Source organism: Streptomyces sp. DSM 116795 (genome assembly GCF_055792905.1).
This window is the reverse complement of sequence record NZ_CM147707.1, coordinates 4,405,539-4,463,209: the sequence shown is the minus strand read 5'-3', so window position 1 is coordinate 4,463,209 and position 57,671 is coordinate 4,405,539. Positions and strand designations below refer to the sequence as shown.

Here is a 57,671-nt window from a genome sequence, read left to right as displayed (position 1 = left end):
ACGGACGGGATCGATGAACTCCTGGCGGGATTCCACGTCCGTGCCCGAAGCCAGGTGCGTACGGAACAACCACGTTCCCTGCTCGTGCAGACGACCGACGCCGGCTCGGACACCAGGCAGCCAAGCGCATGGCTGCTCCACCTCTCACAGGAGCCGCTGCGGGTGGAGCAACTGACCGATACCGGCAGTGTTTCCGCCGACTGCACCATCAGCGGCCCATCCCCCACGGTGTACCGCGCCCTGTGGAACCGAGGACGCTTCGAGGACCTGGACGTGACGGGAGACCCTTCGCTTGTCGAGCTGTGGCGACGTACTTCGGCGGTGTGACCCCCGAGGTCATTCCGATGTCTTGAGACACCCCGTTCCGATGTCCTGAACTTCTGGGCCTGTGCCGCGCCGGCACCGGCACGGACCGGGTTCCCGTGCTCGGCGCAGCCGGGCGTCCGCTACCCGGACTTGGGTGCCGTCCGCCGCCGGCTCGGCAGACGCATCGTCAGCAGCCTGGCGCGCGGGGCCAGGCGCTGCGCCATCGCGAAGACCGAGTTCGTACGCGACCGGTCCGCGTCCAGCACTGTGAAGAGGTTCACCCCGAGGTAGAAGGTGATCGCCGCGTTGGCGAGGTCGCGGGGCGGAGTGAGGCGGGCAAGCGGCGTACCGCCGATCACCCGCTCCAAGGTCTCTTCGATGAACTCGAGCCAGGGTTCCGCCCGCCGCGCCACCTGCGGGCGCAGCTCCTCCTTGGCGAGGGCGGCGGCCACCAGCTCCGTGAACAGCGTGATGTGACCGCCCTCGAAGTCGTCGCGGTAGATGTGGGTGGCGGCCTCGGCAAGCTCCTCCAGCGTGCTCACATTCGCAACGGTGGCCCGGTGCTGTGCCATCCGCTCGGCCGAGGACCGGTCCAGGGCCGCGAGCAGCAGCGGGTCGACCCCGCCGAAGTGGTAGAAGACCAGCGCCGAGTTGACCCCCGCCTCCTTGGTGATGGTCCGGGCGCTGGTGCCGCCGTACCCGTGGGCCTTCAGAACCACGGTCGCCGCATCGATCAGCCGGCCCTTCGTGTCCTCCGTCATTGACGTTCCTTTCTCCGTTCCTTCATCATACGGTTTAATCAAGTGGTTAAACCGATCGATGCAATCGACTGCTCAAACAGGAAGGCCGGTGGAAGCGATGCAGCAGGACAGTGAGGGGCAGGGCCCGGAGCGGCCCCGGATACCGGCGGCCCGCCTGCGACTGGCTGCGGTACTGCTGGCCCTCTTCGCGGCGATGCTGCTCTACAAGGTGCTGCACGCCGGGCACTTGGAGCAGACCGCACTCTTCTACGTGGGCCTGCCCGCGTTCATCGCGCTATCCGTCTCGCTGTGGGTCCGCCCCAAGAGCGCCACCGGCACGGCCCTCGCGTCCGTCACCATCGGACTCGCGCTCGCCGGTCCCCTGTTGAACGAGGGCGTCGTCTGCCTCGTCATGGCCGCGCCGCTCTTCTACCTCTTCGCCGTGATCATCGGCTACGGCGTGGACCGCGTCCGGCGGCGCAGGGGAGACGGCCGTACCCACGCTTTCGTGAGCCTGCCGCTCCTGGCGCTGCTGATGGTCGAAGGCACGGGGATCTACGAACTGCCGCGTGACGGCGCCGCCACCATGACCCGTACGGTGGCGGCGAGCCCAGCGGCGTACGAGGCAGCGCTCGCCGGCACGCCCCGGTTCGCCGCACCGGAGCCCGCCCTCCTGCGCGCCGTGCCGTTCCCTCGCCCGCAGAGAGCCGAGGGGTCGGGGCTCGACGTCGGCGACGTACGCGTCATCAAGTTCAACCCCCGCAAGGGGCTGGGCGTCGGTGCCCGGCCGACGCCGCGCTCGATGCGCCTGGTGGTCGCGGAACGGTCGGCCGGCCGGGTCGTGTTCCGGATCGAGGACGACACCACCCTCGCCCGCTGGCTCGCGCTCGGCTCGGCGGAGGTGAAGTGGGTGCGAACCGCCACGGGAGGCACGAAGGCGAGCTGGACGCTGCACTACCGCCGCACCTACGACCCGGGCTGGTACTTCGGACCGCTTCAGAAGTACGGCATGGAGCAGGCCGCCGCGTACCTGTCGGACACCTTCGCCGCGGGAGCGCGGCGATGACCCCGGCGATGACCCGGGCGGCCCGCCCCGTCCGGTGCCTGGCGGAAGCGTTCGGACCGTCCGCGGAGGAGGCGGTCCGTTCATGAGCGGAACCGGAGCGGCGCTCGTCCGCGCCGCCTGCCTCTTCGTCCCCCTTGTCGGGACCGTCGCGGCCGCGGGCATCAGGCCGCCCGGACGCCGGGCCGTCGGCGCGGCGGTGCTGGCCACCGCCTGGAACACCGTCTGGCTGCCCGCCGTCAACCTCCTTGCCGTCCGGTGGAATTGGTGGTCCTTCCACGCCGAGGGCGGCACCGTGGCCGCACTGCCCGTCGACCTACTGCTGGGCTGGGCGCTCCTGTGGGGCGCGCTGCCCGTGCTCGCGGGCTCCGACCGCCTTCCGCTCCCGCTCGTCGTGGCCGGGCTCGCCTGGTTCGACCTGGCCGCGATGCCGTTCACCGCGCCGGTGGTACGGCTCGGCGGAGGCTGGCTCGCGGGCGAGGCCCTCGCGGTGACGGCGGCCCTGGTTCCCGGCCTGCTCCTCGCCCGCTGGACCCTGCGCCGACAGCGCCTCGCCGTACGTGCGGGCATGCAGGTGCTGCTCAGCGGCGTGCTGTTGTTCGCCCTGCCCGTGGCGCTGCTGGGGCCCGTACTGCCGGGTGGAACGGCGGGGTTGACACTCACTGCCCAGATGCTCGCCGTGCCGATGCTGCTCAGCCTCATGGCCGTGCGGGAGTTCGTCCAGCGCGGGGGTGGTACACCCGTCCCGTACGACCCGCCGGTCCGGCTGGTGACCAGCGGCCCGTACGCGTATGTGCGCAACCCCATGCAGCTCTCGCTGGTGCTCGGCTACGCCCTCGTCGCACTGATCGCGCTCGACTGGCGGGCGGCCGCCGTCGCAGCCGTTGCGTTCGCCTTCGGCGCCGGGCTCGCCGACTGGCACGAGGGCGAGGAGCTGCGGGCCGCCCACGGGGAGCGGTGGACCGCCTACCGCGCCGGGGTCCGCGCATGGCTGCCCCGGCTCCGCCCCTGGCCCGGCACCGCGACCGCACGCCTCTACGTCGCCGAGACCTGCGGCCCTTGCAGGCAGTTCGGCCGCTGGGTCGTACGGCGCCGGCCGACCGGGCTGGAACTGATCGCCGCCGAGGACCATCCGCGGCGGCTGCGTCGGATGACGTACGAGACGGACGACGGCACCGTACGGGCCGACGGCATCGCGGCGTTCGCCCGGATGCTCGGCCATCTGCACCTGGGGTGGGCCTTGTTGGGCTGGCTGCTCGCGATCCCCGGCCTGCGCTGGTTCACCCGGCTCTGCACCGATGCGCTGGGAGCGGGCCCACAGGACATCCCGCACCGGGCCGGTGGCCCGTCAGCGTGGTTCCGGCGCGGTGCCGCCGGGAGCCGCGCGGTGCGCCGAGAGCCGGTACAGCCGCTTGAGGCTGAGGTCTGAGGGCTGAGGGCTGAGGGCTCCCCGACCGCACCGTACGAGCCGGCCCGTGGGCCCAGTCGATGACCGGTGAGGCCGGGCACACCTCACCTGACCTGCAGCTTTCTGATACTGGTTCAAGTAGCGCGGGTGGGGGATGATGTCCCCTCCCCCTGTGGCAGGTGATACGGATGCTGAGTCTGGTCGAGCTTCTGCGCTCCCCGGTGGACATCCTGTGCTACCACCCGGGGATCCATACCTTGCGGCGAGAGTCCGCAGTTGTCGAGCGCGTGATGATCACAGATGCCGACTGGCGGCTGAGTGAGGTGGAGCCGGGCACGGCGGTGCTGGCTGTCATACCTGCCGATGGCGCGGACCTCGACGTCGCCGCCGTCCCGCAGGCCATTGCCCGCCTGGTGGAACAGGGAGTCACGGCCATAGCCCTCACGGCACGTGACGGTGTGACATTCCCGGACGGCATCGAGCGCGAGGCCGCCCGCCGCGGCGTCCCCGTTCTTGTTCCTGTGCGGCCGGGGAGGGCGACAGCGGAGCGTATCCGCAGTGACCTGGTGGACTTCCAGGTTGTCGTGCAGGAGGCGCAGAGGGAGCAGATCGCGTACGTGACGCGGTTGGCTACGGAGCTGGAGCACCGCGACCCGGACAATGCCCCCGCCCGTCTGACCCGGTGGCTGGCAGGTGAACTGGCCCGCGAGGAGGCCACGGCGCTACGGGTACCGCCGAGCGAGCGGCCTCCCGGCATCATCACAGGCAACGATGACGCCGAGGCGGCGTACAGGCAGGTGCGTGACGGGAAGCGGCCCACCGCTCACGTACCGGGGAAGCCTCATGTACTGCTCAATCGCACCAGCGCGACGCCGCCCTTCGATGTGCTGGTGGCCGCCAGCCCGTGGGGATGGACTCCGCACCTGGTCGATCTGGCGCAGCAGACCGCCCGGCACATCGTCTGCTCCCAGGGCGTCGCGTTGCGGCGAGAGATCAGGAAGACCGAATTGGCCGTCCGGGTTGCGATCGTTCAGCAGCTGCTGACCGGAGACGTCGCCCATGCCCGCCGCGCGGCTGCAGGGCTGCCCTCCGGTCGGCTCACGGGCCAGGACGCGCGCATGGCCGTTGTGGAGTGTGCGACGGCGGAGGACCGTGAGCAGGCCATGGTGGCCGCCGAGGAAGCGACCGGGGGGCGTGCTCTGGTGTCGGGATGCCCGGCAGTGAAGCGGCACGTGCTGATCGTGCTGCCGAAACAGATCGCCCGGGAGCCTGCCGCAGTCCGGGCCATGCTCTCCCCACTGACCGAGAGCACGGGGGCAGTCGTGGGTGTCTCCAACACGATGCCTTACTGGAGCCTCGCATTCCTCTACACCACGGCACGGGGAGCTCTGGCCGCGGCCCGGGGCGCCGAGGACCGCATCGTGGTGGCCGCCGGCGGCACCACCCTGAGTGGCGAGCTGCCGCAGCACCTCTACGCAGCGTGGGCCGCCGCGGTGCGAGCCCCCCTGGCACGCCGTATCCCGGACGGTCAGCAGGACATGGTCCACGCCACCGTCGTTGCCGTGGCGGAGGGCACCACGATCGCCGCCCGGCTGCTGAACCTGGGACACACCACGGTGCGCACCTACATGGAGGCCGTCATCGGTGCCATGGGCCTCGACCACCGTCAGGAGACGCACCGGGCCGTGGCCCAATTCGCGCTGACCGCACCGTCCGTACCGCCCGTCGGCGACGCGCCCGTCAGTGATGCCTCCACCACTCCCGTACCGCCGCTGGCGAGCCTGCTGGCCCATGACGGCCCCCGCAGGTGGGCCGAGACAGTGCTCTCTCCGCGGACCGACCGGGACTCGATCGGCCTGCTGGCGACCTGGCTGCGGAACAACGCGGAGACGATCGCGACAGCCCGCGCGTCGGGGCTCGGCCGGAACACCGTGCGGCGGAGGTTGGAGAAGATCGCGCACGACCTGGCCCTTCCGCTGACCGACCCGGGCGGTAGCGGAGTGCACGAGGTGCTGTGGGCGCTGGCGATCCGCGGTGACCTGGACGTCGGGCTTCTGCCCGACCCCATCACCGAGAACCCAGATCCGCGCTGACCCTCAAATCTCCCCTCTGACCAGCCGGTTCACCGAAAACGGACCGGCTGGTCTCTCATGCGGTGCGAATGCACCACCTGATCGGCGCCCATGCACCACGGGTTTCAGCCAACCGCCTTCTACATTCCGTCTGAACCACCAGTGACGGCAGCGAGGAGGGGTGATGAACGCACCAGCGCGCATCGCGCCGGCGAGCGACCAGGCCTGCCCGAGCCCGCACACCTGGCTGACCTCATGACGACCGCTGATGACTCCCACTCCCAGGAGGATTCATGACCCCCACCACAGATGTCCGCCCGGACAGGCCGGGCGGGAGACCCAGAAGGGCACCACTCAACACATGACAACGAATCCGATGCGGCGGGCAGCGGTGTACGCGGCCGGCGCCGCCGTGCTGCTCGGCGGCGCAGCTGTTCCCTCGGCCTCGGCCGCCGGGTATTCCGCGCCGGCGGACGCGAAGGCGGGCAGCTGGCACTGCAACTCCTCCAGCCGCAGCCTCGACAATCCCGGCTACTCCGGACCGTGGGCCGACAACGTCTCGTTCAAGATCAAGGTCTGCTCCAAGCGGTCCGGCGGCACGGTCTACGGCAAGTCGCGCGTCAGCTGGTCGACGCCCAGCAGTTACTCGGGCAGCCCGTTCGACGGCGCCCGCCTCCGGACCTATGTGAAGAAGAGCAAGTCCGGGTCGGACCCAGTGCGCTGCTACAAGACCTCGCGGTCCCTCCGGGGCAAGTTCGGAAGAGAGACCGGAAGCTACACCGCCGAAGGAGTCGGCTGCCGGGTCAGCAAGTACGGCCGCGGCGACGCAGCGCTCCGGCTCAACTGGAACAACGACGGCAAGGGCACGCGAACCTACAAGTTCTCGGCCGCTCCCCGCGTTTGACGAGCTGACCGGCACGATCCGAGAGGCACCGAAGCCAACAGGGGGGTATTCGGCGTCCTCGCGTGATCAAGTCCGGCAGCGCAACGGCGGGTGGCCGGAGGCAGGTGAACTCCGGCCACCCGCCCCCCCGACAGGTCAACCACGAGGGAAGCGCGCTGCCGGTCACGCCCTGACCGGCAGGCGGCCCGTACGAACCGGCAACACCACGCCTCCCGTTCACCAACCCCAGTGACAATCATCCCGCTTTGCAGCTTTCACCACATATAGTGCCTACTCAGGTGATCAGAGGGGACGGAGTGGCACCAACGGTGCCGCGGACCCCGCTCGCGCCGTTCAGGTGAGGTACCCGTCAGGTGTCGTTGCTTTGACCCCTCCCCGATCGTTGTGCCGGGACAGTTGTTCGCCAGAGGGAGGGAACAGGTGGAGCAGCGTCCAAAGCCGGGTCGCCGGGTTGCGGTCGACCTGTCGGAAGGGTTCGGAGAGCGGCTGCTGGGGGAGCTGCTGGACCGGGCCCACGAGATGCCGCCGCACCTCATCGGTCCGCTGGTGGCCGAAGAGGTCGCCAGGGTCGGTGGCCGGGACGTGTCCATCTACCTGCGGGACTACGAGCAGTTGATGCTGGCGCCGTTGCCGGGCCGTCGGCTCGTCGTCGGCGACACTCTGCCCATCGACGGTTCACGCGCGGGCGACGCGTTCCTGGGCAAACGTGTGATCGAGGAGCCGCAGGCGGACGGCGTGCGGATGTATCTGCCGCTGCTGGACGGCAGTGACGAAGTGGGCGTCATGGTCCTCACGTTGGACACCGTCGAGGAGAACGACCGGCGGCTGCTGGGAAGACTCGCCGGGCTCGTCGCAGACATGCTCATCACCAAGAACAACTGCACCGACCAGTTCTTCAAGGTCCGGCGGCGCGGCAAGCCGTTGACCGTGGCCGCGGAGATTCAGTGGTCACTGCTGCCTCCGCTGTCGATGAGCACCCCTCAGGTGTCCCTGGCGGGCGCCTTGGAACCCGCCCACGAGATCGCCGGCGACAGCCTGGACTACGCCCTCAACGACAACATCCTGCATCTGGCCATCATCGACGCCATGGGCCATGAGTTGAACGCGGCCGTGCTGGCGACCGTCGCAATCGGCGCCTACCGTCACGCCAGGCGTGCGGACATCGGGCTCGCCGAGCTCTATGCCTTCATGGACAGAGCAATCGACGCGCAGTTCGGGCCGGACCAGTTCGTGACGGCCCAGATGCTGCGCCTGAACGTCGAAACCGGTGTGCTGCAATGGGTCAACGCCGGCCACCCGGCGGCGCTGCTCATCCGGGGTCACCGAGTCATCCAGCAGCTGGACAGTCCGCCCACGTTGCCGGTCGGCTTCGGCGGCGCCGAACCGCAGGTCTCCACCATTCAACTGGCCAAGGACGACCGCGTGATGTTCTACACCGACGGCCTGACCGAGGAACACCGGATCGGCGGGGAACAGTTCGGCGAGACACGCATGATCAACGCCATCGAGCGCGCCGGACCCTCCACCTACGGCGTCAGCCAGATGGCACGGGTGCTGTCCCAGTCCCTGATGCGGGAGCGGGGCGGGATCACCAGCGACGACGCGACGCTCTTCCTCATCGAATGGCACGGCGGCAGCGCCGACCACCTCGCCGTCCCGGGCATCTGACGCGCCGCTGCCCGGACAGGCGGCCGACCCGGTCAGGCGCGGGGCGGAATGCGGCCGTCGGCGATGGGCCACTCACGGGTGACGACCGGGAAGACGACGCGGTTCGTCGGCCGGATTCCGATGATCGTGAACGGCAGCCCCGCGAAAAGGGACGTCTCCAGGGTGACCCCGCCGCGCAGGTTCCAGGTGCCGCCGCGCTTGCCGCCGGTCCCGGACGCCGGCTCGGGCTGCCGGGCTTTCGCCCGCAGGTACGGGCCGAAGAACGCGTCCACGCCCACGGTGTCGTAGAGGCTGATGCTTGCCTCCGGGCCGAGCATGGTCCGCAGTTCGCCCTCGCCGGACACCTTGGCGGTCCCGCCCGGACGGGTCTTGCCGTCGGCGTGCCTGTCGGGCTTCCAGCCCGCTGCCTTCGTGTGCCGCGTGCCGACCTTCATCGAACCGCCCGAGGTCTGGTCGACGTCCACGTGCAACTTGCCGTCGGCGCGCACCTCCAGGACGAGGCTGAGCTTCAGCGCGACGACCACGGGAACCGTGCCGACCATGACGACGGGATAGGCCGCGAGCGTGGCGACGGGTATGCGCGGCGCGATGCGAGGGAGCTTGACGGGGCCCTTGATCTGCCAGCCCGCCTTCCAGGGGCCGGAGACGTTCACCGAAGCGGTCGCGTCCGCGGGGTCGGCGGAGCCCTTGCCGTCGTAGGAGAACGCCACCGAGGGCGACATCTCCAGGAAGCCGCCGACCTCGGTCTCGCGTTCCGCCCCGGGCTTGCCCCCGAACATGGGCAGTTCGGTGGCGAAATCGATGCGCAGCTTCCTGCCCTCGGCTCCGCCGCTGTTCTCACCGGCCGCGCCGCGGGTGTTCTTCGGCGCCTGCCCCGCGATGCCGCGGGTCACGTCGAGCCCCTTGACCCGCGGGGTGACCTTCCACTCCGAGGGAGTCACCGGGATCTTCCCTCCGGCCTTCGCACCGCCGAGCACCTCCGCCAAGTTCGCGGGAGCGGTGGTGACTTCGGTCTTCCTGGCGCTGCCGGAACGCACGTCTGTGACTTTGACCAGGGCGCCCGCGGGCGCCGCGCCGGTGGGCGGGCTCGCGATCACGTCGCCCCTGCGGATTCCGGGGGCGCGGGATCCACCGTGGCTCAGGACCGCCCGGCCGGCCTCGGCATCGTAGGAGGAGAGCGTGACGTCTCTCTCCGTACGGGCAGTGGGCCGTCCGTCCGTCGAGGGGCGGCTGACCTTGGCGGAGCCCGACCCGCCCTGGGTGACCGCGAGTTCGGGGGTGGCGCTTCGGTCACCGTTCGTCCGGGGACTGCTCCCGTCGGACCCTTGCCCCGGTACGGCGGCTTGCAGAGCTGTGCTGCCCCAGCCTGTGGCGAGCAGCGCGGATATGCAGACCATGGAGATAAGGGCAGGGCGAGTGACCCGATTCACAGAACACCTCTTCGGCAGAGCGGGCACTCGGCCCAAGGACGAACCGAGAGGATGCAATGTGAGTTGAACGTATGTCAAAACAGCAGCTCTGGCAGGGAAGACGAACTTCTCGCACTCCTGGGAATTCTTTCCTGATCACACAGCAGGGGCTTGTGAATGTCCCCGACTCCGAATGTGACAAGGGCCTCAGAAACCCTGTCCGTACCAACTCGGCCGGACCAGGCCGGGGTTGGCCTGTCGACGGCGCCGCCTCACCGGACACGCGGAAGCTCCTGGCCGGACGGCCGGCCTCGACGCCCAGCCGTCTGCCAGGAGCTTCTCCACGTATCTCAGCACCGCCCCTCGCACCAACACCCGCCGCGGACAGCCGGGTCGGAAAAGCGGTACTGCGTCAGCAGGCCGCCGTGTCGTTACGGCCGCTGCTTGACCCGGTCGACGACGGCGATCCTTTCCTGGTACGAGAGGCGCTGGTTTCCGCCCGAGCCGGTGCTGCCTGACTGGTAGCCGAGGTACGCATAATCGTCTTCCGCGAAGATGGCCGTGAAGGACTTCATGAAGCCGTGCGGGTAGGAGATCCCGGTCCCGGGACGCCCCTTGGCATCCGTCATGCCTTCTGTGGCTTTGATCCCGGGGACCTTCGCGAGTGCCTCGAAGGCGGCGGCTCGCAGACCCTCGGGCAGCACGGGCTCCCCGGTCACCAGGCTCATCAGGCCGTTGCAGATGAACTGCCAGTCCCTCTTGGTGAATTCCTTCAGCGACCTCGGTGTTGTTGCGGGAGGGCCGATCGACCTCGACGACATGGTCTTGATCAGCTCGGCCGGGTCGTCCGTGGGGAGCTTCCGCAACTTGTCCCAGTCATGAATCGGCGCTTTGGTTCCGCCCTTGTCCAGCTTCTCCTGCCATATGCGCTTCCCTCGTTTGATCTCGTACGAGCGCTGGGAGCCGTCCACCGAGCTCCAGGCCTCATCCGCATAGGTCTTGGTCTCGCCGGTCTTGCGGTCGGTCTCCTTGACGACGTCCTTCGTGTAGACGAACTGGTCGTCACGCGGAACGGCCGTCTTCGGATCCTCTTGCTTCCGCGCGAGGCTCGCGGCATCGGTGAGAACCTTCACCGCGCTCACCTCGTGCGTGCTGGGAACGTCGGTCACGTAGGGCCCCGCCCTTTCATCGCCGATGTCGCCGGCGACCACGACCGTGCCGGTCACCGCGATCGCCGCCGTAACGGTCACAGCCACGCCGAGCAGCGGCCGGCGGCGCAGGAGGCCGCGGGAGTCGCGCCCGCTGCCATCCGTGGCGATGTCGATCACGGTTCCCCCTGTGGAAGACCGGTCGGAGTCGGCTCGGGACGCGGCTCCGGACGCGGCTCCGGAAGCGGTCGTTTCCTCTTCGATCGCGGCCTGCAGCCGCTTCCGGCCGGTGGTCAGCCGGTCCGGGTCCGGGCGGGAGACACCGGCCCGCATACGCCGCAGCGCTGTCATCTCATCCACGTGTGAACTCCTCGCATGCCGCGGTGGGATCGACCCCGCCGAGGGCTTTCCGGACCTTCTTGCGAGCCCGGTTCAGCCGGGAACGCACTGTCCCGACAGGTATTCCGAGCACCTGCGCAACTTCGTCGTAGGTCAGCGACTCCCACGCCACCAGCAGCAGCACATCCCGGTCCCCACGGGACAGGCGGCTCAGCGCCGCGCCGAGCTGGCGGGTCACCGCGGCCGCCGCCACCCGGTCCTCCGCATGGTCGTGAGGATCCGGGGCCACTGGATCGACCGCGGTCCTGGCCAGTACGCGGTACTGCTTGACCTCCGAACGGCGGTACCCGGCAATCAAGTTGGCGGCGATCCCGTACAGCCACGGCCGCGCGGCACCCCGCGAGGGATCGAAACGCTCCCGGCGGCGGAACGCGACCAGAAAGGTCTCCGCCACCACGTCGTCCGCTGCGGATTCCCCTATACGCCGCGCGGCGTATCTGTGGATGTCCGGCGCGTACCGGTCATACAGCTCGGCGAACCGCTGCGGGTCGGCCCGTGACGCCTGCACCAGGACCGCATCGTCCAACGGCTCCGGCCGGCGCTCCACTTGGGAGGGCGGTGTCACATCAGGCTCCGTTCGTCTCGCCTCGCCGGGCGAACACAATGCCCAGTCACCCCTACTCCGCACGAGCCGGCAATCGAGTTCACGGTCGCGCCGGATCGCTTCGATCGAGGGGGTTTCCCGAAATCGCTGGAGGTTCCCCCGAGGACAAGGCCGACAGCCGGCACTCAGCCGGGTCCGCGGGATGCCCAGCAGCTGCGCGGGAGGATTCGGCCGGCGATCTGCAGCATGAGACATCGCGGAGTACATTTGACATACCGGGAGTTCTTCGAGTGCCGGCTGCCACGCTGGCACCGTTCCTGGTGATCAAAGACGCCGGGCCGCGTCATGCCCGGAGGCAGGCGCACGTTTTGAACGTGACCGCAGACCGCACACTGATGATCCACGAGCCCTTCTCCGTGCCGTCGGTGCGCCTCGCGCTGAAGCCCGAAGGCGCCCCCGCAGGCGTCCTGGACGGAGCGTGGTGGCCTCGCTCCCGCAATCTGCTACGTGAACTTCCAGCTCTCATAGGCGTGTTGGACCCCTTGTGGGGACGCATCACGCATATCGCCGTGAACCCCACGCACTGGCCCGTCATCCCCCGCAAGGTGCCTGTCGACGGCTACGTGGTCAAAGCAGGGTCGTTCAAGGCCGAGCAGGGACGGCATCACCTGCTGCTGCGCTCCCAGGGTGCCGATTGCCGGCACCTGCTGGTGATACCACCCCAGACGACCGCGGCCACAGCCGCCCGCCTCCTGGCCGCCGTGAGCGGCCCCGGTCACGGGGCGTTCCCGATCTCACCCGCTCTTCCGGAGCGTGAGGGATGAACGGCCTCGTCACCCATGGCGTCATCTTCGTGATGCTTGCCTCGGTAGTCCTCATCATCCGTGTGGTCAGTCGCAGGCAGAGCCTCCGGCGACGAGAGGCATTCAGCCGATGGTGACCTGCGCCCGCTGCGGTGGAACGCAGCGGGGTGCCCGCTTCTGCTTCCGGTCCTTCGCCGGGGGACCGTCCTGCAGTCGCGGTTCCACCATGGTTCCGGCTGGATCGAGGACCTCCTAGAACCCCTGCAGCAGGTCCTTCACCAGGGTGTCGGTGTCAAGGAGGCGAGCCTCCTGCCCGGATGGGACGAACTGATGGGTGCGTTCCAGCCATTCGGCCAGCGGGGTTGCCGCGGTCTCCAACAGAGCGTCGCCGTCGGGAGAGCGCAGCCGCAGATTGATCTGCGTACGTCCGTGAGTCGGCCACACTCGCACGTCCCCACATCCGGCCGGACGCATCATTCCCGTCGTCAGCAGCTCGCGGGCGAAGACCCAGCGCACCGAACTCTGCGTGCACAGATGGAAGTCGAGCTGAACGGCGAAGGGGTCGGTGGTCCGGTAGGTGAAGCGAGCGCGCAGGGGTGTCGTGCACTCTGCAGAGAGCACCAGCCGGATTCCCAAGTCGCCTGTCACGCAGACCTCTTCAGGGCGCGCCAGTCCGCTGCCGTCGTTGCCGTCGTTGCTGGTGTTCTTCATCGGGCTCACATCCTCCTTCGACCTGCGCCCCGGCTGCCGCCGCTCTTGACCGTGCGGCTGCGTTGCGACAGACATGAACAGGTCGACGATGCGTCCCGGGCCCTGCGTCTTCTTCCGCGCGGGCTGTCTCTTTCCGTCCCGATGCACTTCAGTCCGTGGGCCGCAGAACTACGCCGCACGGCACGACATGGCAGAAGGGAAGGGAATCAGGACTTCCGGGACCTGGCGCACGACGGCAGTCAGCGCGTGCTGTCCAGGGCGGGGACGGACGCACGGCCCGGTCCGGCTTCCCGGGCCGCCGTCGTCGAAGCGAGGCAGCAACACCTGTGCCATCGGGCGTTCTTCGGACTGCCACCGAGGTCTGGAGCGACAGGCCGTCAGCATACTCCCGGAGTGGCCAGAAGTTGCCTCTCCGTAACGCAGCAATCACGGCTGTGCGGTAGGGAGAGCGGCGCACCGGGCACGCCATGCCGGCCAGTCCGGGATACGTCGTCGGGCATGGCGGAAGGCCGCTCTGATCCATCCACGATCGCCTGAGCCAAGCCGGCCAAGCGCAACTCGGCGTACATCGCCGCGCCGTCCCCGCACAGGACGGTGATTCCTCAGCGCTGACTCCTCAAAGCCGTGACTCTCAAAGCCGTAACTTTCAAAGTCGTAACTTTCATAGAAAGAGCCCCGGATGAATTGACATCCAGGGCTTGATGCTGAGTATATTCAATCCTTATGCCTTCACGCTCGCGTCCTTCAAAGAGGGAGGCATAAGGAGCAACTCACTAGAGGCACCATATCGCGTCGGGAGTGGAATTGTCAACCGAAGAAATGCGGCAGGAACAGCAATTCATCACCGGCCTCTACACCCGGCTCGATCAGCTCAGGGAGCAGGCCGAGCAGTCGGTGCGCGAGACGCTCGCGCAGGCCGGGAGCGGTTTTCAGGCCAGGCTTGAGCGGGATGTGCTGGTGGCGGAGCAGTCCGGGCTGCTCAGTGCGATCAACGCGGAGGAGAACGGGCTCTGTTTCGGACGCCTCGACTTCCGGGACGCCCGTACCCACCACATCGGGCGCATCGGAATTCGGCAGGACGACCCGTCCCGTACACCCCTGGTGATCGACTGGCGGGCAGAGGTGGCGCGTCCTTTCTATCTGGCCACGGGGCATTCCCCGATGGGCCTGCGGCGCAGACGGCACATCACCACCGAGGGACGCACCGTCACCGCGCTCCACGACGAACTGATGGACCTCAGCGACCCGACCCGTACCGGCCACGAGGGAGCGGACGGCGACGCGGTCCTGCTGGCCGCGCTCGACGCGGCCCGAACGGGCCGGATGCACGACATCGTCCGGACCATCCAGGCCGAGCAGGACCACATCATCCGGGCTCCCCACCAGGGCGTCATGGTCGTCGAGGGCGGCCCCGGCACCGGCAAGACCGTCGTCGCGCTGCACCGGGCGGCGTATCTGCTCTACGAGCACCGGGAACTGCTGGCCCGTCGGGCGGTGCTGATCGTCGGCCCCAATCCGGCCTTCCTCAGCTACATCAGCGAAGTGCTGCCGTCCCTGGGCGAGACCGGGGTGCTGCCGGCGACCATCGGCGAACTCTTCCCGGGTGTGCGCGCCACCGGCACCGACAGTCCGGCCGCCGCCGAGGTCAAGGGCCGGGCCGCGATGGCCGGCGTGCTGGCGAAGGCGCTGCGCGACCGGCAGACCGTGCCCGAGTGGGCGCGGGAGATCGACCACGACGACTACGGGACCCTCCAACTGGACCGGGCCATGGCCGAGGACGCGCGCTGGCGCGCCCGCGAGAGCGAGCTGCCCCACAACCTGGCCAGGCCCGTCTTCGCGTTCCACGTCATCGACGAGCTGACCGCGCAGCTCACCGAGCGGATCGGCGCCGACCCGTTCGGCGGCCCCAATCTGCTCGGGCCCGATGACATCGCACAGATGGGCAAGGAGATCGCGACGAGTCCGGAGGTCCACGCCGCCATCGACGAGCTGTGGCCGCAGCTCACCCCGCAGGAGTTCGTCGCGGACTTCCTCGCCGAACCGGTCCATCTGGACGAGGAGTCGGCCGAGTTGATCCGGCGGCAGGGCGGGGCGTGGACCCAGGCCGACGTACCGCTCCTCGACGAGGCCGCCGAACTGCTCGGCGAGGACGACAGTGCCGCCCGCGCCGCGGCCGAGGCCGAGCGTCAGGAGCAGATCGCCTACGCGGAGGGCGTGTTGGAGCTGTTCCGCGGCTCCGATTCGTACGAGTTCGAGGACGAGGAGTCCGAGGTCCTCGCGGCGCACGACATCATCGACGCCGAACGGATGGCCGAACGGCACGAGGAGGCCGACCGCCGCAGCGCGGCCGAGCGGGCGGCGGGCGACCGGACCTGGGCGTTCGGCCACATCGTCGTCGACGAGGCGCAGGAACTCTCGGCGATGGCCTGGCGGTTGCTGATGCGGCGCATTCCGACGCGCTCCATGACACTCGTCGGGGACCCGGCGCAGACGGCGGAGACGGCCGGGCTCGGTTCCTGGGAACGCATCCTGCAGCCGTACGTCGGCGACCGCTGGGAGCAGGTCAGGCTGGCGGTCAACTACCGTACTCCCGCCGAGATCATGGAGTTGGCGGCCGGGTTCCTGCGGGCACACGACCCGTCGTTCACTCCGCCCGAGTCGGTGCGGTCGACCGGGGTGCGGCCCTGGGCCCTGCGAGTCGCCGAGGGCGGTCTCGCTGCCGCCGTGGCGCGGGAGGCCGCGGCGGCGGCCCGTGGCGGAGGACGGGTCGCGGTCGTTGCCCCGCAGACGCTGCACGCCTCGCTCGTCGCGGAGCTGCCGGACGCGGAACACGGGCCCGACCCCGACCTCACCCGGGACGTGGTGCTGCTGGACGCCCGGCAGGCGAAGGGGCTGGAGTTCGACACGGTGCTGGTCGTGGAACCGGCCGAGTACGGGGTGAGTGATCTGTACGTCGCACTGACCCGTGCCACGCAGCACCTCGGCGTGCTGCACACCGGCGATCTGCCCGTCGCGCTCGGAGGGCTGGAGGAAGCGGAAGCCAACTGACCGTCCCCGCACCGTTCATGTGACCCACGCCACGAATCCGGCTGGGAACTGGCCGCCTGTCGCCCCCGACTTGGTGTCGGACGGCGAAACAGCGAGTCCCGTTCGAGTCCCGTTCGCCGCAGGTGGAGGTGGAGTATGAGTGAGCGACTGGCGGTCGGGCCGGATACGGACGGCGCCGATCCCGAGGCCGGTTCGGATTCCGATTCCGATTCCGATGAGCTGCTGCCCGGCGGTGGTTCGCCGGACGGGAACGCTCCTCCGGCCGCGCGGGCCGGGTCGGCCGTGCATGCCACGCAGGCCGACCTGGCCCGCACCGGATGGCGGGCGTTGCGGCCGCTGGTGATGCGTCTCCACTTCTATGCGGGCGTCTTCGTGGCCCCGCTGCTGTTGCTGGCGGCGGTGAGCGGGCTGCTCTACGCGGGTTCGTTCCAGGCCGAGAAGATCGTGTACGCCCATGAACTGCGCGTACCGGCAGGGGAGAAGAAGGTCTCGCTGGAGAAGCAGGTGGCCGCGGCCCGTTCGGCGCATCCCGAAGGCACCTTGAACGCGGTCCGTCCGTCGCCCGAAGCCGGCGCGACGACACGGGTCCTGCTCGACGTGCCCGGCCTGGGAGAGAGCCGCCGCCTCGCCGTGTTCGTCGACCCGTACACCGCAGAGGTGCGCGGCGCGCTGGAGGCGTACGGCAGTTCCGGAGCCCTCCCGCTGCGGACGTGGCTCGACGAGCTGCACCGGGGGCTGCACCTGGGAGATCCGGGCCGGATCTACAGCGAACTCGCCGCCAGCTGGCTCTGGGTCGTCACCGCCGGCGGTCTCGCGCTGTGGATCGGGCGGCGGCGCTCCGGCAGAAAGCTCAGGCGCACCGTCCTCCCGGAACGTGGCGCCACCGGTCGCCGCCGGACACTGTCGTTGCACGGATCGGTGGGGGTCTGGGCCGCCGCGGGTCTGTTCTTCCTCTCCGCCACCGGCCTGACCTGGTCGCAGTACACGGGAGAGAACATCACCCGGCTACGGGCCGCGATGTCCTGGGAGACGCCGGAGGTCGACGCCTCGCCGTCGCACCACGGCGGCCAGGGCGGCCAGGGCGGCCAGGGCGGCGGGCACGGCCAGCACGGGGGGAGCGGTCAGCACGGCGGTAACGGCGGAGGCGTGGGAGTCGACCGCGTACGTCAGGCGGCTTCGGAGAAGGGCCTGTCCGACCCGGTCGAGGTCACCGCCCCCGCGGAGCCGGGTGCGGCCTGGACCGTGAAACAGATCAAGACCTCGTGGCCGGAGAAGCAGGACGCGGTGGCTGTGGACGGGGCGACGGGCGAGGTCACGGAGGTTCTGCGGTTCGACGACTGGCCGCCGGCAGCCAAGTTGAGCCGGTGGGGCATCGACGCCCACATGGGGCTCCTGTTCGGCATCGTCAACCAGATCGTGCTGGCAGCCCTCATGATCGCTGCGATCTGCCTGATCCTCTGGGGGTACAGGATGTGGTGGCTGCGACGGCCGACGGACGGCAGCCGGGCCATGGGACGGCCGCCCCGGCGCGGAAGCCTGCGCGACGTGCCGTTCAAAGTCCTCGCCCCCCTGGTGCTGTTGACCGCCGCGGTGGGCTACTTCCTGCCGCTGCTGGGCATTTCACTGCTGGTCTTCCTGGCGGTGGACACGGTCGTCGGCGTCCTGCGCCGCAAGTCGTCCGCGGAGTCCGTACGTTGAGCGCCGCGGCCGTCGCAGCACACTGACCACGGCGCGCCCAGTAGGGCCGAGGTGAGCGGGTGACCGGGTGACCGGGCGCCGCCCGGCGTGATGGGCGTCTGTGCGGCGGTGGTCCCCCGGGTACGTGCACACGCCCCGGGAGACCACCCGCCGTACCGTTACGCCGCGGATCCGGCCAGGGCGGCCCTGCCGTCCCCCGCTCCCGGGCTCTCCGCCGCACCCGTTCCCGGAGCCCCCCGGTCCTCCCCGGCCGCGCGGTCCTGCTCCTCCCCCTCCGCCAGCAGGGAGATGAGGGACTCGCGTGCCCGGGCGACCCGGGACCGTACGGTGCCCACCGGGCAGCCGATGACCGCGGCAGCCTGGGCATAAGGCAGCCCGAGCAGTTGCGTGAGGACGAACGCCTCACGCCGCGACGCACCGATCAGCGCCAGCAGTTCGCTCAGCGCCACCCCTTCCTCGAACCCCGGCAGGCCGCGCGGCTGGGTCCGCTCCACCGCCGTCTGCCAGTCGTCCGTGTCGGCCTGCCGCGGACGGCAGGCACTGGTCCGGATCCGGTCGGCCACCGTCCTGCGGGCGATGGTCAGCAGCCACGTACGGGCCGAGGACCTTCCCTCGAAACCCGGGAGGCTGCGCAGCGCACGCAGATACGTGTCCTGCACGAGGTCGTCGGCCGCCTGCACGTCTCCGCTCAGGTGCGTCACGTACCGGCGCACGTCGAGTTGCGTCGCACGTACGAACTCTTGCGCCGCGTCCTCGTCTCCGGCGCGGGCGGCCAGCGCCCACCCGGTCGCCTCCGCGTCTGCCTCCTCACGCATTCCGCTTCCCCCCACGCCGGCCGTCACGGGGATCGGGGAGGATGGAAGCATGCACTGCTCCCGAGCCCGCACCGCGCTCTCCGCCCGGCTCGACCAGGAGGCGCTGCCTCCCGGCGTCACGGAGCGAAGGCTCGCGGAGCATCTCACCGGCTGCCCTGACTGCCGCCGATGGCAGGACCGGGCCGAGCAGTTGGGACGTATGCATGCGGACGGGGCCGACTCGTGCGCGGAGCCGGCGGAGCGCCTCATGGAACGGCTGCGGCACGCCGAAGGCCCTTCCGGCCCCGAAGAGCGCGGCGGGTCCGGCCCCGAAGAGCGCGGAACGGGCGGCTCCGGTAGACACGCCTGCTGAGCGGAGACGGCCCGCTCTTGTTGTCGGTGGTCGCGCGGCAGGTGCGGACCGCACCCGTACGCGAACAGGAGTCATCGTCATCTGGAGTCCTTCGCGTCGTCCGGCCGCCGGCGTACGGCGAACCGGTGAAGTCGCGCTCCGGCGCGGCCGTTCGGGAAAGACCGACGTCGTCGCCGGAGGCGCAGGGCCGTGCTGCCGTCAGACAGCGCGACCGCGCGGCGGACCTCTCAGCCAGATGACATGACTGAGGAACAGCTTCCGCGGCGTACGGGGACGCTCCCGCGACCCCGCGCGCAGCACGGGCGCCGGAGCCGGCAGCACCGCGTCGCCGACGGACACGAGCGGCGCGAACAGGCGGACCGACGCCGCCCGTACGGCGCGGAAGACGGCACGCTCTCCGCCCCACAGCCACCACGCGCTGAGCAGCGCCACCAGAAGGTGGGCCGCGAGCATCCCCGACGTACCGCCCGGCATCCCGGCGTGCGTCAACCCGTCCATGCTCCCCGCGGGGTCGGGCATCGCCGCGGCCGTGTCCTGCGGGTGATGGGCGTGCCCGGCCGCGGGACCCATGCTCGTGGAACCCATGCCCGCGGAACCCATGTCCGCGGAACCCATGTCCGCGGAATGTGCATGGTGCTCCGTGCCACCGCCGTGCATTGAGTGCGAAGAACCGTGGCCCTGGGGGGAGTTGCGCTCCGGGTGGCCGGCACGGCCGGGAAGCCCGGGGTGCCCCAGCAGCGCCGCCGCCCACCGGCCGGCGAGCGATTCGCCGCTGCCGCCGACGGGGCTCGCGACCGCCTGCCCCAGCGAGAAGACACAGTGCAGCAGCGCCTGCGTACCGACCGTCAACGAGCCGACCAGGATGGGGCCGCGCTCGCGGTCGGCGAGGGACCACCCCAGGAGCGCCGCCCCCAGCCAGGCGAGCAGCAGCATCCAGGCGGGCACGGAACGGCCCGACATGAGGGTGTGTCCCACGGAGGCGAGCAGCACACAGACCGCCGCGAACGCGCCCGCTCGCAGTGCCCTGAGAACGCTTCCCACATGCATGACCTGGCCATCGTCGCACCCAGGTCGGGCGACGGGGCCCGAGGGGCGGAAAGCACTCACTTCTGAACAGTGCCCGGCCGAGGCGTCGTTCGGAACCGCTGATCTGCCTGAAACGGAGCCGCCCGGAGCCGGAGCCGGTCGGAGCGGGAGCCGTTCGGAGCCGGAGCCGGAGCCGCTCGAAGCGGGAGGCGGTCGGGCCCCGGAGCGGCCGTTTCGGCGAGCGCAGGGCCGAGGGCGACGGCGCCGCCGGGCCGGGGTACGGCGGGATACGGTGGAAGGGTGGCTGACTACGAGCACATCCTGGTGAAGCGCGACGACGGCACCGTGACGATCACGATGAACCGCGCCAGGCGCCGGAACTCGCTGACCGCCGGACACCTCAGCGAGCTGCGCGACGCGTTCGCCGAGGCCGGCGAGAGCGACGCGACCGGAATCGTGCTGGCCGCGGACGGTCCGGCCTTCTCCGCGGGCCACGACTTCGGCGACGTCTCCTCCCGGGATCTGCTCGGCGTCCGCGAGCTGCTGCAGCTGTGCACCGAGCTGATGAACACCGTCCAGTCGGTGCCGCAGGTCGTGGTCGCCCGGGTGCACGGGCTGGCCACCGCCGCCGGCTGCCAGCTCGTCGCCTCCTGCGACCTGGCGGTGGCCGCTGAGTCCGCCGGTTTCGCGCTGCCCGGAGGCAAGGGCGGCTGGTTCTGCCACACACCGGCCGTGCCTGTGGCCCGCTCCATCGGCAGGAAGCGGCTGATGGAGATGGCCCTTACGGGCGACGCGATCGACGCGGCGACAGCGGAGCGCTGGGGCCTGGTGAACCGAATGGTGCCCGACGACGAACTCGACGACGCCGTAGCCGAGTTGCTGGCGCGGGCCACGCGGGGCAGCCGGGCGAGCAAGGCGCTCGGCAAGCAGACCCTCTACGCCCAGCTGGACCGGCCCGAAGCCGACGCCTATCAGCTGGCGCTCGAGGTGATGGCCTCGGCCTCCCAGCTGCCCGGAGCCCGAGAGGGCATGGCGGCGTTCCTGGAGAAGCGCCGGCCGGACTGGCCCGACTGACCACAGCCGGGCACGACCAGGCCGGACACGACCGGGCTGGGCAGGCCCGCGGAAGGCAGCGTGCGCGGGTGTCCGGCGGGCTCAGAGTCTTCCGCCCCATTGCCCGGCGTGGTTTCCTGTGGGCCCCCACGAGCCTCACCAGGGCCTGCACCGGCCATGCCTCCCCAAACGCGCGCCGTACGGAGCGCACGTACCGCTCCAGTCGGAGATCGCATGACTTCTGACCCGGCTCCCGCCGAATCCGCAGAACCCGCAGAACCCGCAGAATCCTCCCCCGCCGAACCCGAACCCGAACCCCAGCCCGCCGCCCGTACCGGCTCCAGAGCCCTTGTCGTCGCCCTGTGCTGCGCGACGATCATCATCGACGGCTACGACCTGATCGTGTACGGCACCGTCGTGCCCAGCCTCCTGGACGGCTCGGCCGAGTGGAAGCTGTCCGAGGCCGAGACCGGACGCATCGGCGCCTACGCGCTCGTCGGCATGCTCTTCGGCGCCATGATGACCGGCACGGTCACCGACCTCGTGGGCCGCCGGCGCATCATGCTCGGCTGCGTCACCTGGTTCACGGCGGCCATGGCGCTGGCGGCGATCGCACCGACGCCGGGCTTCTTCGGTTTCGCACGGTTCCTGGCCGGTCTCGGGCTCGGCGGCGTCGTACCCACCGCCATCGCGCTGACCATCGAGTACGCACACCCGCGGCACCGCAGCCGCACCAACGGCCTGATGTTCTCCGGCTATTCGGTCGGCGGCATCCTGGCCGCGCTCACGGCGATCGTCGTGATCCCGCAGCTGGGCTGGCGCGCGATGTTCTGGGTCGGGGTCGTGCTGGGCGTCGTACTCCTGCCGGTCGCGTGGCGGCTGCTGCCCGAGTCGGCGAGCTTCCTGCTCGCACGGGGCCGCAGGGAAGAGGCCGAGAGCCTCGCCGGCCGCTACGGTCTGACCCTGGAGGAGCCGCCGCCCGCCCAGGACAGCGCGCCTCGCGGACTGGCCACGCTGAAGGCCCTGTTCGTCCCGCGCTATGTGGCGGGCACCCTGCTGTTCTGGGTCGGTACCGGTGTGGGGCTGCTGCTCGTGTACGGCCTCAACACGTGGCTCGCGCAGATCATGCGGGAGGCCGGCTATCCGCTGGGGTCGGCCCTGGCCTTCCTGCTCGTGCTCAATCTGGGCGCCATCGTCGGTACGCCGCTGTTCGGCGCGCTCGCCGACCGCGTCGGGTCCAAGCCGGTCACGCTGGGCATGTTCCTCGGCGCCGCGGTGTGCATCTTCCTGCTGAGCTTCGAACTGCCGAGCTTCCTGCTGTTCGTACTGGTGGGCATCGCGGGTGCCTGCACGATCGGGACGACGATCCTGGTGAACGCCTACACGGCGAACTTCTACCCGGCCCACATGCGGGCCACCGGTCTCGGCTGGGCACTCGGCGTGGGGCGGCTGGGCGCCATCCTCGGGCCGATCTACGGTGCCTTCATCCTCGCCTCGGGGTGGGGACTGGACGCGAACTTCTACGCGTTCGCGGCGCCGGCCTTGCTGGGAGCGGCGTCCATGCTGCTGATCCCCGCGATGCGCAAGTAAGCCGGGATCAAGATGCGCGAGTAGGCCGGGATCAAAGGGGCGCCGCTGGGTTGTACGGGCGTTCCGAAGAGAGGAGAGATGCGCTGGTGATCGTCGCGGAGGCCGTGGGCCGTACGCTCGTCCGGCTCGGTGCCGACAGGGCGTTCGGCGTGGTGGGCAGCGGCAATTTCCACGTCACCGGTGCCATGGTCGCCGCGGGCGCCGGGTACGTCGCGGCGAGGCACGAGAACGGCGCCGCGGTCATGGCCGACGCGTACGCGAGGGTCTCCGGCAAGCTCGGTGTCGTCTCGGTGCATCAGGGCTGCGGCCTGACCAACGCGCTGACCGGCATCACCGAAGCGGCCAAGAGCCGTACCCCGCTGATCGTCCTGGCCGCCGACACCCCGGCGGCGGACCTGCGCTCCAACTTCCGTGTGGACCAGGACGCGTTGGCACACGCCGTGGGCGCGCGGGCGGAACGGGTGCACGGCCCGGAAACGGCCGTCGCCGACACGGTACGGGCCTGCCGGCTGGCGGTCTCGGGGCGGCGCACGGTGGTGCTGAACCTCCCGATCGACGTGCAGGGCCTGCGAGTTCCCCTGCCGCTGCCGGAACCCGAACCGCCCCGGCTTCACCAGCCGGCCCCCGCGGCGGAGGCGGTGGCAGAGCTCGGCGAACTGCTCGTGCGGTCGCGCCGTCCCGTCTTCATCGCCGGACGCGGCGCACTCGGCGGGCCGGGGCCTTCGGCCGGGAAAAAGCCCAACGGGGGAACGCCTGCCGGGGAACAGCCCGCCGGGAAAAGGCCCGCAGCGGAGGCCCTGCGCGAACTCGGCGCCGCCACCGGTGCGTTGCTCGCGACATCGGCCGTCGCGCGCGGTCTGTTCAACGGCGACCCGTGGTCAGTGGACGTCTCGGGCGGCTTCTCCTCACCACTGGCAGCCGAACTGATCTCGGGCGCCGACCTCGTCGTGGGCTGGGGATGCGCGCTCAACAAGTGGACGACGCGCCACGGTTCGCTGATCGCGGCGGACGCGTCCTTGGTGCAGGTGGACGTCGACGCCGAGGCGATCGGGGCACACCGTCCCGTCGACCTCGGCGTCGTGGGCGACACGGCGGCGACAGCCTCGGCGGTGACGGCGTACCTCGCCGGCGGCGGACGGCCGCCTGCGGAGGACCCGCCGCCGGACGGCCGACGCGGCTACCGCTCCGAGAGGCTGCGGGCACGCATCGAGAGTGAACTGGCCTGGAACACCGTGCCGTACACGGACGATTCGACGGACGAGAACATCGATCCGCGCACCCTGTCCGTCCGGCTCGACAGACTGCTGCCCCGCGAGCGCGTACTCGCCGTCGACTCCGGCAACTTCATGGGCTATCCGGCCATGTTCCTCTCGGTACCGGACGAGCGGGGCTTCTGCTTCACGCAGGCTTTCCAGTCGATCGGGCTCGGCCTGGCCACCGCGATCGGTGCAGCCCTTGCCGTGCCGGACCGGCTTCCGGTGGCCGCGCTCGGCGACGGCGGTGCGCTCATGGGCGTATCGGAGCTGGAGACGGTCGTCAGGCTGGGTCTGCCGATGGCGGTCGTCGTCTACAACGACCGTGCGTACGGCGCCGAGGTGCACCACTTCGCCGGTGACGGTGCCGACTTGAGCACCGTGACCTTCCCCGACACCGACATCGCCGCCCTCGCCCAAGGGCTCGGCTACACCGCCGTCACGGTGCGCGGGGAGCACGACCTGGAGGCCGTCGCCGCATGGGTGGACGGACCGCGAAACACTCCGCTGCTGGTCGACGCCAAGATCACATCGACGGAGGGCTCCTGGTGGCTGAAGGAAGCCTTCCGCGCACACTGACGGGGCACTGACCCGCACGCCGGCCGGGACGGCGCTGCGTTATCCGGGGCTCGATATCACGCCGTGGCGCGAACCTCGCTGATCCCGTTCCCCTCCGGGTCCGTGATCCCGGCGATCACGGACCCGGCCTCGTACAGGCGTTGGGGGGTCAGGTGTTGGGGGTCAGGCGTCGGCTGTCGGTCCGCTATTCGTCGATCGCCGCGCCGAACTGCGCGTCGGCCGCCGGTGCCCCGAGACGTGCTCCGCCGTAGGTCCACGTGCCGCTCGCGGACAGCCCCGACGACGACGCGGGGAGGACCCATACGAAGCCGTCGGCCGTGTTCTCGCCCGGTGCCGCCGCCAACAGGCCGAAGAGGGCGTCCTTGTTGGCGTCGATCAGCCGCACCTGGCCGCCCCAGCGGTCCGAGGCCTCCGCAACGCCGGGGATGCCGGGGCTGTTCTGGTCGAAGCTGCGTGCTCCGGTCGCCGTCAGCCCGCCCGGTGCGCCGCGCAGCGCCCAGACCGCACCCGCGTCGGAGACGGAGCCGATGTCCTCGCCGGGAGCGCCGATGGCGAGGTCGGGGCGGCCGTCGCCGTTGGTGTCGCCGGAGGACATCTCGGCGCCCCACAGGTCGCCGGCCTCGGCCTTGCCGGGGACGCCCGGGGAGTCCTGCGTCCACGTCTGCGCCGCGTCCCGGCCGAGGCCGGAGAGGTCGCCCTGCCCCAGGTAGACGGAGACCGATCCGCCGAGGGCCGATCCGGCGCCCGTGTCGCCGATGGCCAGGTCGTCCTGGCCGTCGTGGTTGAAGTCGCTGGAGAGGGCCGCGGGGCCGCCCTCGAACGTGCCGCCGTCGCCCAGCTCGTCGATGTCGGCGGCTCCGTGCAGCACCTGGGTGGCACCGACGCCCGGCTGGTCGCCGGTGGTCACTCCGGAGACCGCCAGGTCCGCCCAGGGGTCCTCGTTGTAGTTGCCGTGGGTGAGGCTACGGAGGGCGAAGCCGGTGTCCGCCGGGGAGATGTCCAGGGCCTGGGGTCCGTTGCCCGCCGGCTTCAGCTGCCCGGCCGCCGCTCCCGGCGGCGCGGTGAAGAACAGCAGCGTGTCGTTCTCCAGTACGGCGATGCTGTCGCGCAGGCCGGCGTCCGGGTCCGCCGGGTCCGGCGAGAAGTACCGGGCCGCTTCGATCGCCCGCCCGAAGTTCGCGCCGGCCCGCGGCTGTTCGGCGTTCTCCAGCCAGGTGGTGTCGGTGCCGTGCAACCCGGTCGGGGAGCCCCAGAAGACGGTGGCGCCGCCCGCGTCGGACAGCCCCGCCAGGTCCTCGCCGGGGATGCCGACGATCGCGTCGTCGTAGCCGTCGTTGTCCAGGTCGCCGGAGGCCACGGCGCGCCCGAAGCCGTCGCCGGCCTCGGCGCCGCCCGGGACGCCCGAGGTGTTCTGGTTGAGTACGCGCTTGTCGGTGGTGCTGAGACCGCTCGACGAGCTGTACTGCACGGTGACGTAGCCGGCGCCCCGCGCGCCGCTCACCGTGGCGCCCGGGGCGCCGGTCAGCACGTCGTCGAAACCGTTGCCGTCGTAGTCGCAGTTGCGCTGCTGCCAGCCGATGGACGGGAAGGGCACGGCGGCCTGTGCGGCGGGCGCCGCCAGCACGGCGCCGCCACCTGCGGTGAGGAGTGCTGTGGCCGTGAGGGCCACGCTTCTGAGGTAACGCACAGGAGAACCTCCTTGGTCTCCCAGGCCGCGTATCGCGTCCTGCTTCAGCCACCGGTGGGCCGGCCGACGCCTGTCGGGTGGTGCGGCGAGTGGAATGCCGTGGCCGCAAATGCACCTGATGCCCGTATTGCTGTCGACTAGGAGACATCCGAGGTTCGTTCAGGGTTGTACGCGTCCGCGGACACCCCTGAACCGTCAGGATGCCGGAGACCCTCGCTCCAGTGTCTTCTGGACGTCCACGAAGCCGTCGTGCACCTTCGTCAGCCGGCCGTTCCGGACCCGCTGGTAGGTCACCATCGTGTTCACGATGCGCGGGAAGTCACGCGCGGCGAGCATGTTGTCGTAGTTCCAGTTCAGCTTCGGCGTCAGGCCGCCCGTATCGATCGGGCTGCCCGTGTCCAGCGCACCCCGCACGGACTTGGCGGTGACCTCCTCGCCCTCGTCCATGGACTCCAGCACCTGTTTCAGCACCGTGTAGGCGATCCACGTCGTCTGTACGCCCGGGTCCGAGCCGTCCACGCGGTTGTCGCCGAAGGCGTGCTCCTGGATGACGTGCTTCATCGGGTTCCAGCGGGGGTCGCCGTCGGCGGGATACCAGCCCGTCGCGAACGCGCCCTCCAGCGGGCTCCGTGATCCGCCCGTCTGGTTCACGAGGGACTGCCGCACGCTGCCGAGCACGGACGCCGTCCGCACGGGTGGGCTGTCCTTCTGCATGTGCCTGAACGAATCGAAGAAGATGTTCGTCCGTCCGCCCAGGACGGCCGTGACACACGGCCCGTTCGCGCCGACGCCGTCGGCTGCCGCGCCGACCGTCCCGCCGCCGTAAGTGTTCGCCCCGGCCAGGGCCTTGCGTGCGTGGGGTCCGTACGCAGTGGCGTCCTCCGGCGCCCGTACGTCCGTGACCGGCCCGGCGCCGCCTTCCGCGAGGCCGGCGTTGATCAGCCTGGGGAGCTGGTCGCCCACGGTGGTGTCGGGCCGTACCAGCGAGACGTGCGAGCAGTCGCCGGCGGCCAGTTGGCGGCCGTTCCCCGCGACGAGCGCGGGCAGTCCGCCGTTGACGGGGTAGGAGAACGGGCTGCTGAACTCCTGGTCCGCGACGCCGTAGCCGCCGATGTACGGGATGCCGGCGCTCTCCAGGGCCGGCATGAAGGAGCGGCCGTGCTGGCTGTACGAACCGACGACCGCGACGGCGCCTTCCCTCTTGGCGCGTGCACCACAACGGGCGGCTCGGACGGTGTCGTTGTGGTCGTTGCACGTCAGCACCCGGAGCCGGCGACCGTTGATGCCGCCTTCCGCATTGACCCAGCGCGCGTACGCCTGCGCTATCGCGGGCATGCCGGGCATGTTCGTCGCTTCGGTGCCCTCCGGCGCCCAAGTCATCACGGTGACCGTGTCGTCGTCGGCGCCGGCTACGGAAGAGACCGCCCCGCAGCCCGCCAGCAGCGCGGTGCAGGCGGTGACGGAGACGGCGGTGGCCAGAAGTGCGGTACGACGACGCCTTGCAGACATAAGGCGAACGCTGCCGTGCGCCAACCAACGGGAGAGCCACAGAAACCCAACCTTCCGTGACGGAAGTGTGAATACCCCCTCATGCCGACGAGGGTGCGCCTGAGAATCCGGCGCCGAGTCGGGTCCCGCAGGAGTCCGCCGCGCTATACAGGGCATGAACACGCCAACACGCAACACCTGAGCTCTGTCCCCCACCAGGAGGCTGATGTGTTGATCCGTAATGCCGCACGTGCGGCAATCGTCGGGGCGCTGGCCGCCCTGACTCTGTTCAGCGGCCAGGCAGTCGCCACCTCGGCGGAAGCACCCCGGAACACCGCGGCGCCCAAGGTCCTCACCTACGACGCCGCCGAGTCCGCCGAGTTCGCCGAGGCGGTCGACAGCGGCGTGAAGGTATGGAACGACAGCGTCGCCGGCGTCCGCCTCGAACCGGCCGAGGCCGGCGAGGAGGCCAATGTCCGGATCGTCGCCGACGACGGCTGGCCGCGCGCCGTCACCACCAGCCTCGGCAACGGCACCGTCTACATGGGCCGCGAGGCGGTGCAGCAGGGCTACGACACCACCCGCATCGCCTCGCACGAACTGGGGCACATCCTCGGTCTGCCCGACGTCAAGCCGGGTCCGTGCTCCAGCCTGATGTCCGGGTCCAGCGCCGGGCCCTCCTGCACCAACCCCAACCCCGACGCGGCGGAGAAGGCCGAGGTCGAGGAGAACTTCGCCGAAGGCTTCGCGGGCGCGGCGGACAACCGGCGGACCCTGGTCTTCCAGGACTGACCGCCCGAGGGGTGTCCGATGGGGCCACTACGGCCCGATGGCTCCACGGCCCCTTGGCCGCACAGCCCCTTGGCCAATGGGCCTGGCCCGACTGCCCGGTGGCCCGCGCGTTCCGCGGGTCACCGGGCAGTCGCCCGCCGGGGGCGAGGGGGTGTCGTCGAAGTAGCGTCGTCCGCCCGTTAGGGCGGGGGCCGCGGGGTCTGGTGCGTGCGATCGCAAGGCGGAGGGTGGGGGTACCACCCGGGCCGGCAGGCCCAGGGGGCGAGAGCGCAGCGGGCTGCGCCGACGACCGACAACGCTGGGGGCACCTCCCACGAAGTGGGGGAGAGCGTGCGTGCCAGACCCCGCGGCCCTGGGGGCACCTCCCAGACGGAGTCTGGGGGAGGGACTTTGACGACACCCCCTAGGTCACGGTCGCGAGGGTGTCGTCCGGGCTGACGCCGAAGGTGTCGTGGTAATGGGCGGCGAAGTTGGACGGCCTGGCGAATCCCCAGCGCGCCGCGACCGCCGCCACCGTCGCGTCTGCACCGGCATCGGGGCCGGCCTCGGCACCGGGGCCTGCACCGGCACCGGCGTCGGCACCGGCGTCGGCGTCGGCGTCGGCGTCGGCGTCGGCGTCGGCGTCGAGAAGGTCGAAGTGCGCACGGTCCAGACGGACGCGCCTCAGGCAGCCGAAGACGCCGGTGTCGTGGTGCCGGGCGAAGGCCGTATGCAGCGCCCGGGGCGAGACACGGGCCGCCTCCGCGATGTCGGCGAGGCCGATGTCGATGTGCGCGTTGTGCTCGATGAACGAGACCGCCCTGCACACGGCGGCGGCCGTGGCGTCGCCGCCGTCCGCCGAAGTGGGCTCGGGACCCCCGGTGTTGGGGAAGGTGGCCAGCGCGCTCGCCGCGAGGGTACGGGCCACGTTGCCGACCGCGAGCGGTTCACGCATCGCCTCGGGGGTGCCGGAGAGGACGCCCCGCACATCCTCGACCGTGTCCCGCCAGTGCGCGGCGAGGCCGGCAGAGGCGGGCGTCATGCCGGTGAAGCGGAGCGAGGAGGCCGGCTGGTCGCCCGTGAAACCGGCGGCCTGCTCAAGGAGCGGCTGATCGAGCACGACTGAGCCGAAGTGCAGGTTGTGCGCCCGAGCGGTGAACGGCCGGTCCGGCGGGGCGATGACGGCGATGTCCCCGGGCCTGACGCGTTCGCTGCCGCCCTCCCAGCGGTGCTCGACCCAGCCCGTCCTCGGCTGTACGACCGCGAGGCGCTCCAGCGGGTCGACGTCGTAGCCGGTCTCCATGGAGAGCGTCACGTCGTCCACCCAGAACGAGCCGAAGTCGTAACGGGCGTGCCTGACGAGCTGGTTCTCCTCCATGCCCTTCATTCGCAGGGAGGAACCGTAGGCGGCATCCATGAAATCCCGGCCCGCGTCCAGGTCGGTCGTCTCGAACACGTTCCGCTGCAACGCGTCGCCCTCTGGGTTCGTATCGACGGTTGTGATGGCCATAGGCTTCTCGCACCGAGGGGTCAGGTCTGCAGGGTGTGACCGGGCGGCTGTCCGTACACATCGTGGTAGTGGGCGGCGAAGGCACCGGGCTCGGGGAATCCCCAGCGGGTGGCGATGCCGGCGACGGTCGCCCCGCCGGTGGGGTCGGTGGCCTGGAGTTCGCGATGGGCACGCTCCAAGCGCACACGGCGCAGATAGCCGAGTGGCGTTGTGCCTTGGTGCCGTACGAAGGCCGCCTGCAGGGCCGAGGGCGAGGTCGATGCTGCGGCCGCGATGTCGGCCGTCGTGAGGGGCCGGTCTGCGTGGGCGTCGACGAACTCGACCGCGCGGCGCACGGCGGACGGTGAGGCCTGGCCGGGCCCCGGCCGGTAGTCGGCGGTCATGGTGGTGTTCGGGAACGTCCGCACCGCCGCCGCGCCGAGGAGATCGACCATCTCGTCTCTGACCAGCGGGGATGAGAGCGGGCTGTCGGGCATCTCCAGTTGGTGGCTGACGAAGCCGACCGTGGAACGCCAGAATCTGTCCATCTGCGCCGAGACCGGCAGCGTGCCGAGGAAGTGCAGCCTGCCGCCCGCGTGGTGTTCGGCGGCCGCCCGTTCCGCGGCGTCGGCGGACACCGAGAGGATCTCCGCCCGCAGACGGTTCCAGCTGAGCCGGACCGGGACTCCCGAGGGGTAGAGCGCGGTGCCGCCGACGGAGAGCTGCGCCTCCTGGTCACCCGACGTGACCGAGAAGCTGCCTCCGGTGATGAAGATGAACGACAGGTCGTCGATGACGTCAACGTCGGCGGTCGTGTTGTTCGAATGCACAAGGTGGTCCAGGCTCACGCCGCGGGCGCTCGTACGGCAGAAGCGGAAGGTGAAGTCCTCGGCCGGCGCAGTCCGCTGCCGGCAGTCGCAGTACGCGTTCTTGGTCACGGACGCGGCGACTGCGGGATCCGATGTGCTGAACTCGAAGCGCTCCACCGGACGGCGGCGCTCAGTGTCGACCGTCATGATCCCCTCCACCACAGCGGGTGGTCAGGCTGCGAGAAACTCTCTTCCGACCGTACTCCTCGCGCATGGCGTGACGGCCGCTGTACGGGGTGCGGGGTCCCCGCGGGGCGGGAGCCGTGGCCGAGGCCCGCGGACCGGGGCCGGGAGCCTCGGTCCAGGGGCCAGGCCCGGGGCCGGGGTGGCGCGCGCTTGGAGGCGGCAACGGCCGGGTGCCCGGGTTGGCCGCTGCCGTCAGGGCGTGGCACTGGTGGCCAGGCCCAGCCGGTGGGAGAGCCGCCGCAGCGCGGGTGATCCCGCGGGTCCCGTGCCAGGCGCGAAGGCGGACCGGTACGAGCGGGGTGAGCGGCCGTACGCGGCACGGAACCGCCGGGAGAAGTGAAGAGGGTCGGTGAAGCCGCACTCCCGCCCGGCCTGTGTCACCGACAGATTGCTGCGGGAGAGCAGCAGCCCCGCCCTCTCCAGACGTACCGCCTCCAGAGCGGCCACCGGAGTCAGCCCGAAGGCCGCTCTGAACTGCCGCGCGAGGTGGGCGTTGGACACCGCGGCGGCGGTGGCCAGTTCGCCCAGCGGGATCGCCCGCATCTGCGCACTCCACACCTGGCGCACATGTGCCAGGGCGGCGGCCACGGCGGGCGGTTCGGGCGGTGGCGCGGGCCCCGGCAGCGGTCCGGCCGTGAACAGGTCCAGCAGCAGGGCCAGCACGTCCTCCGTACGCCTGCGCCAGTCCGGCGAGGGCTCCTCGGCCAGCCAGAGCAGATATTCCAGCAGCCCGGCGGTGGGTGCGGGCGGGGCCAGCGGGCGGACCACGGGTTCGCGTACCGGCGAGTCGGCGGTGAAGTGCACATACCCGTGCCGGGTCGGTACGTCCGGGCTCCAGTGGAACGCGTCGTACGTGCCCGGCGGTATCAGCAGCGCCTCGCCCGGGGTGAGCGGCCGCTCCCGGCCCGCTTCCGGCTCCAGCCAGCGCGCGGACCCGGTGAGAAGCCAGACGAACTCGAAGTCCGCCGTCCGGCGCGGGCCGAAGGTCGCCCCCGGCGGATAGTCGGCCAGCGCCGGATCCTTCGCCACGGAACAGGTCACGAATCGCCATGTTAAGGCGCTCTCCGGCCATGGCTACGGGGGCCGGCGCGGGCGACGGTATGTGCATGACCACAGCGACGAGGACCACAGCGACGAGGAAGGCGAGGTACGGCCTCGCCGACACCGACACCGACACCGGCACAGGCACCGCAACCGGCACCTCCGGCGACCTGACCGAACGCTTCGACCGGGACGGCTACGTCGTCGTCGGCTGTCTCACGCGGGACGAGGTCGACGGACTCAACGACGAGGCGCTGCGCATCTTCCGCGGCGAGGCAGGCGACATCACAGGGCTCGCCACCTCGCACGGCGAGGACGACGACGCGGTCCTCCGCCGCTACGCGTGCATACACCAGCCGCACAAGATCTCACCCGTGCTCCGGCAGGCGCTCTCCCACCCGGAGTTGGTCCGCGTACTGACGAAGCTCATCGGCCCGGACGTCAAGGCCATGCAGTCCATGCTCTTCACCAAGGGGGAAGGCACGCCCGGGCAGGCCTGGCACCAGGACGAGTACTTCATCCCCACCCGGGACCGCTCGCTCACAGCCGCCTGGATCGCTCTCGACGACGCCACGGTCGAGAACGGTGCGCTGTGGGCGCTGCCCGGCTCCCACCGCCCCGGCGTCATCTACCCCGACCGTGAGCACGACGACGAACGGTTCGACTGCGCCGTCGAGGCATACGACTTCCCCTACCGGGACGAGGACGCCGTGCCGCTGGAGGTGGAGGCCGGCTCGGTGGTCTTCTTCGACGGCTACCTGCTGCACCGCTCGCTGCCCAACACCGGCCGCCACGGGCTGCGCCGCGCGCTGGTCAACCACTACATGAGCGCGCAGTCGCTGCTGCCCTGGCAGGGACCGCCGGAGGGGACGCACACCGCGAAGTGGGACTTCCGGGACGTGACGCCGGTCGCCGGAACCGATCCGTACGCGTGGAAGGGGTACGCCGACATCGTCCGCCCGCACATCCGTCCCTCGCGGGACGGGGGCTGCGGCCGCTGAGGCGCTGCCGGGCGCTCCCGGACACGGCTGGGCACTGCAGGGGAACGGCCGGACCGGCGGGTTCACGCCGGTCCGCTCCAAGTCGGGAGTCGGGCACAACCCTTCGGGGTGGTTGATGGTCTGTCATGACGTCAGTACCGATACGGGGGAAAGGTTCCTAAATGCGCGTACATCCCATCCGTTCCGCTGCGCTCGGCACGCTGGCGGCGCTCGCCGCGCTCGGGCTCACACTCGCCGCGAGCAGCCCGGGCGTCGCGGCCGGGGGCACGGGGAAGAAGGCACCGGTGCCGGGATTCCTGGCCGGCGCGGATCTGCCGCCGCACCCGTCCTCCCCCTGGTGGGCCGGCAAGGTGACGGCCGGACTGCCGGATCAGCCCTTCTGCGTCGACGGTGTGCTGCCCGCCGGCAAGAGCCACCACCGCGAGTTCCACACCGAGTTCGACACCAACGCCACCCAGATCGCCGTCACCGCGAAGAACACCGCCGCGGCGAGCAGGCTGGCCGCCTCGCTGAGGAAGGCGGTCGCCGCGTGCGCGGCGGACTGGCTGCGTGAGACACCGGGCGGCACCGCCTCATGGGAGGACTACGGCGGGCTGGCCGTGGGCGGCGGCGCGCACGTCTACGGCGTGCACACCTCCATCCCCGACTCCGAGCCCGGTGTGCACCTCTTCGGCGTCGGGCGCGACGGAAGGAACGTGACCGTGGTCCGCTGGGGCGAGATGGGCAATCTCGGGCACGCCCCCGTCGACGCCTTCAGGCAGACGACGAAGACGGCCGTCACGAAGCTCAACTGATCCGCGGGCGGGGCCACTTGCCTGCCGTACGCACACCCCGGAGCACGTCTCGAAGACGCCCCTGAGCACGCGCCACGCCCCGTCCGGCTGCCGGACGGGGCGTGGCGTGCCGTGCCGTGTCCTCAGATCTGCCCGAGGTCGGAGGAGAGCCAGCGCTCGGGGCGCATCCGCAGGATCACCTGCTCTCCGTGGTCGTCCCAGGCGAAGTCGACGTACGGGTCCACCTTGTCGGCGGGGAGGTACCGGGCGGCAAGCGCATGGAGACGGTCCCGGGTGGCCGGCTCCCTCCCGGTGACGGGGCCTTCGACGGACACGTACCGGATGGTGGGTTCGAGGCGGTCGACCATCAGCGTGAACCGGCCCGCCTTGGCGATCAGTTGGTCCTTGCGTGAATCCCGCCCGGTCAGGATCCAGAAGTCGCCGCCCGGCTCGTACTCGTACCAGACCGGTACGGAGAGCGGAGCGCGCCCTTTCTCTCCCGCGTCCACCGACAGCGCGGCGATCAGCGGCTCGGCCAGAAACTCTGCACGTTCCTCACGGGTCAAAGCCATGCAATCTGCCTACCACGCACGGGGCGCGGCGTCCCGGCGAGCGAGCCGAGCCGATCGGCAGCGGCGTGCATCACCGGCAGCAGCAGCCAGACCCCGTAATGCCACTTTCTTTACGCGAGGCGACATGAATATGTAGCGTGTTTACGGATCGAGGCAGCCCGGGCGCCACCCGCGGCGACCCGCGATTCCGACGAAGGAGCAGTTCGTGGCACGGACACTGCAGAGCTGGACCCGTAGCGAGTGGTGGGCAGGCGGCGGCCACGGAGCCGAGGTGAGCGACGCCGTCACCGGCGAGCCGGTGGTGACGGTCTCCAGCGACGGCCTGGACACCGCGGCGGCCGTCGCGTACGCGCGGGACGTGGGAGGCCCGGAGCTGAGGCGCAGCGGATTCGCCGCACGTGCCGCGCTCGTCAAGCAGCTCGCCCTCGCGCTGAGGGAGAGGCGCGGGGAGCTGGTCGAGCTGTCCGCGCGTACGGGCGCCACCGCCGCGGACGCCTCTGTCGACGTCGACGGAGGCATCGGCACGGCTCTGGTCTTCGCGAGCAAGGGCGCCAAGCAGCTGCCGGACGGCAATGTGCTCGCCGAGGACGAGGCCGAACAGCTCGGGAAGGGCGGCACGTTCGCCGGCAGGCACCTCCTGACTCCGCGGCGTGGCGCCGTGGTTGAGATCAACGCGTTCAACTTCCCCGTCTGGGGGATGCTGGAGAAGCTGGCTCCCGCGCTGATCGCCGGTGTGCCCAGCATCGTCAAACCGGCTACGCAGACCGCTTACGTCGCCGAGCACGCCGTCCGCATCCTCGACGAGTCGGGGCTGCTCCCCGACGGGGCGCTGCAGCTCGTGTGCGGCGGGCTCGGCGACCTGCTCGACCACCTCGGCGGCCAGGATCTGGTCTCTTTCACCGGCTCGGCCGCCACCGCCGCCAAGCTGCGCGGGCACGAGGCGGTGACCGCGCGTTCGGTGCGTTTCAACGCCGAGGCCGACTCGCTCAACGGCTCCGTACTCGGGCCGGACGCGGTGCCTGGCACCCCCGAGTTCGAGCTCTTCGCCGACGCACTCGTGCACGAGACGACCTGCAAGGCGGGCCAGCGGTGTACGGCGATCCGGCGCGCGCTGGTGCCGGAAGCGCTGCTGGGCCAGGTTTCCGACGCGGTCGCCGACCGCCTGTCGAAGGTCGTCGTCGGTGCGCCGGGAGCCGAAGGCGTGACCATGGGCGCCCTGGCGGGGCAGGCACAGCGCCGCGACGTTCTCGCGGCCGTGGAGCGGCTGAAGAACGCCGCCACGGTGGTCGCCGGCGGCGGGCCCCCGGCCGGCGTGGCCGGCGCCGACGCCGCGACGGGGGCGTTCATGGCACCCACACTGCTGCGCTGCGACGACCCGGACCGGGCGGAGCCCCATGCCGTCGAGGCCTTCGGCCCGGTGAGCACGCTCATCGGCTACCGCGACCCCGCGCACGCGGTGGAGCTGCTCGCCCGCGGCGAGGGTTCACTCGTCGCTTCGGTGGTCTCGTACGACGAGGACGCCGTACGCGAGTTGGTGCTCGGCGCCGCCGCCCACCACGGGCGGATTCTCGTACTCGACCGGGAGGACGCCGCGGAGAGCACGGGACACGGGACGCCGATGCCGCAGCTCGTGCACGGCGGGCCCGGCCGCGCGGGAGGCGGCGAGGAGGAGGGCGGCCTGCGGGCGGTGACACACCATCTGCAGCGCACGGGCGTACAGGCGAGTCCGCGCGTTCTCGATGCACTGGCGGGGGTTGCACACTGACCAGACATGCTACATTCTACTGACGTGACGATGTCATGTCGTGGACTTTATTGCGATGACTCTGCGATGACTCTGCCGTGGACTGACGGCTGACCCCGGAGAGAAGGGCAAGAGCGGATGACGACCACTGATGGCCGCCTCGGAGCCGCACCCGAGCCCACCGGCCCGGTGAGCAGGATCGACTACAGCGAGCGGATCCCCAACAACGTCGACCTGGCCGGCGACCGCAAGCTCCAGCGGGCACTGGAGCGCTGGCAGCCGAAGTTCATCGAGTGGTGGAGGAACCTCGGCCCCCAGGTGCCGACCAAGGAGGTCTATCTGCGTACGGCGGTCGCCATCGACCGCGACGGATGGGCCGTCTACGACTTCGTGCCCATGGAGGAGTACCGCTGGGGCGTCTTCCTCGCCGAGACCGACCCGGACCGCGAGATCAGCTTCGGTCAGCACAAGGGCGAGAAGGCGTGGAAAGAGGTCCCCGGCGAGTACCGCGCCGAGCTGCAGCGGCTCATCGTCGTCCAGGGCGACACCGAGCCGGCCAGCGTGGAGCAGCAGCGCCAGCTCGGGGCGACCGCGCCCAGCCTGTACGACATGCGGAACCTCTTCCAGATCAACGTCGAGGAGGGCCGTCACCTCTGGGCGATGGTCTACCTGCTGCAGGCCTACTTCGGACGTGAGGGGCGCGAGGAGGCGGAGGAGCTGCTCCGCCGCAACAGCGGGGACTACGACAACCCGCGCATCCTCGGCGCCTTCAATGAGGACACGACCGACTGGCTGAACTTCTTCATGTTCACCTACTTCACCGACCGCGACGGCAAGTACCAGCTCGGCACGTTGAAGGAGAGCGGCTTCGACCCGCTGGCGCGCACCTGCGAGTTCATGCTGAAGGAAGAGGCCCACCACATGTTCGTGGGCACCACCGGCATCCAGCGAGTCGTCGAGCGGACCGCGGAGCTGATGAAGGAGCACGGCACCGACGACATCGTGCAGCACGGCGGGATCCCGTTCACCGTCATCCAGAAGTACCTGAACCAGCAGTTCTCGGTGTCCATGGACCTGTTCGGCTCCGAGCTGTCCTCCAACGCCGCCGCCTACTACACCGCGGGCCTGAAGGGCCGCTGGCAGGAGCGGCGCCGCAAGGACGACCACGACCTGCAGGGGCAGACACGGGAGATGACCAAGGTCGAGAACGGCGAACTGGTCACCGAGACCGTCCCCCTGCTGAATGCGCTGAACCTCGATCTGCGCGACGAGTACGTCGCCGACTGCGAGAACGGCATCCGCCGCTGGAACCAGGCGCTTGAGGACGCCGGTCTGCCGCACCGGCTGACACTGCCGCACGAGGGCTTCAACCGCGAGGTCGGCGTGTACGCCGGCGCGCATGTGAGCCCCGAGGGCGAGGTGCTCACCCAGGAGCAGTGGGACGCACGGGCCGGCGAGTGGCTCCCGTCGGAGCAGGACCGGGCCGACGTGCGGTCGCTGATGAAGCCCGAGTACGAGCCGGGCAGGTTCGCCGGCTGGATCGCGCCACCGGCGCAGGGCATCAACAAGATGGGCGTCGAGTTCGACTACGTGCGCTTCTGGCGGGAGGACAGCTGAGCCCTCGTCAGCGCATGAACGCGTGGCGGCGCCCGGCCTCCATGAGGGGCCGGGCGCCGCCACGTTCAGGACCGGCCGGTCGTACGCGTGACGACCGGTCGTATGCGGTTCAGGACCGGTCGTCCGCGCCGGTGCACAGGCGCTGCCAGTACGACTGCGCCCTGCGGTGCCAGCGTTCGTGGCAGCGGTGGAAGACGGTGGCGGCGTCCGGGCCCGGCCAGTCGTGGTCGAGCAGTTCCGCCGGGAGCGCCGGGTCCAGGGCGGGAAAGCGCCGCCACTCGTGCACGAGGTTCACCTGTGCCACGAACGCCTCCTGCTGGTCGCTCACCTGCATCCCGCCGAACTGTTTGACGAAGTCGCCGTAGGCCACCTCGATCTTGTCGAGCGGCCACGCGGCGGCCACGACGTCCTGTGGGTCCCCGATACCGGCCGAAGGACCGCTCCACGACATGGTGCTGGCCTCGATGCCGAGCTCCTGCACGATGGCACGGACTTCACCGGCCCGGCCTGCATCGGGCACCACCCACAGGCCGGGCGCGGGCGATCCCATGCCCGCCCAGGTGAGCCGGGTGCGCAGCTTGTGCCGCAGCCGTCGCCGGCTCTCGGGCACCGTGACCGCGAGCACGAGCCAGCGGCCGTCCCAGCGGCGGCTGTGCCGCATGAACGAGTAGATCCGCTCGGTGCCCTCCTCCAGCAGCTGCTCGCCGTTCGGCGTCAGGCTCCAGCGGGTACGGCGGCCGACCCGGTCGGCCACGAGCAGGCCTTCGGTAGACGAGCGTGCCAGCGCCTGCCGCGCCGCCTTCTCCTCGATGCCGAGGGAGTCCAGCGCCCCGAGCAGGGCGCCCGTCCAGACCGGCTCCCGGCTCGGCAGAACGAACTCGCCGAGCACGGTCAGCAGCAGAGAGCGCGCGCTGGTCGAGCCCGCCCCGGAACGCCGGGTGCGGGGTGCGGCTTCTACAGACTTGCCGTCGGCAGACACACCGTCTACAGACGTACCGGCAGCGGCCACGGCCTTGAGTCCTTTCGGAAGAGTCAGGGACACCGGGATTCTAGCCCGGACCAGCGACACCACAGACGTCCGCGCCGAAGAACATGCTACGTACTCTTGACGACCGACCATGACAATGTAGAGTCAGAGACTCAAGACGGCACCGATCGCTTGGAGGAGCGAGATGACCGCCGCGGTCGAAACCAGCACCCAGCCAACCGGCACCGGCAAGGGCGACGGCCCCGGCGCCGGGAGCCCGGAGGCGGCAGCGGCCGCCGAGGACGTGCCCACCGTCTCCTTCGACACCTCGCCCGAGCGCTACCGGCACTGGAAGCTCGACGTCGACGGCGAGGTCGCCACGCTCACGCTGCTGGTCGACCAGGACGGCGGGATCGTCCCGGGCTACGAGCTCAAGAGCAACTCCTACGACCTCGGCGTCGACATCGAGCTCTACGACGCCGTCCAGCGGCTGCGCTTCGAGCACCCCCAGGTCAAGTCCGTGGTACTCACCGGCGGACTGGAGCGGATGTTCTGCGCGGGGGCGAACATCAAGATGCTCGCCCAGTCCGGCCACGCCTGGAAGGTGAACTTCTGCAAGTTCACCAACGAGACCCGCAACGGCTTCGAGGACGCGACGCGGCACTCCGGGCAGACCTACATCGCCGCGGTCAACGGCACCTCCGCCGGCGGCGGATACGAACTCGCCCTGGCCTGCGACCAGATCGTCCTCGTCGACGACGGCTCCTCGGCGGTCGCCCTTCCCGAGGTGCCGCTGCTGGGCGTGCTGCCCGGCACCGGCGGGCTGACGCGGGTGGTGGACAAGCGGCACGTCCGCAAGGACCGGGCCGACATCTTCGCCACCAAGAGCGAGGGCATCAAGGGCAGGACCGCCGTCGAGTGGCGGCTGGTCGACGCCGCCGTGCCCCGCGGCCGGTTCGACGACGAGGTGCGCTCCCGCGCGGAGGAGGCGGCCAGGACCTCGCACCGCCCGGCGGGCGGCAAGGGCGTCGCGCTGCCCCGGCTGGAACGCGGCGAGCACGGCGACTCGATCACGTACCCGCACGTCGAGGCGGAACTGCTGCGCGACCAGCGGCGGGTCGAGATCACCGTCGAGGCGCCCGCGGAGGCGCCGCCCGCCGACGCCGCGGCCGTACGCGAGCAGGGCGCGGACTACTGGCCGCTCGCGCTCGCCCGCGAGCTCGACGACCTGATCCTGCGGCTGCGCACCAACGAACTGGAGCTCGGCACCTGGGTGTTCCGCACCAAGGGCGACGCCGACGCCGTGCTGGCGTACGACGCACAGCTCGACGCGCTCGCCGGCGACTGGTTCGTCAACGAGATCCGGCACTACCTCAAGCGCACCTTCAAGCGCCTGGACGTCACCAGCCGCAGCCTCGTCGCGCTGATCGAGCCGGGCAGCTGCTTCGCCGGGACGCTGCTGGAGCTGGCGCTGGCCTGCGACCGGCAGTACATGCTGACGGGGGTGTTCGAGGACGTCGACCCCGACGCCGAGCCGGCGTCCGTCGTCCTCGGCGCCGCCAACGACGGCGCCTACCCGATGGGCAACGGCCTGACCCGGCTGCAGTCGCGCTTCTACGGGGCCGACGAGGAACTGCGGACCGTGCTGGCCCGCGCCGGGGAACGGCTGGGGGCCGACGAGGCCGCCGAACTCGGGCTCGTCACCATGGCGCTGGACGACATCGACTACGAGGACGAGCTGCGGATCGTCCTGGAGGAGCGCGCGTCACTCTCCCCGGACGCGTTGACCGGCATGGAGGCCAACCACCGCTTCGTGGGACCCGAGACGGTGGAGACCAAGATCTTCGGGCGGCTGACCGCCTGGCAGAACTGGATCTTCAACCGCCCCAACGCCTCCGGTCCGGAGGGCGCGCTGCGCCGCTACGGCAGCGGAAAGCGCGCCGACTTCGACGTCAAGCGGGTCTGACGGCCGGCCGCTGCCGAGGAAGAAGGAGGCGAACAGCTCATGTCCATGCCGTCAGCGACGTCAGGGCCGTCAGGGCCGCCGCAGTCGTTCAACGCCGCCACCTACCTTGTCGACCGGCACCTCGACAGCGGTCGAGGTGACCGTCCCGCCGTGCGCCACGCGGGAGCGGACATCAGCTACGGGCAGCTGTCCGACGACGTCGCCCGCGTGGCCGGTGCGCTGCTGCGCCTGGGCATGCACCGCGACGAGCGGGTGATGTGCTGCATGTCCGACACCCCGGAGCTGCTGAGCACCGTCCTCGGCGCGTTCCGGGCGGGACTCGTCGCCGTACCAGTGAGCACGATGCTGACGGGCAAGGAACTCGGTTCGATCCTCGCCGACTGCGGCGCCCGCGTACTGGTGTGCACATCGGAGTTCGCCGACGCCTGCGCGGAGGCCCTTCAGGCGTCGCCCGACGTGAGCCATCTCGTCGTGGTGGGCGGGGCCGAACCCGAGGTGCCGGAGCGGGTGGTGCGGCTCTCCTGGGAAGGGGCGCTGGACGGCGTCGCTCCGGGCGACGGCGGCCGGGCCGCCGCCACGGGCGAGGACACACCCGCGCTGTGGCTCTACACCTCCGGCACGACCGGCATGCCGAAGGCCGCCATGCACCGGCACGCCAACATCCGGCACGTGTGCGAGACGTACGGTCAGCAGGTGCTGGGGATACGTGCCGACGACCGGTGCCTGTCCGTCGCGAAGCTCTTCTTCGCCTACGGGATCGGCAACTCGGCGTTCTTCCCCCTCTCGGCCGGCGCCACCACGATTCTGGAGCCCCGCCGTCCCACGCCGGACGTGATCGCCGAGCGGGTGCGCGCCGACCGGCCCACCCTCTTCTTCGGCGTACCGACCTTCTACGCCGGGATGCTCGCCGCGGACCTGCCCGGGGAGCTGATGTCGTCGGTTCGGCTGGCCGTCTCGGCCGGTGAGGCCCTGCCCGCGCCGCTGCTGCGGCGCTGGCAGGACCACTTCGGAGTCGACATCATCGACGGTCTGGGCTCGACCGAGGCCCTGCACATCTTCCTGTCGAACCGGCCCGGCGACATCGGTCCCGGAACCAGCGGATTCCCCGTGCCCGGCTACGAGTTGCAGATACGGGACGAGCACGGCGCCGTACGTCCGCCCGGCGAGCCCGGTGCGCTGTACGTCAAGGGCGAGTCGATCGCGAGCGGCTACTGGTGCCGCACCGAGACCAGCCGGCACGTCTTCCAGGGCGACTGGCTGGCCACCGGCGACACCTACGTACAGGACGAGGAGGGCCGCTACACATGCCTGGGGCGGTCCAACGACATGCTGAAGGCGGGCGGGATCTGGGTGTCCCCGGCCGAGGTCGAGAGCCGGCTGACCGAGCACGAAGACGTGTCGGAGGCCGCCGTGGTTGGCGTCCCGGACGGTCAGGGCCTGGACAAGCCGGTGGGCTACGTGGTGCTCGGGAAGGGCGCCACCGCGACACCCGAGGAACTGATCGGTTTCTGCCGGGACGGCCTCGCCCACTTCAAGGCGCCCCGCCGCGTGGTGTGCGTGGACGCACTGCCCCGTACGGCGAGCGGCAAGCTGCAGCGCTTCAAGATCCGCCGGATGGCCGCCGAGGAGTCCGGTGCGGCGAGCATCGTGTGAGCGCGAGGCCCCAGCAGAGCGCGAGGATCAAGCAGGAGGAGCTCATGACCAAGGGGGAGCAGCCCCGGTCCGCCGAACACCACGAGGTCGACCTCGTGCTGGTCGGCGCGGGACCGGTCGGCCTCTACGGCGCCTACTACGCCGGCGTACGCGGGCTGCGCGTCGCGCTGGTGGACTCGCTGCCCGAGCCGGGCGGCCAGGTGACGGCGATGTATCCGGAGAAGCCCATCTACGACATCGCCGGCTTCCCGAGCGTCCGGGGGCGGGAACTCGTCGACAACCTCGTCGAACAGGCGGACCGGTACGGCCCGTTGTATCTCCTCGGCCGGCAGGCGACGAAGCTGGAACGCGTGCCGGGCGTCCAGTCCGTCGTGCCGGGCGTCCAGTCCGTCCCGTCCGGCGGGGGCCGGGACCGCTTCCGGCTGACGGCGTCCGACGGCACGGTGATCGACTGCGGTGCGGTGGTGGTGACCGGCGGCATCGGGACCTTCACGCCCAGGCCGCTGCCGGCGGGTGAGGACTTCCTGGGGCGCGGCCTGTCCTACTTCGTGCCCTCGCTCGCCGACTTCACCGGCTCCGACGTCGTCGTGGTGGGCGGCGGCGACAGCGCGTGCGACTGGGTGCTCGCGCTGAAGCCGGTGGCCCGGTCGGTGACGCTCGTACACCGCCGGAAGGCCTTCCGGGCGCACGCGGCGACGGTCGACGCGGTGCGTTCCTGCGGCGCCACGGTGCTGACCGATGCGCAGGTGACCGGCATCGAGGGCAACGGAACGATCGAGAAGGTCGAGGTCACGCCGAAGAACGAGGATCCCGTCGTGCTGCCCGCACAGCGCGTCGTGGCGGCGCTCGGTTTCCTGGCCGACCTGGGACCGATGCGCGAGTGGGGCTTCGACCTGCACGACAACTGCCACCTCGTGGTGGATTCGAGGATGGCCACCGACATGGCCGGTGTGTACGCCGCGGGCGACATCTCGGAGTACCCGGGCAAGGTCCGGCTGATCTCCGTCGGATTCGGCGAAGTGGCCACCGCGGTCAACAACGCGGCAGTGCATCTCGACCCCGGGGCGTCGCTGTTCCCCGGCCACAGCACCGACGAGGCGCCCCCACAAGCTGCGACCGTGGCAGCGGCCTGAGTACGCGCCGTGGCAGCGGCCTGAGCAGGAGGAGGAATCGTGCCCTACGTGATCATGTCGGACTGCATCGACATCACCGACCAGTCCTGCGTCGAGGAATGCCCCGTCGACTGCATCTACGTCGGCGAGCGCAAGCTGTACATCAACGGCAAGGAGTGCATCGACTGCGGTGCCTGCGAACCCGTCTGCCCGGTGGAGGCCATCTCCCAGGACCGCCGGGTCCCGGAGGAGCAGCAGGAGTTCATCGAGGACAACAAGACCTTCTTCACCGAGACGCTGCCCGGACGGGACGAGCCGATCGGCACACCCGGCGGCTCGCGGCTGACCGGCGACATCGGCGTGGACACGCCGCTCGTCGCGAAGCACTCGGGCAACTAGCCGGCAACCAGAGGGCAACTGGAGGGAGTTCACACGATGCTGGACGGCCATCTCCTCGTCGACGCCCATGTGCACGTGCCGCTGCTGTCGTCCATCGCTCCGGCGTGGTCGCAGTGGGCACGCGATTTCGGGCCCGACGGCGTGCTCGGACTCGCATGGGACGCGGAGGGAAACCCGGACCCGGCGAAGCTGGACGAGCTGTTCGCCGCCGAGGGCGTCGACACCGCGCTGCTGTTCTGCGAATACAGCCCGAAGGCCACGGGCTACCAGCAGTTCGACGATCTGCTGCCCCTGGTCGAGCACAATCCGCGGCGCTTCCGCCCGGTGGCCAACGTCAACCCGCATCTGCACTTCCCCGTCGACGCGGAGCTGCGCCGGCAGCTCGATCTCGGAGCGGCAGCGCTCAAACTGCACCCCGTGCACGGCGGGTTCCGCCTGGACGACCCGGCGCTCTTCCCGGCCTACTCGCTGCTCGTCGAGCGGGACGTCCCGCTCGTGACCCACTGCGGAACCTCCTCGTTCCCGGGGTCGATGAACGAACTCGCCGACCCGGCGCAGCTCTACCCGGTGCTCAGGCACTTCCCGGACCTCACCGTCGTACTCGCGCACGGGGGCCGCGGGTGGTGGTACGACGCCGCCGCCTTCCTCGCGCTCTCCAACGCCAACGTGTGGATCGAGCTGTCCGGACTGCCGCCGAAGCGCCTCCCCTCGTACTACGCGCGGCACGACCTGAACAAGCTCGCACGCAAGTGGATCTTCGGCACCGACTGGCCGGGGGTGCCCGGCACCGCCGTTAACGCCCGCGCGGTCGCGGGACTCGGGCTGTCCGACGACACGGTTCCACTGGTGCTCGGGGAGAACGCGATGCGCGTCTACCACGGGCTCAAGCCTGAGAAGGGATGAACAACCCATGCCGGTCTACGCGTTCGACGGGGTCAGCCCGCGGGTGAGCGCCGACGCCTACATCCACCCCGACGCCGTGCTGATCGGGCACGTCACCGTGGGAGCACAGTCCTCGGTGTGGCCGGGGGCCGTGCTGCGCGGTGACCACGGCCGGATCGAGGTCGGCTCGCGCACGTCGGTGCAGGACGGCACGGTCGTCCACACGACCGAGAAGTGGCCCACCGTCATCGGGGACGAATGCGTGGTCGGGCACAACGCCCATCTGGAGGGCTGCACGATCGCGGACCGCTGCCTCGTCGGCTCGATGTCGGCGGTGCTCAACCGTGCCGACGTGCACGGCGGTTCGGTCGTGGGAGCGGCGGCGCTGGTGCCCGAAGGGCTCACCGTGCCCGAGCGCTCCATGGTGCTGGGGGTTCCGGGCCGCGTGAAGCCGCTGCCGGACGACTGGGAGGACGGCTGGATCGACTACGCGGTGGGTGTCTACACGGGATTCGCCCGCCGCTACCCGGAAGCGATGACCCGCGTCGACCTCGCGGACTGCCGGGTGGACTGACGCGGACCGGCCCGGACCGACACGGGCCGACACGGGCCGGCACGGGCCGGCACGGGCCGGCACCGGCTCCACGGGCGCTCCCGGTGCTGTTTGCCGAAGCGGCAACAGGACTCGCGCCGGCGGGGCCACGGCCCGCATGATCGGTTCACCGGTCACGGCGCATGGCGGATCGGGAGCCCTGGAGGACTCATGCCGCAGCCGGCCTCAGACGTCACTCACCGGTCCGTCCCCGCGCCCGCAGGCCGGATCCACCTGGTGGAACAGGGCTCGGGACCACTGGTGCTGCTCGTGCACGGCTTCCCGGAGTCCTGGTACTCATGGCGCCGGCAGCTGCCGGCGCTGGCCGCTGCCGGGTACCGCGCGGTCGCCGTCGACGTCCGCGGCTACGGCCGTTCCTCCAAGCCGGAGCGGACCGACGCGTACCGGATGCTCGAACTGGTGGAGGACAACGCCTCGGTGGTGGACGCCCTGGGCGAACGGTCCGCGGTGATCGTCGGCCACGACTGGGGGTCGGCCATCGCCGCCAACTCGGCCCTGGTCAGGCCGGACGTCTTCAGTGCGGTCGGGCTGCTCAGTGTTCCGTACGCCCCGCGCGGCGGACCGAGGCCCAGCGAGGTCTTCGCGGGAATGGGCGGGGACGAGGAGTTCTACGTCTCCTACTTCCAGGAGCCCGGCCGGGCCGAGGCGGAGATCGAGCCCGACGTGCGCGGCTGGCTCGCGGGCTTCTACGCCGCCCTGTCCGCCGGCACCATGCCCGCCGCCGATGCTCCGGACCCGCACTTCGTCAGCCGGGGCGGGACGCTGCGTGACCGGTTCCCGGCCGGACGGCTGCCCGCCTGGCTCAGCGAGGACGATCTCGACGTCTACGCCGGGGAGTTCGAGCGGACCGGCATGCGCGGGGCGCTCAGCCGCTACCGGAACATGGACCGGGACTGGGAGGACCTCGCCGGCTTCGACGGCGCCCCCGTCACCCAGCCCTCCCTGTTCATCGGCGGCAGTCTGGACGCCTCCACCATCTGGCTCGCCGATGCCATCGAGGCATACCCCGCAACGCTGCCCGGCCTTGTCTCGTCCCACATCCTCGACGCCTGCGGCCACTGGATCCAGCAGGAGCGTCCCGACGAGATCAACCGGCTCCTGACCGGCTGGCTCGCCTCCCTGCCCGCTTGAACCTCCCGGCCGGTCCGTGGCCGCGACGCCGCCACGGACCGGCTGGGATGATCTGCGACTGAGGCGGCACTGCGACTCACGTGGAGGCGGGCGCAGTGGCCACCTCCCGCAGCCCTGCCCCCTCCCCCGTCCCCTCCAGCGCGTTGTCCTTGCTCTCCCGGAGCACGAGCATGCTCAGCAGGCTGACGAGGCCGATCGCGGCGAGGTAGAACCCCATGGCGGAGCCGCCGAACGACACCGCGAGCTGAGAGGAGACCAGAGGCGTGACGGCCCCGCCCAGCACCCCCGCGAGGTTGTACGCGATCCCCGCCCCCGTGTAGCGGTGCCGGGTGGAGAAGATCTCCGGCAGCAGCGCGCCGGCGGGTCCGTAGCCCAGCCCCACCACGGCCAGAGGGAGGCACATACCGACCGCGAACGCCATCGGCGTCCCGAGGTCGAGGATCGGGAACAGGGCCAGCGCGACCGGAACGGCCAGCGCGTTGGCCGTCATGATCACTTTTCGCCGCCCGAAGCGGTCGGAGCAGATCGATCCGAGGACGGTGGTGACGGCGAACGCGAGCCCGGCGACGATTCCGATGCTGAGCACGGTCGACAGGGACAGGCCGAGCTTCTCGACGCCGTAGGTGGTCAGGTACGTCATGCTCACGTAGAAGAACGCGAACGTCATGACCACGGCTCCGGCGCCGAACACGACCTCACGGGGCTGGCGGGTCAGCGCCGCGGCGATCGGCAGCTTGGCGGACTTCCTGTCGGCGGCGGCCGCGGTGAACACGGCGGACTCCTCGATCTTCAGCCGGACATAGAGCCCGACGACGACGAGCACGATGCTGATCAGGAAGGGAATGCGCCAGCCCCACGCGGCGAAGGACGCCTTGCTCATCGAGAGCGTGATCACCAGGAACGTCGCGCTGGACAGCATGAACGCCAGGGAAGGCCCGAGCTGCGGGAAGAGAGCGTAGAACCCGCGCTTCTCCCGTGGCGCGTTCTCCGCCGTCAGCAGCGTCGCGCCCGCCCACTCGCCGCCGACTGCCACTCCCTGACATATCCGCAGGACGATCAGCAGGACGGGTGCCGCGGCACCGATGCTCTCCGTGCTCGGCAGGAGGCCGACGGCCACGGTGGCCATGCCCATCAGCAGCAGCGTCGAGACCAGGGTCTTCTTGCGCCCCAGGCGGTCGCCGAAGTGCCCGAACAGGACGGACCCGAACGGCCGGGCGACGAAAGCGACACCGAAGGTCGCGAGCGCGGCAGCCGTGCCGGCCGCCGTCCCCAGCGCGGGGAAGAAGACGCTCTCGAACACCAGGGCCGCGGCGGTGCCGTAGATGAAGAAGTCGTAGAACTCGATGGTCGTGCCGACCAGGCTCGCGAACGCGATCCTGCCCATCTTCCTTCTGGGTGCGCTTGGTTGACTCACCACTCCTCCTCGCTTCGCCTCATCGCGGCGACTGTCCGCGGGGCATCCCGCCGACCTGCGAGGGCGACGGTTCCGCGTCCCGGTGATGCGATGGAGGAAACTCTCTACATGCCGTCATTGCCTGTCAACGGTTCTGTAGCATTTTTCTCTGAGCTCGACGGGCCAGCACGTAGGCAGCACCCGAGCAAGAGGCGGTCGGCTTCAGAACTGTTGGGTGACACAAGCAACAGGTTCTTTGCGCTGCGTACTGCATGTGTCACATGAAGACCGAGGCGTTCTCGGACCCGGTCCCGCGACGGAGCCCCCGGAGGCCGTGCTCCGAGGGCTCTGCCATGTCTCGCGGACTGCTCAGACGTTGGGGACCTTGAGCTTCTTCCAGCTGTCCGGGCCCGGAACCCCGTCGGCGTCCTTACCGCTGTAGCCGCATTTCTCCTGCCACTTGGCGTACGACTTGCGGTCGGCCTGCGTCCAGTTGGGACCGGGGCCCACCTTGTACGCGGAGCAGCCCTCCGCCACCAGACGCTTGCCCATCGCCGTGATGACGGCGCTCCTGCGGCCCTCGGTGAAGAAGCCGGCGCCCGGGAACGGCTCGTGCGCGGGCTGCTCCCCGCCGCCACCGCCGCCGCCACCGCCTCCGTCACCACCACCGACGTCACCGCCGTCGCCGGGCTTCTTCTTGAGGCGGTCGGCGATGCGCGCCCGCATGCGGTCCATCGTGAAGCCGCGCGGATCGGTCTTGCCGGGCTGCCACTCCTTGTGGCCGATGACGGAGCGCTCGTTCCAGTCGTGTGCACGGCAGATGGCGGCCGAGACGCGGGTGATGGCCTCCAGCTGCGCCTTGGGCCACGGGTCCTTGCCGTCACCGAGGTTGATGCACTCGAAGCCGTAGAAGCGGGCGTTGCCGTCGCTGTCGGCCTCGTTGTCGTGCGGGAGCTTGCGCTCGTTGATGACGGCGTTCAGTACGTCGCCGTCGCCGAGGCCCGCGTGGTTGGCGCGGCCGTTGCCGACGAGCCACACCTCGCCCGCCTTGTCGATGACGCCGTGGCACAGCGGCCCGGGCAGCCCGGAGCGGCCGTTGTAGCAGAGCTGGACGCTGCCCTCGGTGCCCGAGGTGACGGTGTGATGGATCATCACGCCGTTCAGCGGACCCCAGGCGCCCTTCGAATTGCGGTTGTGGCGGCGCCAGTTGCGGACTTCGTGGACCGTGAGGCCCTCGTCCTTCAGCGCCTTGACGAGCCGGTCCGCGCTCAGCGGTTTCGCCATGACGGTGTCCCCCTTCCCGGGACGCACCCCGGGTGCGTCCCGTCCTCGCAGACCACTGCGTGTCTGCTCGCTCTCACTGTGCTGCTCCTCCGTGCCGCGCCCAGGCCGTTCATACGCCGCCGGTCCCGGGGTACAGCGGAGCCGCGTCGGCCGCGGCCTGCTCCTCGGCGCGGTGCTCCTCCTCGGCCGCCTCCGCCTCCAGCGCCAGCTCCTCCTCGCTCGCGGCGGGTACGGCGGAGGCCAGCGGCTTGAAGACGTGCCGGAGGTCGGCGGCGGCCCGCTCCCCCATCACCCATGCGAGCGGCGCGTAGTGCACGGCGATGCCGGCGGGGTCCTGGAGCAGCGGACGGCGGGCCGCGTCCGCCGGCCACTCGACCTCGCCGCTCGCCGTGCGGGCGGGGATCAGCCAGTAGTCGCCCGTACGGTAGGTGCCGCCCTTCGCGAAGTAGACCTCGACGCCGTCCTCCAGCGGCAGCCAGCGGCCCTCCTCGACCGGGATGGCGCCCTCGCGCAGCCGTCCCTCGTCGCCGTGCCGCCCGCCCTGTCCACGCATCGGGGAGTGGCTGCCGGGAGCGCGGTGGTCCCAGCGGCGCAGATACGGGTTCTTGCCGGGCCGGTACGTCTCCGGCTCGGCGGACAGCCGCACCTGCCTGCCGGGCAGATCGACCTCCTCGATGCGCAGCAGCGGCGTCGCCTCGCATCGGTCGGCCGTGGCGGTGTCGGTGAACTCGACGAGGTCGCCGACGCTCAGCCCGAGCCCGCTGTCGTCGCCGAGGGTGCCCAAAGCGGCCCAGGTGCCGTCGAGTTCGTCGACGGGAAAGGTCACCGAGCCGTTCTCACGGGACCACTTGAAGCCCGCCGCGTCCGCGTCACCGCCCTGGTGGATCTCCACGCGGTAGAGCTGGTTCTCCGGGCCCCGGTAGCGGGCGTCGGGACGTACGAGGCAGGGGTCGTCGTCGGCGCCGTCGGGACGTTCGCTGCGGGCCGCGAGCCTGCCGTCCGAACTGTCCTTCTCCCGGGTCCACTTGGTGAAGGCCTGGCGGACGGCGTCCTTGCCGGGCTCGTCGTCCTCCAGCCCCAGCGCGTCGCCGGTCAGCGCCCGCACCTGCCAGATCACCTTGCGCCGGGCGGCGGTGTCGGTGGTGGCGGCGCCGAGCGCGGTCTCCCTGAGGTAGGGGTCCTCCGCGGCGGTGACGGCACGCTCCCACACCTTCAGATAGGCCAGGAACGGGAACCGTGCGGGCAGCCGGTCGCCCGGGCGCTCCGGGTCGAGGTGGGCGTCGGGCTGGTCCCAGTAGGTCCAGTGCTCCGGCGGCTTGGGCTCCTTGACGTCCTTGCCGCCCTTGCCCCCCTCGGGGCCGTCGCCGCCGGCACCGTCCTCCTTGTCCTTCTCGTCCGGTACGGGAACACCCGGCGCCGGCCGCGTGGCTTCGCACAGGATGCCGTCGACGTAGTACCGGCCCGGGCCGATCTCCAGGTCGTCCAGCTCGCCGCTGCTCCCGGCGAACCGGATATGGAAACCCGCGGCGCCGCTGGGCCCGCCGTGCTGCCCGATCAGGTCGGCCACGGTGGTGCGGCTGTGGTGCAGCTGGATGGCGGCCTGCTCGTTGGCGTCGGCGTCCAGCTGTACCCGGCCCTGCTGGGCGAGGACCGCGGAGTAGTGCCGCTGCGGCCGGAAGGTGCTGCGGGACAGATCTGCGTGCATGGAAGGAGTTCCCCCTCGGATGTGCCGTACGGAAGCGTGCAGTTCGGCGGCGGATCACCCGCCGGCCGGGCAACGGGCCCGTTGCGCCCGGCCGTTCGGGTCGCCGTCAGGCCGTTCAGGCCCTTCGGACCGTTCAGTTGTTCAGGCCGTTCAGACCGTTCAGGCCGTTCAGACCGTTCAGGCCGTTCACGTCACGAAGAAGATCCCGGCGTCCGTTCCGGCCGGGGTGTATTCGGCGAGCCGTGCCCGGAGGCCGTCGGTGCGCTGCGGCTGGTACAGGTCGTGGAACGCGCCGAGTTCACCGCCGTCGTCGGCGCCGCGCACTACGGCGTCGGGACATCCGGGCGCCAACTGCGCGTACGCGGGCGTGCCGTAGCGCTCGCTGGTGAAGACCGGCCGCAGCATCCGCGTCTCCGGACGCTCCCGGTCGGGTACGCAGCGGAACCGGCGCGGCGTGCGCGAGCCGTGCGGAACGTAGCTGAAGCGCATGCAGCCCACCTGCCGCCGGGCCACGTTGACGGGGCCGGTGAAGATGCTGTTCTCCGCGATCTGCACGGCGTGCGTGTGCACTTCGCCGATGACGGTGGTGCGGTGCGCGTGCAGTACGGCGTGCGCGTGCCGGCAGTCGGGAGCGGAGAGCGCCTCCCGATCGTGGCCCGTGGCGTCGAGGACGCTGTCGCGCAGGTGCAGCGGCAGCGGGTCGGTGCCGACCTCGTCGCCGACGACTTCGATCGTGCCGAGGATGCTGCGGTCGATCTCCACGCAGGCCGAGGTGGATTCGAGGACGAGGCTCGCTTCCTGCGGCGAGTGCGGGCGGCAGTCCTCCTCCAGGCTCCAGCCCGGTACGAGGGTGCAGTGCCGCAGCACTACGGCGTCGACCGGCCCGGCCACATGGATGCCGCGGCCGGTGACCAGCAGTCCGTCCAGCACCACCCGCGGCTCCTCGCCGGGCGCGCAATCCCCTTCCGCCGCACGGATGTTGAGCGCGTCGGGCCGGTTGCTGTACCAGTCCAGCAGCCGGACGACGGGACGGGTGCCCTCTGCGGCGCGGAGCTGGAGCCGGTCGCCGGGTTCCAGGTCGAAGTCGAGCTGTTCCTGGAAGGCTCCCCCGGCCAGTTCGATGACGCCCTCGCCCGGGCAGCTGCCGTTGCCGCGGTCCTCGCGCCACTGGGCGTACGCGTCCGTGATCCGCTGGTGGCGCTCGCCGGGGCCGACCCGGTAGACGGTCGCGCCCGGCGTCTGCGGGCGGTCGCGGACGTACTCGCCGCCGCCCGTCTCGTCGGAGAACGCGTAGTGGTAGGTGACCCATACGCCCTGCTTGGGCGCCGACCGGGAGCCGAAGGCCATCCGGCCCAGCTCCGGGTCGACGGCGATCTGCCCGCGCCGCGGGCGGTAGCGCCACTCCGACAGGTCGGCGACGACGATGTTCTCCATCGGCACCGGTTCGTCCTGCCCGTCCCGCCAGACGGTGAAGCTCTTGCCGGGGCCGTAGTAGTCCGCGAGCCGTTCGGCGAGGCGGCGGCGTCCGATGGCGTCGGGCAGGTTGTCCATCGTGGCGATGTGCGCGGCGTGCGGCTCCGGTTCGGGCCGGGTCACCAGCGGGGTGTCGTTGCCGAGGACGGAGAACGTGAACAGGTTCCGGGCGCGGTCGATGCAGTAGGCCGGTGCCCGCGTGACGGAGTACGGGCGCAGCCGCCACACGTACAGACCGACGCCCGCCGGGGTGTGGCCGCCCTGCCGGTGCCGGGACTCCGCGCGTCGCACGTCGGCCGTACGGGCGAGCGAGCCGAACGGGCCTGCCGCGAGGTCGAGTTGCGCGCTGTCGCGGAGGTCGGCGAGCCTGCCGCGGCCGGCCCTTCGCACGTCGGCGGCGGGAGTGGCCGCGCCGAAGAGCCGCACGGGCTGGTGGTGGGCGAGCTGCCGCGAGAGCTCCACGGCCCGCGAGGGCCAGCCGGCGACGCCTTCCGCGAGCTCCTCCAGCAGCGGAAGGGTGCCCTTGCGGCGCCGGTTGGCGACGGTGGCGGCGACGTCCCGCCGCGGTGAGAGGGCTTCGGCGAGCCGCCGGCGCGAGGCGTCGGCCAGGCCGTCCGGGCTTCCGGAGGCGAGCACGCGCTCGTATCCGGGGAGCGGACGGTGGCCGACGAGGTCGCCCAGGTACGGGAGCGCCCACTCGTCCGCGGTCTCCACGAACCAGTCGTCGTAGCCCTGTTCGATCTGGCTGCGTATCCGGTCGGACTGTTCGGCGATGACCGCGAGCAGGGCGCGCAGCGGCTCCCCATGCTCGGCGTCCCGCAGGCGGTGCCACTGCGGGAGCAGGTCGGCGAGGTGGTCCGGCTGCCTGGTCACTGGAGGGCCTCCGTCAGGACGAGCGTGTCGGCGGTCTTCTCCGGCAGCAGCACGAACTGGGCCGGCCGTATACCGCGGAAGACGCACACCGAGCGGCCGCGCGGCAGCCGCCGGGTGTCGGTGATGTCGGGGTTGAGCCGCAGCAGTTCCTCCAGCGGGATCCCGCGCTCGGCGGCGACGTGGCTCAGTGTCTCGCCGTCGGGCGCGGTGACGCGGTGGAACTGCTCGTCGTACGCGGCCTGCCGGGCCGGCACGGTGCGCGGCGGGCCCGGCAGGGTCAGCCGCTCGACGATCTGCTGCGGCGTGCTGCCGGCGGGCACTCCGGTGAAGACGTCGAGGTCCACCCAGTCCACGCCGGGCACGGTGTGCGCGGCGGCCAGGGCGTCCGAGGGCATGGCCGGTACGGCCAAGTCGCGCCCGTGATAGCCCAGTTCGTGCTCCAGGGCCCGGCGCAGCCGCGGTTCGACGTGCTGCCATGAGTGGTCGCGGGCGACCTTCACCTTCGCGGCGACGACCAGCAGCACGCGCTCGCGTACGCCGACGCGCACGGGCAGCCGGGCGTCGCCGTACGTGGCGAGGGCAGAGCGCAGGGCGCGCAGCGTGCGGGAGTCCGGCTCCAGCGGGATGTCGTCGTCGCCGGTGACGGTCAGATGGAGCAACCGCCGCCTGCCGTCGGTGACTTCGCGGGCGACGGCCCTGCCGATGCCGGCGCGGGAGCGTGCGAAGTCCTCGTAGTCCTGCGTGGAGACGAGCCGGTCGAGCGCGGAGACGGCGAGCGGTATCCGGCGACGGCCCGCGGGGAGCCGCCCCGGCCTGCGGGACGGCGCGGCGTGCGCGGGCCCGTCGGGGTCGGCGCCGCCGGTGGCTGGCACGGGGTTGGTGACCCCGGTGACGCCGAGCGGGCGGGTGACGGGCTGGGTGATGCGCCGGGCCGGGACATTCGCTTCCGCGCCGGTGCCGAACCGGTAGCGGGCGCGGACGTTCTCGTGCCCGGACGGCAGCCGCGCGCCGTGCACGCCGTCGCCGAAGGTGACCGTCGTACGGCCGTCGCCCGCCGTGCCGGTGACGTACACGCGCTCGGTGGGGCCACGGCCCGCGAGGCTGTCGACGGCATGCCACAGCAGCCCGTCGACCCGGACCTCCAGGGTGGGACGGGCGCCCAGCGGACCGGCGTCGGGCAGCCAGGTCAGCGGCGCCTGCCAGAGCGCGAACGTCTGGTGTGTGCGGCCCGCGTCGCCGCTTCCGACGGCCTCCTCGCGGCTCTCGCCGTGCGTGGCCGACACGACGTTGCCGAGGACGCGTACGGTGTCGCGGCGGTAGCGGTGGTCGAGGTCCCCGGTGAGGGTCAGGACCGTGTGCACGTGGTCGCCCGGCAGTCGCGGATCGAGATGCTGCTCGGCGCGGGCGACGACGGCGAGTTCGGTGCCGTGGACGCCCGACGTGTGCGGCACGTCGCTGCGTTCGCCGCTGACGGCGATGGTGCGGCCGGGGCGAATCCCTTCGTGGAGCCGGTCGAGGACGATCTCGTTGCCGTGCACGTCGTCCTCCAACGGCTCGTCGGCGAGGCGCAGTTCGACGCCCGCCGCGTGCACGGTGGTGTCCCGGATGTGGGAGAGCAGCACGTCGTGCTCGTCGAGCCAGGGGTCGGCGAGGGTGACTTCGGTGCCGCGCCCGGTAATGCCGTAGTCCGCGTAGGAGGCCGTACGCACGGCGGTGACCCGGGTGTTGACGAAGGCGAGCTTCCGGTCGCCGGGCACTCCGCCCTCCGCGCCCTTGCGGGGTCTGCGGATCGCGATGCGGCTCCCGGGCTCGATGCTCTCGTGCACTCCGTCCAGCCTGAGGACGGTGCGGCCTTCGGGGTCCGGCACCGTGGCGAGGACGACTTCGACGGCGGACGGCTCGCTGCGGGTTGTGTAGCGGGCGGTGATCTCGATGTCGCCCTGCCGCTGCCGCTGCTCCTCGCCGGGCTTCAGCAGCCAGCCCGCCGTGTCGCCGTTGTGCACGGCCACCTGGACGGAACCGTCCTCGCCGGGACGGGAGATGAACACGGTGCGCTCGGGCAGGCCGGGCAGCAGCCGTACCGTGACGCCCGGTTCCTGCGACGTCTCGGGCCGCCGGTTCAGCCAGCCGAGGCCGTGGTCCTGACCGCTGCGCGAGTGCAGCTCGACGCGGCCGGGGCCGAGCGTGAACGTGGTGTCGGCGGGCAGCGCCTCGGTGCGCTGCCGCGAGATGTCGTAGCGCGCATAGCCGAACTCGGCGCGCTGCGGCACCTTTCCCGCGGTGTCGAACTCAATGCGGATGCCCGTCAGTTCGGCCCCGCTCAACGGCCAGTCGGTCTGCTGCACGACCCGGCCCGACCCGTCCTGTACGGGCTTGAGCGGAGCCGTGGAGCCGAACGGGGCGGCGGTGACCCGCATCGCCAGCAGCTCCCGCAGCGCGTCCGGCACGGACGGCGCGGAGGTGGCGGCGGGCCGGGCGCGCTGCCAGGCCCCGTACAACTCCTTGCCCGCGGCCGGGTCCAGAGCGCTCAGCAGTCCTGCGGCGAGACCGGCACCGGCGAGCTGTCCCTGGCCGGCTCCGGGCCCCGGGGCGCGCGGCCCGCGGCCCGTACGGCCGGTGGAGCCGAGCGCGGGCAGCACCGAGCCGAGCACCCGCAGTGCGGGCGTGCCGTCACCGGACGACGGCGCAGCCGATCCGGATGCGGCGGATGCGGATGCGGATGCTGATGCTGATGCTGATGCTGATGCGGGCAACGGTCCGTCGGTGCCGACGGAGCCCAACTCGGCGGCACGCTCGCACAGTTCACCGGTCATCGCGGCGAGGCTGCCGAACCACGCGGCGGGCTCCTCATACGGCGCTGCCAGTGCCTGGGCCTCGGCGAGGCGTTCGCGGGGCGCGGCGAGCCGGCGTATGAACTTCCCAGGGGTGGTGAGCTGTTCGAGGTCCGCACGGAGCGGGGCGAGGACCTGCTCGTCGAACTCCTCGATCAGCTTGCTCGCGGGTCGCGGGTTGGGCGCGGGCCTCGCCCCGGTCTGATCGCCGCCCGGCGCGTCCTCGCCGCGGGGTTCGTCCTCGCCGCGGGGTTCGTCCTCGCCGCCCGGCTCGTTCTCACTGCGCGGCTCGTCCTCGCCGCCGGGCTCCTCCGGTTCGGGGACGGTGATCCAGGCACGGAGGAGCTCCACCAGCTCGTGCAGGGTCGGCGGAGCCGAGCGCGGCAAGCGGATCGCGGTGAAGTCCTCGTCGCGGTCGATGCGGGTGTCCGCCACGGAGAGCAGCCGGTGTTCGCCTCCGCCGAAGACGAAGAGCAGCTTGTCGCCCTTCTTCAGCGGTTGCGCCGTTCCCGCGACGTAGATCTCGGAGCGCTTCTCCAGATCGCCCGGGACGATCAGGGAGGGACGGCGGCGCCGCACCTTCAGCTCGTTCCACGCAGCGCGCGCGAGCAGGTCCTCGTCGGTCTCGTACGTCTGCGCCTCGTCCTCGGAGGCCGACGGCACGCTGTGGCTGCGGGAGCCGCGCGGGATGAGCACCTCGGCGTCCTCGTCCGCGCGCGGGTCGCGGTCGACGGTGTACGCGAGGTAGGTGCCCGCGGCGACTCCGGGACGCGGCCTGTGGCCGACGAGCCGGGCCAGCATCGCGAGCGAGCGGTGCTCGTCCGCCGTACGCAAGTAGCCCTCGTCGGCGATGCGTTCGGAGTGGAAGGTGAGCAGGTCGCCGAGGACCGCCCAGGCGTCGAGCAGCGCGACGGCGGGGTCGTCCGTGGTGCGCGCCGTCAGCCCGCGCAGCGCCGGATAGGCGGGTGAGGCGAGCCGGTCGAGCATGGCGGCGAGGAACGTGCCGTGCGTGCCGGTCCGCAGCTCCAGCGCGGTGCGGCCCGGCGGGTTGTACAGGGCGGCCGGGGCGCGGGTCTCGTCGTGCCCTCCGCAGCCGCATCCGCAGCCAGCGCCCGAGCCCGAGCCCGAGCCCGAGCCGCGCGAACTCCCGGTGCCGGGTGAGGTGTTGTAAGGAGGGGTGCTCATCGGGTGTCACCCCCTGCGAGCGTGATCTCCAGCCTGCCGTTCTCCGGCAGCACCGGGTCGTTGTCGCACTGCGCGATCTCCAGCGGTCCGAGCCGCAGCACTCCGTCCTCCAGTTCTCCTCGGTCCTCGTGGAACTGCCTGCGCAGCCTGGTGACTTGGACACTCTCCACACCCGCGACGGCCGCCGCGGCCGCGACCAGCCGGGAGAGCCTGACCGGTTCGCCGAAGCTGAGCGCGTCCGGGTGGAAGAAGCCGAGCCCGCGTCCGCCGGGCAGCGGGCGGGGGCCGAGCACACGGTGCAGTTCCGCGAGGATCTGCCCGTGCTGGTGGCCCGGCGCCGCGCACACCGTGACCGCGATATCGAGCGGAACGGCCTG

The 57,671-nt window shown here is 71.0% G+C and carries 45 protein-coding genes (2 of these 45 cut by a window edge); 25 read left to right on the top strand and 20 right to left on the bottom strand.

The window, feature by feature from the left end:
- Window positions 1-327: the 3' portion of a maleylpyruvate isomerase family mycothiol-dependent enzyme gene (locus tag ACSMXX_RS19265; RefSeq protein ID WP_473179941.1), read on the top strand. The gene continues 432 nt to the left of window position 1, outside the view; 327 of the gene's 759 nt are visible here — the last part of the coding sequence; its start codon lies beyond the left edge, outside the window; it ends in the stop codon at window positions 325-327.
- Window positions 328-446: 119 nt separating this feature from the next.
- On the opposite strand, the gene ACSMXX_RS19260 is transcribed toward ACSMXX_RS19265, so the two are convergent.
- On the bottom strand, window positions 447-1,067 hold the full coding sequence (locus ACSMXX_RS19260; protein ID WP_473179940.1) for a TetR/AcrR family transcriptional regulator: 621 nt from the start codon (window positions 1,065-1,067) through the stop codon (window positions 447-449).
- Between the two features lie 88 nt (window positions 1,068-1,155).
- On the opposite strand from ACSMXX_RS19260, the gene ACSMXX_RS19255 reads away from it, so the two are divergent.
- The 5 genes from ACSMXX_RS19255 (at window position 1,156) to ACSMXX_RS19235 (ending at window position 8,161) form a co-directional block, all read left to right on the top strand.
- Window positions 1,156-2,112, top strand: coding sequence for a hypothetical protein (locus ACSMXX_RS19255; protein WP_473179939.1), 957 nt, complete (start codon window positions 1,156-1,158; stop codon window positions 2,110-2,112).
- An 82-nt stretch (window positions 2,113-2,194) separates the two neighbouring features.
- Window positions 2,195-3,538: a methyltransferase family protein gene (locus tag ACSMXX_RS19250; protein WP_473179938.1), complete on the top strand. Its 1,344-nt coding sequence runs from the start codon at window positions 2,195-2,197 to the stop codon at window positions 3,536-3,538.
- Window positions 3,539-3,705: 167 nt separating this feature from the next.
- Window positions 3,706-5,610: a helix-turn-helix domain-containing protein gene (locus ACSMXX_RS19245; RefSeq protein ID WP_473179937.1), complete on the top strand. Its 1,905-nt coding sequence runs from the start codon at window positions 3,706-3,708 to the stop codon at window positions 5,608-5,610.
- A 340-nt stretch (window positions 5,611-5,950) separates the two neighbouring features.
- On the top strand, window positions 5,951-6,493 hold the full coding sequence (locus ACSMXX_RS19240) for a hypothetical protein (RefSeq protein ID WP_473179936.1): 543 nt from the start codon (window positions 5,951-5,953) through the stop codon (window positions 6,491-6,493).
- Between the two features lie 420 nt (window positions 6,494-6,913).
- Window positions 6,914-8,161 carry a PP2C family protein-serine/threonine phosphatase gene (locus tag ACSMXX_RS19235; protein ID WP_473179935.1) on the top strand — a complete coding sequence of 416 codons (1,248 nt, stop codon included), beginning with the start codon at window positions 6,914-6,916 and terminating at the stop codon, window positions 8,159-8,161.
- Window positions 8,162-8,193: 32 nt separating this feature from the next.
- Here ACSMXX_RS19235 and ACSMXX_RS19230 read toward each other — a convergent pair whose 3' ends face one another.
- The 3 genes from ACSMXX_RS19230 to ACSMXX_RS19220 form a co-directional block, all read right to left on the bottom strand.
- Window positions 8,194-9,558: a hypothetical protein gene (locus tag ACSMXX_RS19230; protein ID WP_473179934.1), complete on the bottom strand. Its 1,365-nt coding sequence runs from the start codon at window positions 9,556-9,558 to the stop codon at window positions 8,194-8,196.
- A 443-nt stretch (window positions 9,559-10,001) separates the two neighbouring features.
- Window positions 10,002-11,069 (bottom strand): CU044_5270 family protein, encoded by a 1,068-nt coding sequence (locus ACSMXX_RS19225; RefSeq protein ID WP_473184859.1) that lies wholly within the window; start codon window positions 11,067-11,069, stop codon window positions 10,002-10,004.
- A 1-nt stretch (window position 11,070) separates the two neighbouring features.
- Window positions 11,071-11,682, bottom strand: a complete 612-nt coding sequence (locus tag ACSMXX_RS19220; RefSeq protein WP_473179933.1) for an RNA polymerase sigma factor — start codon at window positions 11,680-11,682, stop codon at window positions 11,071-11,073.
- Between the two features lie 353 nt (window positions 11,683-12,035).
- On the opposite strand from ACSMXX_RS19220, the gene ACSMXX_RS19215 reads away from it, so the two are divergent.
- Window positions 12,036-12,485 (top strand): DUF5994 family protein, encoded by a 450-nt coding sequence (locus tag ACSMXX_RS19215; RefSeq protein ID WP_473179932.1) that lies wholly within the window; start codon window positions 12,036-12,038, stop codon window positions 12,483-12,485.
- A 231-nt stretch (window positions 12,486-12,716) separates the two neighbouring features.
- Here ACSMXX_RS19215 and ACSMXX_RS19210 read toward each other — a convergent pair whose 3' ends face one another.
- Window positions 12,717-13,175 (bottom strand): SsgA family sporulation/cell division regulator, encoded by a 459-nt coding sequence (locus ACSMXX_RS19210; RefSeq protein ID WP_473179931.1) that lies wholly within the window; start codon window positions 13,173-13,175, stop codon window positions 12,717-12,719.
- Window positions 13,176-13,994: 819 nt separating this feature from the next.
- Here ACSMXX_RS19210 and ACSMXX_RS19205 point away from each other — a divergent pair.
- Both ACSMXX_RS19205 and ACSMXX_RS19200 read left to right on the top strand, forming a co-directional pair.
- Entirely contained in the window at window positions 13,995-16,223 is a 2,229-nt protein-coding gene (locus tag ACSMXX_RS19205; RefSeq protein ID WP_473184858.1) for a HelD family protein, read from the top strand.
- A gap of 135 nt (window positions 16,224-16,358) precedes the next feature.
- Window positions 16,359-17,921, top strand: coding sequence for a PepSY-associated TM helix domain-containing protein (locus ACSMXX_RS19200; protein WP_473179930.1), 1,563 nt, complete (start codon window positions 16,359-16,361; stop codon window positions 17,919-17,921).
- Window positions 17,922-18,079: 158 nt separating this feature from the next.
- On the opposite strand, the gene ACSMXX_RS19195 is transcribed toward ACSMXX_RS19200, so the two are convergent.
- The gene (locus ACSMXX_RS19195) at window positions 18,080-18,736 is read right to left on the bottom strand and encodes a sigma-70 family RNA polymerase sigma factor (RefSeq protein ID WP_473179929.1); all 657 of its coding nucleotides are present in this window, start codon (window positions 18,734-18,736) and stop codon (window positions 18,080-18,082) included.
- Window positions 18,737-18,785: 49 nt separating this feature from the next.
- Here ACSMXX_RS19195 and ACSMXX_RS19190 point away from each other — a divergent pair, with 49 nt between their 5' ends.
- Window positions 18,786-19,088: a zf-HC2 domain-containing protein gene (locus tag ACSMXX_RS19190; RefSeq protein ID WP_473179928.1), complete on the top strand. Its 303-nt coding sequence runs from the start codon at window positions 18,786-18,788 to the stop codon at window positions 19,086-19,088.
- A 198-nt stretch (window positions 19,089-19,286) separates the two neighbouring features.
- Here the strand turns inward: ACSMXX_RS19190 and ACSMXX_RS19185 are convergent, their stop codons facing one another.
- On the bottom strand, window positions 19,287-20,135 hold the full coding sequence (locus tag ACSMXX_RS19185) for a PE-PGRS family protein (protein ID WP_473179927.1): 849 nt from the start codon (window positions 20,133-20,135) through the stop codon (window positions 19,287-19,289).
- 279 nt (window positions 20,136-20,414) lie between these two features.
- Between ACSMXX_RS19185 and ACSMXX_RS19180 the strand changes: the two genes are divergently transcribed.
- The 3 genes from ACSMXX_RS19180 to ACSMXX_RS19170 all read left to right on the top strand — a co-directional run bounded on the left by ACSMXX_RS19180 (window position 20,415) and on the right by ACSMXX_RS19170 (window position 24,589).
- Window positions 20,415-21,188, top strand: coding sequence for an enoyl-CoA hydratase-related protein (locus tag ACSMXX_RS19180; RefSeq protein ID WP_473179926.1), 774 nt, complete (start codon window positions 20,415-20,417; stop codon window positions 21,186-21,188).
- A gap of 213 nt (window positions 21,189-21,401) precedes the next feature.
- Window positions 21,402-22,757, top strand: a complete 1,356-nt coding sequence (locus ACSMXX_RS19175) for an MFS transporter (protein ID WP_473179925.1) — start codon at window positions 21,402-21,404, stop codon at window positions 22,755-22,757.
- An 86-nt stretch (window positions 22,758-22,843) separates the two neighbouring features.
- Window positions 22,844-24,589, top strand: a complete 1,746-nt coding sequence (locus ACSMXX_RS19170) for a thiamine pyrophosphate-binding protein (protein WP_473179924.1) — start codon at window positions 22,844-22,846, stop codon at window positions 24,587-24,589.
- 184 nt (window positions 24,590-24,773) lie between these two features.
- On the opposite strand, the gene ACSMXX_RS19165 is transcribed toward ACSMXX_RS19170, so the two are convergent.
- Window positions 24,774-26,276, bottom strand: coding sequence for an FG-GAP repeat protein (locus ACSMXX_RS19165; RefSeq protein ID WP_473179923.1), 1,503 nt, complete (start codon window positions 26,274-26,276; stop codon window positions 24,774-24,776).
- A 195-nt stretch (window positions 26,277-26,471) separates the two neighbouring features.
- Complete coding sequence (locus ACSMXX_RS19160; protein ID WP_473179922.1) at window positions 26,472-27,785, bottom strand: ABC transporter substrate-binding protein; 1,314 nt, start codon at window positions 27,783-27,785, stop codon at window positions 26,472-26,474.
- 207 nt (window positions 27,786-27,992) lie between these two features.
- Here ACSMXX_RS19160 and ACSMXX_RS19155 point away from each other — a divergent pair, with 207 nt between their 5' ends.
- Window positions 27,993-28,556 (top strand): snapalysin family zinc-dependent metalloprotease, encoded by a 564-nt coding sequence (locus ACSMXX_RS19155; protein WP_473179921.1) that lies wholly within the window; start codon window positions 27,993-27,995, stop codon window positions 28,554-28,556.
- A gap of 403 nt (window positions 28,557-28,959) precedes the next feature.
- Here the strand turns inward: ACSMXX_RS19155 and ACSMXX_RS19150 are convergent, their stop codons facing one another.
- From ACSMXX_RS19150 to ACSMXX_RS19140, 3 genes are all read right to left on the bottom strand, one after another.
- A complete protein-coding gene (locus tag ACSMXX_RS19150; protein ID WP_473179920.1) occupies window positions 28,960-30,045 on the bottom strand; it encodes a helix-turn-helix transcriptional regulator in 1,086 nt (361 codons plus the stop codon).
- Window positions 30,046-30,065: 20 nt separating this feature from the next.
- Window positions 30,066-31,040, bottom strand: a complete 975-nt coding sequence (locus tag ACSMXX_RS19145; protein WP_473179919.1) for a helix-turn-helix domain-containing protein — start codon at window positions 31,038-31,040, stop codon at window positions 30,066-30,068.
- A 231-nt stretch (window positions 31,041-31,271) separates the two neighbouring features.
- The gene (locus ACSMXX_RS19140) at window positions 31,272-32,120 is read right to left on the bottom strand and encodes a helix-turn-helix domain-containing protein (protein WP_473179918.1); all 849 of its coding nucleotides are present in this window, start codon (window positions 32,118-32,120) and stop codon (window positions 31,272-31,274) included.
- Window positions 32,121-32,185: 65 nt separating this feature from the next.
- On the opposite strand from ACSMXX_RS19140, the gene ACSMXX_RS19135 reads away from it, so the two are divergent.
- Both ACSMXX_RS19135 and ACSMXX_RS19130 read left to right on the top strand, forming a co-directional pair.
- On the top strand, window positions 32,186-33,121 hold the full coding sequence (locus tag ACSMXX_RS19135; RefSeq protein WP_473179917.1) for a phytanoyl-CoA dioxygenase family protein: 936 nt from the start codon (window positions 32,186-32,188) through the stop codon (window positions 33,119-33,121).
- Between the two features lie 161 nt (window positions 33,122-33,282).
- A complete protein-coding gene (locus tag ACSMXX_RS19130) occupies window positions 33,283-33,915 on the top strand; it encodes a hypothetical protein (protein ID WP_473179916.1) in 633 nt (210 codons plus the stop codon).
- 122 nt (window positions 33,916-34,037) lie between these two features.
- Here the strand turns inward: ACSMXX_RS19130 and ACSMXX_RS19125 are convergent, their stop codons facing one another.
- Entirely contained in the window at window positions 34,038-34,466 is a 429-nt protein-coding gene (locus ACSMXX_RS19125; protein WP_473179915.1) for a pyridoxamine 5'-phosphate oxidase family protein, read from the bottom strand.
- Between the two features lie 205 nt (window positions 34,467-34,671).
- Between ACSMXX_RS19125 and paaZ the strand changes: the two genes are divergently transcribed.
- Entirely contained in the window at window positions 34,672-36,231 is a 1,560-nt protein-coding gene (paaZ, locus tag ACSMXX_RS19120) for a phenylacetic acid degradation bifunctional protein PaaZ (protein ID WP_473179914.1), read from the top strand.
- A gap of 117 nt (window positions 36,232-36,348) precedes the next feature.
- Entirely contained in the window at window positions 36,349-37,827 is a 1,479-nt protein-coding gene (gene boxB / locus ACSMXX_RS19115) for a benzoyl-CoA 2,3-epoxidase subunit BoxB (protein WP_473179913.1), read from the top strand.
- 109 nt (window positions 37,828-37,936) lie between these two features.
- On the opposite strand, the gene ACSMXX_RS19110 is transcribed toward boxB, so the two are convergent.
- Window positions 37,937-38,836: a PaaX family transcriptional regulator gene (locus ACSMXX_RS19110; RefSeq protein ID WP_473179912.1), complete on the bottom strand. Its 900-nt coding sequence runs from the start codon at window positions 38,834-38,836 to the stop codon at window positions 37,937-37,939.
- A gap of 163 nt (window positions 38,837-38,999) precedes the next feature.
- Between ACSMXX_RS19110 and boxC the strand changes: the two genes are divergently transcribed.
- The 7 genes from boxC (at window position 39,000) to ACSMXX_RS19075 (ending at window position 46,550) form a co-directional block, all read left to right on the top strand.
- On the top strand, window positions 39,000-40,760 hold the full coding sequence (gene boxC, locus ACSMXX_RS19105; RefSeq protein WP_473179911.1) for a 2,3-epoxybenzoyl-CoA dihydrolase: 1,761 nt from the start codon (window positions 39,000-39,002) through the stop codon (window positions 40,758-40,760).
- Between the two features lie 39 nt (window positions 40,761-40,799).
- On the top strand, window positions 40,800-42,413 hold the full coding sequence (locus tag ACSMXX_RS19100) for a benzoate-CoA ligase family protein (RefSeq protein ID WP_473179910.1): 1,614 nt from the start codon (window positions 40,800-40,802) through the stop codon (window positions 42,411-42,413).
- A 44-nt stretch (window positions 42,414-42,457) separates the two neighbouring features.
- Entirely contained in the window at window positions 42,458-43,546 is a 1,089-nt protein-coding gene (locus ACSMXX_RS19095) for an NAD(P)/FAD-dependent oxidoreductase (protein WP_473179909.1), read from the top strand.
- Between the two features lie 39 nt (window positions 43,547-43,585).
- On the top strand, window positions 43,586-43,924 hold the full coding sequence (gene fdxA, locus ACSMXX_RS19090) for a ferredoxin (protein WP_070013179.1): 339 nt from the start codon (window positions 43,586-43,588) through the stop codon (window positions 43,922-43,924).
- A 36-nt stretch (window positions 43,925-43,960) separates the two neighbouring features.
- The gene (locus tag ACSMXX_RS19085) at window positions 43,961-44,827 is read left to right on the top strand and encodes an amidohydrolase family protein (RefSeq protein WP_473179908.1); all 867 of its coding nucleotides are present in this window, start codon (window positions 43,961-43,963) and stop codon (window positions 44,825-44,827) included.
- Window positions 44,828-44,834: 7 nt separating this feature from the next.
- Entirely contained in the window at window positions 44,835-45,380 is a 546-nt protein-coding gene (locus ACSMXX_RS19080; protein ID WP_473179907.1) for a gamma carbonic anhydrase family protein, read from the top strand.
- A gap of 189 nt (window positions 45,381-45,569) precedes the next feature.
- Window positions 45,570-46,550, top strand: a complete 981-nt coding sequence (locus ACSMXX_RS19075) for an alpha/beta fold hydrolase (RefSeq protein ID WP_473179906.1) — start codon at window positions 45,570-45,572, stop codon at window positions 46,548-46,550.
- A gap of 76 nt (window positions 46,551-46,626) precedes the next feature.
- Here ACSMXX_RS19075 and ACSMXX_RS19070 read toward each other — a convergent pair whose 3' ends face one another.
- The 6 genes from ACSMXX_RS19070 to ACSMXX_RS19045 all read right to left on the bottom strand — a co-directional run.
- Entirely contained in the window at window positions 46,627-47,964 is a 1,338-nt protein-coding gene (locus ACSMXX_RS19070; RefSeq protein WP_473179905.1) for an MFS transporter, read from the bottom strand.
- 348 nt (window positions 47,965-48,312) lie between these two features.
- Window positions 48,313-49,227: a peptidoglycan-binding protein gene (locus tag ACSMXX_RS19065; protein WP_473179904.1), complete on the bottom strand. Its 915-nt coding sequence runs from the start codon at window positions 49,225-49,227 to the stop codon at window positions 48,313-48,315.
- Between the two features lie 109 nt (window positions 49,228-49,336).
- Entirely contained in the window at window positions 49,337-50,932 is a 1,596-nt protein-coding gene (locus ACSMXX_RS19060; RefSeq protein ID WP_473179903.1) for a DUF6519 domain-containing protein, read from the bottom strand.
- A 186-nt stretch (window positions 50,933-51,118) separates the two neighbouring features.
- On the bottom strand, window positions 51,119-53,278 hold the full coding sequence (locus ACSMXX_RS19055) for a hypothetical protein (protein ID WP_473179902.1): 2,160 nt from the start codon (window positions 53,276-53,278) through the stop codon (window positions 51,119-51,121).
- A complete protein-coding gene (locus ACSMXX_RS19050) occupies window positions 53,275-57,294 on the bottom strand; it encodes a putative baseplate assembly protein (protein ID WP_473179901.1) in 4,020 nt (1,339 codons plus the stop codon). Before ACSMXX_RS19050 ends, ACSMXX_RS19055 begins: the two co-directional genes overlap by 4 nt.
- A protein-coding gene (locus ACSMXX_RS19045; protein WP_473179900.1) for a putative baseplate assembly protein crosses the window boundary here: on the bottom strand, window positions 57,291-57,671 show its final stretch. Its footprint extends 2,859 nt past the window's final position; 381 of the gene's 3,240 nt are visible here — the last part of the coding sequence; its start codon lies off the right edge, out of view; the stop codon is at window positions 57,291-57,293. Before ACSMXX_RS19045 ends, ACSMXX_RS19050 begins: the two co-directional genes overlap by 4 nt.

Bases quoted from the DNA above. Each gene is read 5' to 3' on its own strand.
- ACSMXX_RS19185 (WP_473179927.1), bottom strand. From the start codon at position 20,135: ATGCATGTGGGAAGCGTTCTCAGGGCACTGCGAGCGGGCGCGTTCGCG.
- boxB (WP_473179913.1), top strand. From the start codon at position 36,349: ATGACGACCACTGATGGCCGCCTCGGAGCCGCACCCGAGCCCACCGGC.
- ACSMXX_RS19210 (WP_473179931.1), bottom strand. From the start codon at position 13,175: ATGAAGAACACCAGCAACGACGGCAACGACGGCAGCGGACTGGCGCGC.
- ACSMXX_RS19225 (WP_473184859.1), bottom strand. From the start codon at position 11,069: ATGACAGCGCTGCGGCGTATGCGGGCCGGTGTCTCCCGCCCGGACCCG.
- ACSMXX_RS19075 (WP_473179906.1), top strand. From the start codon at position 45,570: ATGCCGCAGCCGGCCTCAGACGTCACTCACCGGTCCGTCCCCGCGCCC.
- ACSMXX_RS19125 (WP_473179915.1), bottom strand. From the start codon at position 34,466: ATGGCTTTGACCCGTGAGGAACGTGCAGAGTTTCTGGCCGAGCCGCTG.
- ACSMXX_RS19260 (WP_473179940.1), bottom strand. From the start codon at position 1,067: ATGACGGAGGACACGAAGGGCCGGCTGATCGATGCGGCGACCGTGGTT.
- ACSMXX_RS19230 (WP_473179934.1), bottom strand. From the start codon at position 9,558: ATGGTCTGCATATCCGCGCTGCTCGCCACAGGCTGGGGCAGCACAGCT.
- ACSMXX_RS19250 (WP_473179938.1), top strand. From the start codon at position 2,195: ATGAGCGGAACCGGAGCGGCGCTCGTCCGCGCCGCCTGCCTCTTCGTC.
- ACSMXX_RS19135 (WP_473179917.1), top strand. From the start codon at position 32,186: ATGACCACAGCGACGAGGACCACAGCGACGAGGAAGGCGAGGTACGGC.
- ACSMXX_RS19245 (WP_473179937.1), top strand. From the start codon at position 3,706: ATGCTGAGTCTGGTCGAGCTTCTGCGCTCCCCGGTGGACATCCTGTGC.
- ACSMXX_RS19065 (WP_473179904.1), bottom strand. From the start codon at position 49,227: ATGGCGAAACCGCTGAGCGCGGACCGGCTCGTCAAGGCGCTGAAGGAC.
- ACSMXX_RS19085 (WP_473179908.1), top strand. From the start codon at position 43,961: ATGCTGGACGGCCATCTCCTCGTCGACGCCCATGTGCACGTGCCGCTG.
- ACSMXX_RS19205 (WP_473184858.1), top strand. From the start codon at position 13,995: ATGCGGCAGGAACAGCAATTCATCACCGGCCTCTACACCCGGCTCGAT.
- ACSMXX_RS19095 (WP_473179909.1), top strand. From the start codon at position 42,458: ATGACCAAGGGGGAGCAGCCCCGGTCCGCCGAACACCACGAGGTCGAC.
- ACSMXX_RS19190 (WP_473179928.1), top strand. From the start codon at position 18,786: ATGCACTGCTCCCGAGCCCGCACCGCGCTCTCCGCCCGGCTCGACCAG.
- ACSMXX_RS19240 (WP_473179936.1), top strand. From the start codon at position 5,951: ATGACAACGAATCCGATGCGGCGGGCAGCGGTGTACGCGGCCGGCGCC.
- ACSMXX_RS19130 (WP_473179916.1), top strand. From the start codon at position 33,283: ATGCGCGTACATCCCATCCGTTCCGCTGCGCTCGGCACGCTGGCGGCG.
- ACSMXX_RS19175 (WP_473179925.1), top strand. From the start codon at position 21,402: ATGACTTCTGACCCGGCTCCCGCCGAATCCGCAGAACCCGCAGAACCC.
- ACSMXX_RS19200 (WP_473179930.1), top strand. From the start codon at position 16,359: ATGAGTGAGCGACTGGCGGTCGGGCCGGATACGGACGGCGCCGATCCC.
- ACSMXX_RS19050 (WP_473179901.1), bottom strand. From the start codon at position 57,294: ATGAGCACCCCTCCTTACAACACCTCACCCGGCACCGGGAGTTCGCGC.
- ACSMXX_RS19145 (WP_473179919.1), bottom strand. From the start codon at position 31,040: ATGACGGTCGACACTGAGCGCCGCCGTCCGGTGGAGCGCTTCGAGTTC.
- ACSMXX_RS19160 (WP_473179922.1), bottom strand. From the start codon at position 27,785: ATGTCTGCAAGGCGTCGTCGTACCGCACTTCTGGCCACCGCCGTCTCC.
- ACSMXX_RS19100 (WP_473179910.1), top strand. From the start codon at position 40,800: ATGTCCATGCCGTCAGCGACGTCAGGGCCGTCAGGGCCGCCGCAGTCG.
- ACSMXX_RS19060 (WP_473179903.1), bottom strand. From the start codon at position 50,932: ATGCACGCAGATCTGTCCCGCAGCACCTTCCGGCCGCAGCGGCACTAC.
- boxC (WP_473179911.1), top strand. From the start codon at position 39,000: ATGACCGCCGCGGTCGAAACCAGCACCCAGCCAACCGGCACCGGCAAG.
- ACSMXX_RS19150 (WP_473179920.1), bottom strand. From the start codon at position 30,045: ATGGCCATCACAACCGTCGATACGAACCCAGAGGGCGACGCGTTGCAG.
- ACSMXX_RS19195 (WP_473179929.1), bottom strand. From the start codon at position 18,736: ATGCGTGAGGAGGCAGACGCGGAGGCGACCGGGTGGGCGCTGGCCGCC.
- ACSMXX_RS19080 (WP_473179907.1), top strand. From the start codon at position 44,835: ATGCCGGTCTACGCGTTCGACGGGGTCAGCCCGCGGGTGAGCGCCGAC.